50 protein-coding genes, 1 tRNA gene, 1 other RNA gene and 2 pseudogenes are annotated in these 56437 nt (G+C 63.1%); 38 read left to right on the top strand and 16 right to left on the bottom strand.

Going from position 1 to position 56437, the window contains the following annotated elements:
- Positions 1 to 541 precede the first annotated feature (541 nt).
- Positions 542 to 1480, bottom strand: a complete 939-nt coding sequence (locus X726_RS160655) for an AraC family transcriptional regulator (protein ID WP_023668685.1) — start codon at positions 1478 to 1480, stop codon at positions 542 to 544.
- A gap of 126 nt (positions 1481 to 1606) precedes the next feature.
- Between X726_RS160655 and X726_RS160650 the strand changes: the two genes are divergently transcribed.
- Positions 1607 to 2500, top strand: coding sequence for an SDR family oxidoreductase (locus X726_RS160650; protein ID WP_023668686.1), 894 nt, complete (start codon positions 1607 to 1609; stop codon positions 2498 to 2500).
- A gap of 276 nt (positions 2501 to 2776) precedes the next feature.
- Here X726_RS160650 and X726_RS160645 read toward each other — a convergent pair whose 3' ends face one another.
- Positions 2777 to 3823 (bottom strand): class I SAM-dependent methyltransferase, encoded by a 1047-nt coding sequence (locus tag X726_RS160645; RefSeq protein ID WP_023668687.1) that lies wholly within the window; start codon positions 3821 to 3823, stop codon positions 2777 to 2779.
- A 771-nt stretch (positions 3824 to 4594) separates the two neighbouring features.
- Here X726_RS160645 and X726_RS1000000171510 point away from each other — a divergent pair.
- Positions 4595 to 6070, top strand: a pseudogene (locus tag X726_RS1000000171510) (GGDEF and EAL domain-containing protein).
- 140 nt (positions 6071 to 6210) lie between these two features.
- Here the strand turns inward: X726_RS1000000171510 and X726_RS160640 are convergent.
- Positions 6211 to 6300 (bottom strand) — tRNA-Ser (locus tag X726_RS160640).
- A gap of 369 nt (positions 6301 to 6669) precedes the next feature.
- Between X726_RS160640 and X726_RS160635 the strand changes: the two genes are divergently transcribed.
- The 3 genes from X726_RS160635 to X726_RS160625 all read left to right on the top strand — a co-directional run bounded on the left by X726_RS160635 (position 6670) and on the right by X726_RS160625 (position 8457).
- A complete protein-coding gene (locus X726_RS160635) occupies positions 6670 to 7368 on the top strand; it encodes a 50S ribosomal protein L21 (protein WP_023668688.1) in 699 nt (232 codons plus the stop codon).
- A 99-nt stretch (positions 7369 to 7467) separates the two neighbouring features.
- Positions 7468 to 7737 carry a 50S ribosomal protein L27 gene (rpmA, locus tag X726_RS160630; RefSeq protein ID WP_015315190.1) on the top strand — a complete coding sequence of 90 codons (270 nt, stop codon included), beginning with the start codon at positions 7468 to 7470 and terminating at the stop codon, positions 7735 to 7737.
- A 132-nt stretch (positions 7738 to 7869) separates the two neighbouring features.
- Positions 7870 to 8457 (top strand): GNAT family protein, encoded by a 588-nt coding sequence (locus X726_RS160625; RefSeq protein WP_023668689.1) that lies wholly within the window; start codon positions 7870 to 7872, stop codon positions 8455 to 8457.
- A 191-nt stretch (positions 8458 to 8648) separates the two neighbouring features.
- Here X726_RS160625 and X726_RS160620 read toward each other — a convergent pair whose 3' ends face one another.
- Complete coding sequence (locus X726_RS160620; protein ID WP_023668690.1) at positions 8649 to 9512, bottom strand: endonuclease/exonuclease/phosphatase family protein; 864 nt, start codon at positions 9510 to 9512, stop codon at positions 8649 to 8651.
- A 167-nt stretch (positions 9513 to 9679) separates the two neighbouring features.
- Between X726_RS160620 and obgE the strand changes: the two genes are divergently transcribed.
- Together obgE and proB are read left to right on the top strand one after the other, a co-directional pair.
- Positions 9680 to 10711, top strand: a complete 1032-nt coding sequence (obgE, locus tag X726_RS160615; protein ID WP_023668691.1) for a GTPase ObgE — start codon at positions 9680 to 9682, stop codon at positions 10709 to 10711.
- 2 nt (positions 10712 to 10713) lie between these two features.
- Positions 10714 to 11841 (top strand): glutamate 5-kinase, encoded by a 1128-nt coding sequence (proB, locus tag X726_RS160610; RefSeq protein ID WP_023668692.1) that lies wholly within the window; start codon positions 10714 to 10716, stop codon positions 11839 to 11841.
- A 26-nt stretch (positions 11842 to 11867) separates the two neighbouring features.
- Here the strand turns inward: proB and X726_RS160605 are convergent, their stop codons facing one another.
- A complete protein-coding gene (locus tag X726_RS160605; protein WP_023668693.1) occupies positions 11868 to 12353 on the bottom strand; it encodes a hypothetical protein in 486 nt (161 codons plus the stop codon).
- A gap of 78 nt (positions 12354 to 12431) precedes the next feature.
- Here X726_RS160605 and X726_RS160600 point away from each other — a divergent pair, with 78 nt between their 5' ends.
- The 3 genes from X726_RS160600 to X726_RS160590 all read left to right on the top strand — a co-directional run bounded on the left by X726_RS160600 (position 12432) and on the right by X726_RS160590 (position 15882).
- Positions 12432 to 13712, top strand: a complete 1281-nt coding sequence (locus X726_RS160600; protein WP_023668694.1) for a glutamate-5-semialdehyde dehydrogenase — start codon at positions 12432 to 12434, stop codon at positions 13710 to 13712.
- Between the two features lie 227 nt (positions 13713 to 13939).
- Positions 13940 to 14527 carry a nicotinate-nucleotide adenylyltransferase gene (locus X726_RS160595; protein WP_023698215.1) on the top strand — a complete coding sequence of 196 codons (588 nt, stop codon included), beginning with the start codon at positions 13940 to 13942 and terminating at the stop codon, positions 14525 to 14527.
- A gap of 74 nt (positions 14528 to 14601) precedes the next feature.
- Positions 14602 to 15882 (top strand): MFS transporter, encoded by a 1281-nt coding sequence (locus X726_RS160590; protein ID WP_023668696.1) that lies wholly within the window; start codon positions 14602 to 14604, stop codon positions 15880 to 15882.
- Between the two features lie 15 nt (positions 15883 to 15897).
- Here X726_RS160590 and X726_RS160585 read toward each other — a convergent pair whose 3' ends face one another.
- A complete protein-coding gene (locus X726_RS160585) occupies positions 15898 to 16752 on the bottom strand; it encodes a mechanosensitive ion channel family protein (RefSeq protein WP_023668697.1) in 855 nt (284 codons plus the stop codon).
- A gap of 241 nt (positions 16753 to 16993) precedes the next feature.
- Between X726_RS160585 and rsfS the strand changes: the two genes are divergently transcribed.
- The 8 genes from rsfS (at position 16994) to X726_RS160545 (ending at position 25338) form a co-directional block, all read left to right on the top strand.
- Entirely contained in the window at positions 16994 to 17371 is a 378-nt protein-coding gene (gene rsfS, locus X726_RS160580; protein WP_023668698.1) for a ribosome silencing factor, read from the top strand.
- A 62-nt stretch (positions 17372 to 17433) separates the two neighbouring features.
- On the top strand, positions 17434 to 17916 hold the full coding sequence (gene rlmH / locus X726_RS160575; RefSeq protein ID WP_023668699.1) for a 23S rRNA (pseudouridine(1915)-N(3))-methyltransferase RlmH: 483 nt from the start codon (positions 17434 to 17436) through the stop codon (positions 17914 to 17916).
- A gap of 122 nt (positions 17917 to 18038) precedes the next feature.
- A complete protein-coding gene (locus tag X726_RS160570; protein WP_023668700.1) occupies positions 18039 to 19397 on the top strand; it encodes a murein hydrolase activator EnvC in 1359 nt (452 codons plus the stop codon).
- Position 19398: 1 nt separating this feature from the next.
- Positions 19399 to 20724 carry a S41 family peptidase gene (locus X726_RS160565; protein WP_023668701.1) on the top strand — a complete coding sequence of 442 codons (1326 nt, stop codon included), beginning with the start codon at positions 19399 to 19401 and terminating at the stop codon, positions 20722 to 20724.
- Positions 20725 to 20907: 183 nt separating this feature from the next.
- Positions 20908 to 22089: a divergent polysaccharide deacetylase family protein gene (locus X726_RS160560; protein WP_023668702.1), complete on the top strand. Its 1182-nt coding sequence runs from the start codon at positions 20908 to 20910 to the stop codon at positions 22087 to 22089.
- A 2-nt stretch (positions 22090 to 22091) separates the two neighbouring features.
- Positions 22092 to 22607: an RNA pyrophosphohydrolase gene (locus X726_RS160555; RefSeq protein ID WP_023668703.1), complete on the top strand. Its 516-nt coding sequence runs from the start codon at positions 22092 to 22094 to the stop codon at positions 22605 to 22607.
- A gap of 271 nt (positions 22608 to 22878) precedes the next feature.
- A complete protein-coding gene (gene alr / locus X726_RS160550) occupies positions 22879 to 23988 on the top strand; it encodes an alanine racemase (RefSeq protein ID WP_031214731.1) in 1110 nt (369 codons plus the stop codon).
- 93 nt (positions 23989 to 24081) lie between these two features.
- A complete protein-coding gene (locus X726_RS160545) occupies positions 24082 to 25338 on the top strand; it encodes a D-amino acid dehydrogenase (RefSeq protein WP_023668705.1) in 1257 nt (418 codons plus the stop codon).
- A gap of 104 nt (positions 25339 to 25442) precedes the next feature.
- Here the strand turns inward: X726_RS160545 and X726_RS160540 are convergent, their stop codons facing one another.
- The 3 genes from X726_RS160540 to X726_RS160530 all read right to left on the bottom strand — a co-directional run bounded on the left by X726_RS160540 (position 25443) and on the right by X726_RS160530 (position 29035).
- Positions 25443 to 27593: a phosphatidylserine/phosphatidylglycerophosphate/cardiolipin synthase family protein gene (locus X726_RS160540; protein ID WP_023668706.1), complete on the bottom strand. Its 2151-nt coding sequence runs from the start codon at positions 27591 to 27593 to the stop codon at positions 25443 to 25445.
- Positions 27590 to 28030, bottom strand: a complete 441-nt coding sequence (locus tag X726_RS160535) for a hypothetical protein (protein ID WP_023668707.1) — start codon at positions 28028 to 28030, stop codon at positions 27590 to 27592. The genes X726_RS160540 and X726_RS160535 overlap by 4 nt, the downstream gene beginning before the upstream one ends.
- Before the next feature lie 123 nt (positions 28031 to 28153).
- Positions 28154 to 29035 carry a LysR family transcriptional regulator gene (locus X726_RS160530; protein WP_023668708.1) on the bottom strand — a complete coding sequence of 294 codons (882 nt, stop codon included), beginning with the start codon at positions 29033 to 29035 and terminating at the stop codon, positions 28154 to 28156.
- Positions 29036 to 29400: 365 nt separating this feature from the next.
- On the opposite strand from X726_RS160530, the gene X726_RS160525 reads away from it, so the two are divergent.
- Together X726_RS160525 and X726_RS160520 are read left to right on the top strand one after the other, a co-directional pair.
- Entirely contained in the window at positions 29401 to 30897 is a 1497-nt protein-coding gene (locus X726_RS160525; RefSeq protein ID WP_023668709.1) for a CoA-acylating methylmalonate-semialdehyde dehydrogenase, read from the top strand.
- Between the two features lie 203 nt (positions 30898 to 31100).
- Positions 31101 to 31400 (top strand): hypothetical protein, encoded by a 300-nt coding sequence (locus X726_RS160520; protein ID WP_023668710.1) that lies wholly within the window; start codon positions 31101 to 31103, stop codon positions 31398 to 31400.
- 38 nt (positions 31401 to 31438) lie between these two features.
- On the opposite strand, the gene X726_RS160515 is transcribed toward X726_RS160520, so the two are convergent.
- The gene (locus tag X726_RS160515; protein ID WP_050588433.1) at positions 31439 to 32128 is read right to left on the bottom strand and encodes a GntR family transcriptional regulator; all 690 of its coding nucleotides are present in this window, start codon (positions 32126 to 32128) and stop codon (positions 31439 to 31441) included.
- A 69-nt stretch (positions 32129 to 32197) separates the two neighbouring features.
- Here X726_RS160515 and X726_RS160510 point away from each other — a divergent pair, with 69 nt between their 5' ends.
- The 13 genes and pseudogenes from X726_RS160510 (at position 32198) to X726_RS160450 (ending at position 47118) form a co-directional block, all read left to right on the top strand.
- Positions 32198 to 33091, top strand: coding sequence for a dihydrodipicolinate synthase family protein (locus X726_RS160510; protein WP_023668712.1), 894 nt, complete (start codon positions 32198 to 32200; stop codon positions 33089 to 33091).
- A 51-nt stretch (positions 33092 to 33142) separates the two neighbouring features.
- Positions 33143 to 34561: an FAD-dependent oxidoreductase gene (locus X726_RS160505; RefSeq protein WP_280940450.1), complete on the top strand. Its 1419-nt coding sequence runs from the start codon at positions 33143 to 33145 to the stop codon at positions 34559 to 34561.
- Positions 34562 to 34574: 13 nt separating this feature from the next.
- Positions 34575 to 35576 carry a 4-hydroxyproline epimerase gene (locus X726_RS160500; protein ID WP_023668714.1) on the top strand — a complete coding sequence of 334 codons (1002 nt, stop codon included), beginning with the start codon at positions 34575 to 34577 and terminating at the stop codon, positions 35574 to 35576.
- A 461-nt stretch (positions 35577 to 36037) separates the two neighbouring features.
- Positions 36038 to 36940, top strand: a complete 903-nt coding sequence (locus X726_RS160495) for a branched-chain amino acid ABC transporter permease (RefSeq protein ID WP_023668715.1) — start codon at positions 36038 to 36040, stop codon at positions 36938 to 36940.
- 4 nt (positions 36941 to 36944) lie between these two features.
- On the top strand, positions 36945 to 38540 hold the full coding sequence (livM, locus tag X726_RS160490) for a high-affinity branched-chain amino acid ABC transporter permease LivM (RefSeq protein ID WP_023668716.1): 1596 nt from the start codon (positions 36945 to 36947) through the stop codon (positions 38538 to 38540).
- Positions 38540 to 39547 (top strand): annotated as a pseudogene (locus tag X726_RS160485) (ABC transporter ATP-binding protein); the annotation flags it as partial. The gene livM and the pseudogene X726_RS160485, both read left to right, overlap by 1 nt.
- Positions 39548 to 39666: 119 nt before the next feature.
- A complete protein-coding gene (locus tag X726_RS160480) occupies positions 39667 to 40395 on the top strand; it encodes an ABC transporter ATP-binding protein (RefSeq protein WP_023668718.1) in 729 nt (242 codons plus the stop codon).
- 112 nt (positions 40396 to 40507) lie between these two features.
- Positions 40508 to 40855 carry a DUF6867 family protein gene (locus X726_RS160475; protein ID WP_023668719.1) on the top strand — a complete coding sequence of 116 codons (348 nt, stop codon included), beginning with the start codon at positions 40508 to 40510 and terminating at the stop codon, positions 40853 to 40855.
- Positions 40856 to 40992: 137 nt separating this feature from the next.
- Positions 40993 to 42114: a branched-chain amino acid ABC transporter substrate-binding protein gene (locus tag X726_RS160470; RefSeq protein ID WP_023668720.1), complete on the top strand. Its 1122-nt coding sequence runs from the start codon at positions 40993 to 40995 to the stop codon at positions 42112 to 42114.
- Between the two features lie 282 nt (positions 42115 to 42396).
- Positions 42397 to 45855, top strand: a complete 3459-nt coding sequence (pyc, locus tag X726_RS160465) for a pyruvate carboxylase (protein ID WP_023668721.1) — start codon at positions 42397 to 42399, stop codon at positions 45853 to 45855.
- A 150-nt stretch (positions 45856 to 46005) separates the two neighbouring features.
- Positions 46006 to 46266, top strand: a complete 261-nt coding sequence (locus X726_RS160460) for a DUF2312 domain-containing protein (RefSeq protein WP_023668722.1) — start codon at positions 46006 to 46008, stop codon at positions 46264 to 46266.
- Between the two features lie 92 nt (positions 46267 to 46358).
- Positions 46359 to 46799 (top strand): hypothetical protein, encoded by a 441-nt coding sequence (locus tag X726_RS160455; protein WP_023668723.1) that lies wholly within the window; start codon positions 46359 to 46361, stop codon positions 46797 to 46799.
- Between the two features lie 7 nt (positions 46800 to 46806).
- Positions 46807 to 47118, top strand: coding sequence for a hypothetical protein (locus X726_RS160450; protein ID WP_023829292.1), 312 nt, complete (start codon positions 46807 to 46809; stop codon positions 47116 to 47118).
- A 62-nt stretch (positions 47119 to 47180) separates the two neighbouring features.
- On the opposite strand, the gene msrB is transcribed toward X726_RS160450, so the two are convergent.
- The 5 genes from msrB to X726_RS160425 form a co-directional block, all read right to left on the bottom strand.
- Positions 47181 to 47585, bottom strand: a complete 405-nt coding sequence (gene msrB / locus X726_RS160445) for a peptide-methionine (R)-S-oxide reductase MsrB (protein WP_023668725.1) — start codon at positions 47583 to 47585, stop codon at positions 47181 to 47183.
- Between the two features lie 100 nt (positions 47586 to 47685).
- Positions 47686 to 48483 (bottom strand): hypothetical protein, encoded by a 798-nt coding sequence (locus tag X726_RS160440; RefSeq protein WP_023668726.1) that lies wholly within the window; start codon positions 48481 to 48483, stop codon positions 47686 to 47688.
- A gap of 16 nt (positions 48484 to 48499) precedes the next feature.
- Complete coding sequence (locus X726_RS160435; protein ID WP_023668727.1) at positions 48500 to 49690, bottom strand: VWA domain-containing protein; 1191 nt, start codon at positions 49688 to 49690, stop codon at positions 48500 to 48502.
- 306 nt (positions 49691 to 49996) lie between these two features.
- On the bottom strand, positions 49997 to 50443 hold the full coding sequence (locus X726_RS160430; protein ID WP_023668728.1) for a GNAT family N-acetyltransferase: 447 nt from the start codon (positions 50441 to 50443) through the stop codon (positions 49997 to 49999).
- 58 nt (positions 50444 to 50501) lie between these two features.
- Positions 50502 to 51365, bottom strand: a complete 864-nt coding sequence (locus X726_RS160425; protein ID WP_023668729.1) for a LysR family transcriptional regulator — start codon at positions 51363 to 51365, stop codon at positions 50502 to 50504.
- 142 nt (positions 51366 to 51507) lie between these two features.
- Here X726_RS160425 and X726_RS160420 point away from each other — a divergent pair, with 142 nt between their 5' ends.
- On the top strand, positions 51508 to 53046 hold the full coding sequence (locus X726_RS160420) for an MFS transporter (protein ID WP_023668730.1): 1539 nt from the start codon (positions 51508 to 51510) through the stop codon (positions 53044 to 53046).
- 43 nt (positions 53047 to 53089) lie between these two features.
- On the opposite strand, the gene X726_RS160415 is transcribed toward X726_RS160420, so the two are convergent.
- On the bottom strand, positions 53090 to 53929 hold the full coding sequence (locus tag X726_RS160415; RefSeq protein ID WP_023668731.1) for a MoxR family ATPase: 840 nt from the start codon (positions 53927 to 53929) through the stop codon (positions 53090 to 53092).
- A gap of 149 nt (positions 53930 to 54078) precedes the next feature.
- Between X726_RS160415 and ssrS the strand changes: the two genes are divergently transcribed.
- From ssrS to X726_RS160400, 4 genes are all read left to right on the top strand, one after another.
- Positions 54079 to 54234, top strand: a non-coding RNA gene (gene ssrS / locus X726_RS1000000168600) — 6S RNA.
- A 92-nt stretch (positions 54235 to 54326) separates the two neighbouring features.
- Positions 54327 to 54911 carry a 5-formyltetrahydrofolate cyclo-ligase gene (locus X726_RS160410; protein WP_023668732.1) on the top strand — a complete coding sequence of 195 codons (585 nt, stop codon included), beginning with the start codon at positions 54327 to 54329 and terminating at the stop codon, positions 54909 to 54911.
- A gap of 82 nt (positions 54912 to 54993) precedes the next feature.
- Positions 54994 to 55521, top strand: a complete 528-nt coding sequence (locus tag X726_RS160405; RefSeq protein WP_196813862.1) for a DUF3592 domain-containing protein — start codon at positions 54994 to 54996, stop codon at positions 55519 to 55521.
- 56 nt (positions 55522 to 55577) lie between these two features.
- Positions 55578 to 56402, top strand: a complete 825-nt coding sequence (locus X726_RS160400; protein ID WP_023668734.1) for a YmdB family metallophosphoesterase — start codon at positions 55578 to 55580, stop codon at positions 56400 to 56402.
- The last annotated feature ends 35 nt before the right edge of the window (positions 56403 to 56437 follow it).

The raw sequence follows: 56437 nt of genomic DNA on the forward strand, positions 1-56437 counted from the left end.
GCTTCACCGCACCGGCCACTGCGGGAAGATATGAGGCCCCCCGCGCCGCCTAAGATATAGGCATATTAGCAATCGCGCAATTAACCCTATTGCGCTACCCAGCCGTAGAGGCAAGGAAATCGGAGAAGTTGGTGCCGGTTAACCGCCAGCACGCGAGCAAGTCATTCTGAAAGCATGAAAAACGCGATTTTGCTCGTGCCAATTGAGCGTCTGAAATCTAGTTCCTCCTGCCGATTATCCCTAAGTTAACTGGAATACTTATATCCCCGAAGGGTTGCGAATCAGTCGATTGTCAAGCGCATGCCATGGAGCAAGCAAGGGATCGATTTGAGCAGAAGGGCCGCAGCGGTCGAAGCGCGCTGGGAAATCCGAGCGGCTTCGGCAATTGTCCGCTCTGGCTCGCCCGCTACAACTCGACTCGCGCAGTGTGGACGGAATCACCGGCCATGTGGACGAGAACAATCTGGCGATGTCGTTCACCGAGTTTCGTTCGCGCTACAGCCTCTAAGGGCAAGGTAATCAAGGCGCTCGGATCGCCGCCTCAGGCGGCTTCGCGTTCGGCCTGCGCAGTCAGGTCCGGCTCCCGGCGGCTGTACTGCCGCGGCGAACAGCCCATGACGCGCTTGAATGCCGTGCTGAAGGCGCTTTCGGATTCGTAGCCGAGCGCCAGCGCGATGACGGAAACCGGATCGCCGGAATGCATCAGCCTGTCGCCGGCCAGCATCATGCGCCAGCGCGTCAGATAATCCAGGGGTGAGGCCCCGACCGTCTGCTTGAAGCGCAGGGCAAAGGTCGACCGTGACATGCCGGCGCGCTCCGCCAGTTTTTGCAGCGTCCAGCCATGCGCCGGGTCCTCGTGCATGGCGCCGATCGCCGCGCCGATCTGCCTGTCGGTGAGTGCGAACAGCCAGCCGACATTGCCTTGCGCGGTCATATGCAGGCGCAAGGCCTCGATCAGGATCATGTGGGCGAGGTGCTCGACGATGAGAAAGCCGCCGGGACGCCGCTGGCGCAATTCCTGCATCATCCGCTCCACCGGCCAGCGAAGCGCCGAATGGTCGCTCTCGCCGCGGATGTGGACGATGGGCGGCAGCATCCGCAAGAGGATGCCGGCATGGTCGCCGGACAGCGTGAAGCGACTGCTGACCAGGAGGAAATCGCCGCCGCCATTATGGACGGTGATGCCGCCGGTCCGCGCCGGTGAAAAGATCGTTCGCGCATCGACCGTCGGCAGGCCGAGATCGCTGGCAAGGCGGAAAGGCCGGCCGCGCGGCAACAGGAAGCAGTCGCCCACGTCCAGCCGCACCGCGTCAGGGACGCCCTCGACCGACAGCCAGCATCGGCCGGACACCACGGCGCCGCATTTAATGGCGGCCTGCTGGTCAGGAAACTGGATCGCCCAGTCGCCACCGGTTTCCAGCCCAGCCGACAGGTAATTGCGCGGCTTCAGTAGCGACAGCACGTCTGACAGCGGATCCATGAGCGTTCTCGGACGATTGCGAAGATATCTCGGATTTTACAGTATAGATCGTATGATCTCAAACTTCTATCTCCTTCGCAACGGGCTGGCTGTACGGCGTTCGACAAAAACCAAGGAGAAATCATCATGCGTGTGTTCGTTACCGGGGCTACCGGTTTTGTCGGTTCGGCTGTTGTGAGGGAATTGGTCGGGGCGGGCCATCAGGTGCTTGGCCTCGCGCGGTCGGAAGCAGGTGCGGAGTCGATCGTGGCCGCGGGTGCCGAGGCGCATCGCGGCGATATCGAGGATTTCGACAGCCTGCGCAGCGGCGCTGCCCAATCGGATGGCGTCATCCACACGGCCTTCAACCACGACTTTTCGAGATTCGCCGCCAGTTGCGCAGTTGACCAGCGCGCCATCGAAACGCTCGGCGCGGCGCTCGAGGGTTCCGAGCGGCCGCTGCTTGTCACCTCCGGCCTCGCCGGTTTTGCGCAGGGAAGGCCGGCAACCGAAGACGACAAACCCGCGCCTCCATCGGCCGCCATGCCGCGCGCTTCGGAAGCAACGGCCGTGGCGCTCGCAGCGCGCGGGGTGCGCGCATCGACGGTGCGGCTGGCGCCGACCGTCCATGGCGAGGGCGATCACGGTTTCGTGCCGATGCTGATTGCCATTGCGCGTGAAAAGGGCGTCTCGGCCTATGTCGGCGACGGCGCAAATTGCTGGGCGGCGGTGCACCGGTTCGACGCCGCCACCCTGTACAGGCTGGCGCTGGAGAAGGGGGCGGGCGGCGTCAGCTATCATGCGGTTGCCGAACAGGGCGTGGCGAGCAAAGAGATCGCCGAGATCATCGGCCGCCGGCTCGGCCTGCCGGTCGTTTCCATAGGCCCCGAGGACGCGGCTGCGCATTTCGGCTTTCTCGGGCATTTCATCGGCAGGGACTTGTCGGCGTCAAGTGAGCAGACCCGCACTGCGCTGGGATGGCAGCCGACCGGGCCGGGGCTCATCGCCGATCTCGATCGTGCCCGCTATTTCGAGGCCTGATCAGGCCGGCCAGTCGCGTTGCATTGCACGACCGACAGCCTGGCGATCAGCGGCAGTGCCAGCAAAACGGCCAGACGCAGCCCGCCGAGCGGGCAGCACCGTCGTGCTGCTGGAACCGCCGCCACATCTGTATGGCGGCAAGCAGAACGAACACGGCGTAGGCCGCCCGCAGCCCGGACGACCTGCTCGCCCGTCGCCGGAAAGCCGGCGAAGGCATGGCCTCGTCATGGCAGACCTACCTTGTTACGGGGATGCGCGCGCGATTCCCGCGCCTAGTTAGAGATCGCCCTTCCTCACCTTGCCGTAAACGATATTCCGGTTCGAGCCATAGTAGACTTTCGCGTCGAAAGGACTCCCGCCGAGGGCGGCATTGATGATGTCCCACATATCGTCGGCCGAACGTAGGATGAGCGGCCAATCCATGAAAGTCTCCATGTAACCATCCGTCGTTATCTCGTCGCTGAAATTGGCAAACAGGAATTCGCCACCGGGCTTGACGAGTTCCATGGCTCTTTGAAGCAGGCGGACGCCGATGGCACGCGGCAGGTAATCGTAAAGCCCCGATGCGTAGACGAGATCGAATGTGCCAAGGGCGTAGGCGCGGCGCAGGATGCCGCGTACGGAACCCTGGACTGCCTCGACTGCCGTGCCGGCAAAGTCGTGGTTCACCGTGGCTACGCTGACGGGGTCCTGATCCAGGCCGATCCAACGTTGCAGTTTATGCCTGGCCAACGCATCGGAGCGTTCGGCTTCCCTGAGGTGGCCGCAGGCAATCGCCAGCACCTCAGCCTTTTCCACACTGCTGGCCGTCTCGTCCACGGTCCTGGCCAGAATATCCCGCCGCTCGCGCCCCGCCACCGAACTGGCAGCTTCACTGGTGTACGCATAAATTTGCCGACCAAGTAAGGTCGACGAGGCCACGATCTCGTCGGCGATCGGATGCTTGTAGTAAATATCCAGCAGGCCTGCATCGCCTGAATACCCGCGCGGTTTTTCGACCGACCACCGCGTGAACGGGTCTTGGAGCAAATATTCCGCGACCCGATGCTGCTGAGCCAAAGGAACGAGTTTCTGCCAGACCGCGGGAGCAACCTGCCGGCGGAGCTTGTGGAGTCGCCCCGCCAAACGATGGACGACGGGGGCGGCCGGTTTGTTTCGCGCAAAGGCTTGATGAGCAAGGTCCAGTATCAGGGCGAGCTGGGCCGTGCTGTCCCTCAACTCGTCGGAGTCAGCCGCCTCTTCGGAGGTCGCAACATGTTTCTTCATCAGCCTGGTGGTGACCAGGCTGTATTGGTCGAGCTGCAGTTTTGGCTTGATAGGCATGCCGTTTACTCTCCGGTTTACCGCCCCGGTCCCCGGCCAGCAGCATAGGTGCGCCGCCAACCAATGCTAACAATTTTAATAAAATTTTAGTAAAATTTTAATCAACGGAACGGCCATCAATCCTGCAAACTGGCTAAATCCGAACCGCCCGTTTACCCTCGGTTAGCGACATCTGACTTTTCTTGCGGACAGGGACGTCTTCATTCCCCAACCGCAGGCGACGTCGGCTGTTGCATTCGCTACTGCAGATCGCGGAGGAGCGTTGCGATGCAACTGAGCGAGGACGTTGCCCAGAAGGTGGCGGCAGCGATTGGACGTCCGCGGTGGCATTCCGCCGATCCGGAACTCCTGACACTGTTCCTGCAGAAGGATGCCGATGAGAATCGCAGCCTTGTGCGATGGGGTATTGCGGCTGCTGTATTCAGCTATGTGGCCTATGGCCTTTTCGATTGGTTTCTCTTTCCGGATGTCGCCGGCCGGCTTGTTTTGACGCGCGTTACGCTAGGGATCACTTCCCTGGCGCTTGTCGAATTTGTCGCCCGACGGGGCTTTGCCCTTGCCACCTTGCACCTTGTAGCAGCGCTGGCGATTGTCTCCGGTGCCCTTGGGTGGCTCGTCTCCGCTGTTGGAACAGAGCATCAGGATGCCCTCTCCCATTTCATGGTTTTTGGCACAGTGTTCATCCTGGGTGCGAATCTGTTCTTCAACTTCCGTTTTTGGCTTTCAGCCCTTGCCTCCGCGACGGTCGCCGCAAGCTTTGTGTACGCCGCGATGTTCTCCCTTCAGGCCGACATCGCCGGCCGCATCGTGCTGTCGGCCTATTTCGTGAACTGCCTCGTCTTGTCGCTTTATCTTTCGTGGCGGCTGAGCCTGGAGCGGTACCAGACTTTCCTGCACGCGCTTCGGGCGCAGTTCCAGGAGCAGGCTGCTATCAAGAAGGGGCAAAAGCTAACCGAAATCGCCGACACCGATCCGCTCACGGGAATGAAGAACCGCAGGGCGATCATTCGAGAATTCTCGGAGCTGCGCGAAGACTGGGCCGCGGACGACGACGAGATAGGGCTCATTCTGATCGACGTCGACTACTTCAAAAGGTTCAATGACGGACTTGGTCATCAGGCCGGCGACGATTGCCTGATCAAACTCGCCCATGTCCTCTCCGAGATGGCGGCTGCCAACAACGCCATCGCGGCCCGCTATGGCGGAGAAGAATTCGTCATTCTCTGCAAGGTCACCGGGCGGGCTCACCTTCATGAGATAACGAAGAAATTCTGTCGCGCTGTAGAGGATTTGGATATCTATCACCCTGACCGGGGCGACAAGCTCAACATCGTCACGATCAGTGCCGGAGCGTCGTTGACGCGCGCCGATCAGAGCATAGAGCTTAGAATCCTGCTGCAGGAAGCTGACCGCGCACTCTACGCGTCCAAGTTTGCCGGTCGGGCTACGTTCACGATTTACGACCCACACGCCACCAGCCAGGATCGCTCGGGCGAAAATCTTTCAGAACTGCTGAAGGTGGCAGTTTCCAACCAGCTCGTTTCTGTCGCCTACCAGCCAATTCGCGAGCTGGCGTCGGGACGCGTGCTGGGCCACGAGAGTCTGATGCGGGTATGCGACTTCGACGGCACCATGATCAGTCCGTCCGTATTCATACCCGTTGCCGAGCAGACCGGAGCGATCGTGGAACTGGGTACGTGGCTGATCGATCGAGCCTGCGGTGACATGACGGAATACGGATTGGGCTCGGTCGTGACGGTGAACGTCTCCGTTCTTTAGCTCAAGGCTCCCAACTTTTCGCTCCGGATCACCGAAATCCTTGGCAGGCACGGTCTTGCGCCCCAGAAACTGGCCATCGAAATCACCGAAGGCAGTGACATCTTTCTGGAGGCGCAAGCGGTAAGAAACGTGGAGCGGTTGCGAAAACTCGGCGTTCAGATCTGGCTGGACGACTTCGGAACGGGATTTGCCGGCTTGACATGGCTCCGCCGCTTCAAATTCGACGTGGTCAAGATTGATCGCAGCTTCCTCCACGATTGCCAGACGTCTCGTGGCTTGAGCCTGTTGCGGGACATGGTCGGGCTGCTTCGCAATCTCGGCCATGTCGTGCTCGCCGAGGGCGTCGAAACGGAGGAGCAGTACATATTGCTGCAGCGCCTGGGGGTAAATTTGATGCAGGGCTTCCTCACCGGGCATCCCGTGCCGATCGAAGAGGTAAACCAGATCAGGCAAGGCCTCGTTGCCTAGCGGGAGCCTCTACGCTGAAGCTTCGGAGGGCATCCTGCTTCATTCCGGTCCCCCTACGCTACTTCGTAGCTTCGGGCGACACTCCTACGCCCAGATGCGGTTCCGGGTGGCCTGCCACCCGAAGCCCGCAGGGCGTAGGGTGGCGGAGAGGGAGGGATTCGAACCCCCGATGGGCTTGCACCCATGCCGCATTTCGAGTGCGGTGCATTCGACCACTCTGCCACCTCTCCGCGGTCATGGTCGGCCGTTGCCGGCGCGGCGCACTAGATAACGGCTGGGCGGGCAGGTTACAAGGCCAAATCCGCGGGGGAATTCAGCTTCCTGTGCGGGCTCTGCCGGGAGGGCTGCGTTGCGGCCACGTCGGCAGATGGGGCCAACCGGTCCTCGACTGGAGAGATCGGGGGCGGCAAGGAGGCGGCGTGGCCAAGGATTCCGCCCGTTTGCCTTGACTCGTACCGAACCTTCGGTTAGGGGAAGCGCGCAATCGGCGTGGAGGGTTCTTCCACGCCGCTTGTTTTTCGAACCCGCAGACTGACAAAAAGACGGCCGAACCGCGTGACGCGGCTCATCGAGGCCGACCGAACAGCGAAAGGCAAAAAATGTTCGCAGTCATTAAAACGGGCGGTAAGCAGTATCGCGTTGCCGCCAACGATCTCCTGAAGATCGAGAAGCTCGAAGCCAATGTCGGCGATATCGTCGAAATCGGCAGCGTCCTCGCCCATGGCGAAGGCGAAAATGTCACCTTCGGCGCCCCGTTCGTCGATGGCGCTCTGGTCACGGCGGAAGTCGTCGAGCAGGGCAAGAACCGCACCGTCATCGCTTTCAAGAAGCGCCGCCGGCAGAATTCGCGCCGCAAGATCGGCCATCGCCAGCTTCTGACCACCGTGCGGATCGCCGAGATCCTGCTGGGTGGCGCCAAGCCTTCCAAGAAGGCCTCAGCCAAGGTGGAAGTCAAGGCTGACGTAGCGCCCGAGGCGAAGGCCGAGGCCGCGCCGAAGGAAGCCAAGGCGAAGAAGGAAGCCAAAGCCGAGGCTGCTCCGAAGGATGAAGCCAAGACGGAGACCGCCGTCGCCGCGCCGCTGTTCAAGGCGCCGAAGGGCGAGCCGGACGATTTGGCCGTGATCAAGGGCATCGGCCCGGTTGCCGCCGGCCAGCTGCACGAGCAGGGCATCACCACCTTCGCCCAGCTTGCCAAGCTGTCGGACAAGGACGTGGCCAAGATCGACGCGCACATGCCCTTCAGCACCGACCAGATCAACGACTGGCGCGAGCAGGCCAAGGAACTGGCGAAGAAGTAAAACGAACCGGCGACAAGGTCGCCGGATCGGACTTGAAACGGAACGCGAACGCGTTCATAAGACCATTCAAGCGCCCCAGGGCGCATCGGAGTTAGTTAGATGGCACACAAGAAAGCTGGCGGCTCGTCGCGCAACGGTCGCGACTCGCATTCCAAGCGTCTGGGCGTGAAGAAGTTCGGCGGCGAAGCCGTCATCCCGGGCAACATCATCATCCGTCAACGCGGCACCACCTGGCATCCCGGCGTCAATGTCGGCATGGGCACGGACCACACCCTTTTTGCGCTCGAGACCGGCGCAGTCACCTTCAACAAAAAAGCCAACGGCCGAACCTACGTATCGGTCAACCCGATTACCAAAGCCGCGGAGTAGCCGGTTCCGCACTATAAAACCGGCGCCCATCTCGGGAACCGGTGTCTGGCCAAACCAGTGAATGGAGCCAGGAAAAGGATCAGGGGAGATGGGTTTTCCATCTCCCCTTTTTTCTTGCCTGGAGGACGTCGAATGGTTGCCGAAGCGGAAGACACCGAAGACGAAAGTTACGCGATAGATTGCCCGGTGCTGGCCACGGAGCGGCTGGTGATGCGCGCCCCGTGTGAAGCCGACATCGCGCAACTGGTCGAGCTTGCCGACAACCGTCACGTCGCCGAGATGCTGGCCCGCATGCCGCACCCCTATGGCGAGGCCGAGGCACGCGCCTTCCTGGCTATGACCCGGTCGCGCCGGGCCGGCATCGCCTACGCCCTGACGCTCGCCGGCACCGACATTTTCGTCGGCTGCGCCGGCCTCAACATGACCGATCGCGGGCTGGAACTCGGCTACTGGATCGGCGAGCCCTATTGGAAGCGCGGCTATGCGACGGAGGCCGCGCACGCGTTGGTCGACCTTCCCTTCCAACGGACGTCGATCCACGTGCTGCAGGCTTCGACGCGGGTGATCAATCCGGCCTCGCGCCGGGTCATCCACAAATGCGGCTTCCAGTATGCCGGCCAGGGCATGCTGAACTCGATCGTCGCCGGCCAGGTGCCGGTCGAGCGGTACCGGCTGGACAGAAAGACCTGGATCAGTCTTCGAAACTGGGTGCATTTCTAGGTGTTTTGATATTCAGGTGAGGCCGGCCTGCAAACGCGGGTTTTATGCGCTTCCGGTGCACGTACTTAAGTACACTCCGCTCCGGTTCTCGAAAGACAGTGTTTTCGGCTCGGCCTGACCTGAATCTCAACACCTAGGCGCGTGCCTCCAAACGACAGGTTTGGAAACGTTGGTTGTGGATCGGGCTCAACTCAGCCCATCTCGACCCAAATCGGGAGATGGTCCGAACCGACCGCTTGCGGGTCGACCCACAGGCGCTTCAGCGATCCGGCGAGCGAGGCCGAGGTAAAGATGTAGTCGATGCGCTTGTGGCGGCTTGTGTCTTCGGGTCGCGTGGGATCGACCCAGGTGACGACGTCTGGTGTGTTCAGGCGCTGGGCGACGTCGACGGCGAGATCGGCGGTCAAGGGCATGCCGAATTCATGGTCCGGGCGGCCGACGAGTTCGACATATTCGGGCGAGCCGGGCAGCATGTTGAAGTCGCCCATGACGATGAAGGCTTCGGGATAGGGCAGGTCCGGCAGGCCGATCTCGGGAATGCCGGAGAGACCGCCGCCCTCGAAGGCATAGTTCAACAGGCGCTGGCGCAGGAAACGGATCTGGCTGGCGCGCTCAACCGGACTGCGATGGTCGAGATGCGTGGAATAGAAGCGGATGAAGCCGAGCGGGGTCTCGACCAGCGCCTCGAGTGCGCCGCGCTGGAAGTTCATCGCCTCAAGGCTGCGGCTGCGCGGCAAAAGCAGATTGCGCGACAGATGGATCGGTGTCTTCGACAGCACCATGTTGCCGAGCTGGAAAGTGGTGGTGATGGCGCGGCCGGCCTCCAGGCGCGAGCCGACATTGACCTCGAAATTGCTGCCGTAGGCGGCAAAATATTCGGGCAGCGCCTCACCGATCTCGGCGACCATGTCGCGGTTGCCGTTCCTCGGATTGTTGCGGGTCACTTCCTGCAGCGCGATCACGTCGGCGCCGCGAACCGCCTCGGTGATGCGGCCGAGATCGTAGCGGCCATCCAGACCGATACCGTACTGGATGTTGTAGCTCACAACCTTCATTCCCGCGCCCCTCAAGCTCCGTCCGCGAACACTGCTACCGCGTCCCCGACAAAAGGGCATCCGGCGCTTTAGTCGCAAAACGGCCTCGCCCTTGGCCGCGCCTTGGTTTAGAGCAAGGCGCAAGATCTAGAGCAAAGCCGCAAGGCCAACAGAAACTGCGTAGTCCAATGAAATTTCTCGATCAAGCCAAGGTTTATATCCGCTCCGGCGACGGTGGCGCCGGCTCTGTGTCGTTCCGGCGCGAAAAATTCATCGAGTTCGGCGGCCCGGATGGCGGCGACGGCGGCCGCGGCGGCGATGTCTGGCTGGAAGCGGTCAACGGTCTCAACACGCTGATCGACTATCGCTATCAGCAGCATTTCAAGGCCAAGACTGGTGTCCACGGCATGGGCCGCAACATGACCGGCGCCAAGGGCGCCGATGTGACGCTCAAGGTGCCGGCCGGAACCCAGGTGTTTGCCGAGGACAATGAGACGCTGATCTGCGACCTGACCGTGGTCGGCCAGCGCTTCCTGCTGGCCAAGGGCGGCAATGGCGGTTTCGGCAACCAGCATTTCAAGACCTCGACCAACCAGGCGCCTCGCCGCGCCAATCCCGGCCAGCCCGGCGAAGAGATGAATGTCTGGCTGCGGCTGAAGCTGATTGCCGACGCCGGCCTGGTCGGGCTGCCCAATGCAGGCAAGTCGACTTTTTTGGCAACCGTCACCGCGGCCAAGCCGAAGATCGCAGACTACCCCTTCACCACGCTGCATCCCGGCCTCGGCGTTGCCCGCATCGATGCGCGCGAATTCGTCATCGCCGACATTCCGGGCCTCATCGAGGGCGCGCATGAGGGTGTCGGCATCGGCGACCGCTTCCTCGGCCATGTCGAGCGCACGCGTGTACTTCTGCACCTGGTCTCGGCGCAGGAGGAAAATCCTGGAAAGGCCTACAAGACCGTGCGCGCCGAGCTCGACGCCTATGGCAATGGGCTGATCGAGAAGGTCGAGATCGTCGCGCTCAGCCAGGTGGATATCCTTGACGCCGATGAGCGCAAGAAGAAGGTTGCGTCCCTCAAACGCGCTGCCGGCCGCGCGCCGATGCTGCTGTCGGCGGCCACCGGCGAGGGCGTCGAAGCGGTGCTGCGCGCGCTGATGGCAGTTGTCGGCGAAGCGCGCGACAGGGCTGCCGCTCCCGTCGAGACCCGCTGGGACCGATAACGATGACGGCGCGGTCGCTGACAAAATACCGGCGCATCACGGTCAAGATCGGTTCGGCCTTGCTGGTCGACCGCACCAGCGGCCTGAAGCGCGACTGGCTGGCTTCGCTTGCCGAGGATATTGCGGTGCTGGCCAATGGCGGCGCCGAGATCCTGGTCGTGTCGTCCGGCGCCATTGCGCTCGGCCGCACCATTCTCGGTCTCGGAAAACGGGCGCTGAAGCTCGAGGAGAGCCAGGCGGCGGCCGCCGTCGGGCAAATTGCGCTCGCCGGCGCATGGTCGGATGCGCTGGGCAAGGGTGCGCTGAAATCGGGCCAGATCCTGCTGACGCTCGGCGACACCGAGGAGCGCCGACGCTATCTGAATGCCCGCGCGACGATCTCGACGCTGCTCAAGATGAAGGCGGTGCCGGTCATCAATGAGAACGACACGGTAGCGACCTCCGAAATCCGCTATGGCGACAATGACCGGCTGGCGGCCCGGGTGGCGACGATGATGGGCGCCGACCTGCTTGTGCTGCTCTCCGACATTGACGGGCTCTATACGGCGCCGCCGGCGCGCGATCCCGATGCAAAATTCATTCCGGTGGTCGACCGCATCACGCCCGATATCGAGGCTATGGCCGGGGCGGCCGCATCCGAACTGTCGCGCGGCGGCATGCGCACCAAGCTCGATGCCGGCAAGATCGCCACCGCCGCCGGCACCGCCATGATCATCACCTCGGGCACCAGGCTGTCGCCACTGATGGCGATCGAGCGTGGCGAGCGCGCCACCTTCTTCAGGCCGAGCGCCAATCCGGTGAAAGGCTACAAGACCTGGATCGCCGGCCAGCTCGAACCGGCCGGGCGGCTCACCGTCGACGCCGGCGCCATCGGTGCGCTGCTGTCCGGCAAATCGCTGCTGCCGGCGGGCGTCAGGCTGGTCAGCGGCAATTTCTCGCGCGGCGACACGGTGGCGATCCTGTCGCCCGAAGGGCGCGAGATCGCGCGCGGGCTGGTTGCCTATGATGCCGCCGATGCCGTAAGGATCGCAGGCCTGAAGACCGCCGAGATCGAAACCGTGCTCGGCTACGAGGCGCGATCGGCGATGATTCACCGCGACGATCTGGTAGTGAGCGGCGCGGCCGAGTGAGGCGCGGCCCTGCGATTGACGGCGCGCTACTTGTCAGGTTCACGCGGCCATTTGGGCGGGTTGCGGTACCTCTCCTGAACGTCCCGTTGAATTTTCAGAAGCTTGCTGCAACCTCCCAACTGTCCTTCAATGATAGCCTTGGCACGTTTATCCATTTCGGCTTGGGGGAGGTCCGTCCCGTCTGCGATGAGGTCGTGCATGACTGAGTCGGCCATCATTGCGTCTGTCGCTTTTTCCTCCTCCATCTTTTTCTTGAATTCTGCTTCAAGCCTCACACGCGGCCCACATCCATGTCCCTCCTCAACTACGACGTAGATTTGGGAAAACGGCGTCGGTAGCGCGCCGCAATAGCGCTCAGCGAGTACGAGGGACATCATCGAACCTACCATGGTCATGGCCAGGCCATCGGGGCTCTCGCCGAGTTCGATCTTGTCATCGCAGTAATCGGCTGCGCGAAGGCCGGTGGGCGCCAGCATCGTGGCCAAAGCAAACAAGACTGCGGCGCTCTTCATTCTGCTCTCCCGAATTTGCGGCCATTGCCGCGAAGGCCGGCCGCGTGTAAATCCACCAGGCTTCACCGGAGCGGTCAGATGTTGAACAAACACCAAGGCGAAGATGTAGCCAGTTTGATGGCACGGATAGGCCGCAATGCGCGCGCCGCCGCCCGACCGCTGGCTATCGCCACGACCAACGCCAAGAATGCCGCACTCGTCGCCATGGCCGACGCGATCATTTCGCGTGAGCAGGACATTCTCGACGCCAACGCCATCGATGTCTCGAATGGCCACGAATCGGGATTGTCCGGCTCGTTCATGGACCGGCTGAAGCTCGATCCGGCGCGCACCCGTGCCATGGCGGATGGCATCCGTGAAATCGCCGAGCTCAGGGACCCGGTCGGCGATGTGATTGCCGCCTGGGATCGCCCCAACGGCCTGCAGATCGAGCGCGTGCGCACGCCGCTCGGCGTTGTCGGCGTCATTTATGAAAGCCGGCCGAATGTGACGGCGGATGCCGGCGCGCTCTGCCTCAAGGCCGGCAATCCGGTGATCCTGCGCGGCGGCTCGGACTCGCTCAATTCGTCCGCCGCCATTCATGCCTGCCTGGTCGAGGGGCTGAAGGCCGCCGGCCTGCCGGAAGACGCCATTCAGCTGGTGCCGACCACCGACCGCGCCGCCGTCGGCGAGATGCTGAAAGGGCTTGGCGGCAATCTCGACGTCATCATTCCGCGGGGCGGCAAGAGCCTGGTCGGGCGCGTCCAGAGCGAGGCGCGGGTGCCGGTCTTTGCCCATCTTGAAGGCATCTGCCATCTCTACATCGACCGCTCGGCCGATCTCGACATGGCGGTCAGGATCGCCGTCAACGCCAAGATGCGGCGCACCGGTGTCTGTGGCGCTGCAGAGACTTTGCTGGTCGACCGCGCGGTGGCCTCCACACATCTGGTGCCGATCCTCGACGCGCTACGCGCCGCCGGCTGCGAGATCCATGCCGATCAGGAAGTGATGAAGCTGTTCTTCGACGCCAAGCCGGCGACCGATGCCGACTGGATGACCGAATATCTCGAGGCCATCATCGCGGTAAAGCTGGTAGACGGAATTGCCGGTGCCATCGACCATATCGAGACGTTCTCCTCACACCACACCGAGGCGATCATCGCCGAGGATACCAAAGCGGTCGAGCGGTTCTTCAACGAGATCGACTCGGCGATCCTTTTGCACAATGCCTCGACGCAGTTCGCCGATGGCGGCGAATTCGGCATGGGAGCCGAGATCGGCATCGCCACCGGCAAGATGCATGCGCGCGGTCCGGTCGGCGTCGAACAGCTGACCTCGTTCAAATACCGCGTGCGCGGGTCGGGACAGGTGAGGCCTTGAGCGCTGGCCTTACCCTCCCCCTTGTGGGGAGGGTGGCGAGCGCAGCGAGCCGGGTGGGGGTACGACGCTGAATTCTGCAATCCCCCCACCCCGCTCCGCTTCGCGGATCGACCCTCCCCACAAGGGGGAGGGTGNATTCTGCAATCCCCCCACCCCGCTCCGCTTCGCGGATCGACCCTCCCCACAAGGGGGAGGGTGGGGCGCCTCTTTCCTCGCACTACCTCCGCATGCCGCATGCCGAAAAGGGCCTTGCCGTCGGCCTGTTCGGCGGCTCGTTCAACCCGCCGCATGCCGGTCATGCGCTGGTGGCGGAAATCGCGCTCAGGCGGCTGGCGCTCGACCAGCTATGGTGGATGGTGACGCCAGGCAATCCGCTGAAGAGCACGAGGGAATTGGCGCCGCTGAGCGACCGGCTGCTGCAGTCGGAGCAGATCGCCAAGAACCCGAAGATCAAGGTCACCGCCTTCGAGGCGGCGCATCATATTCGCTTCACCGCCGACACGCTGGCGCTGGTCAAGGCACGCAATCCCGGCGTCGACTTCGTCTGGATCATGGGCGCCGACTCACTCCGCGATTTCCACCGTTGGCAGCGCTGGCGCCAGATCGTCATGGCCTTCCCGATCGCCGTCATCGACCGCCCGGGCGCGACGCTGTCCTTCCTGTCCTCGGTCGTGGCCAAGACCTTCGACTATGCCCGCGTCGACGAGGGTGACGCGCCCCGGCTCGCCCGCATGAAGGCGCCGGCCTGGACTTTTATTCACGGCCCACGCTCATCGCTGTCATCGAGTGCTATTCGCCAGCAAGCCAAGGGGTAACTCCGTAAGACCAGATCGCCGATGTCGCTTTTACGGCGGCCTTTCGCGATTGGCTGGGCGATGCTGCGCTGGATATGGCCACTTCAGTGAACCAGACCAACATCGACCCCAATCATGGCACCCCGCCGGCGCCCGTGATCGCCATTGCCAGCGTAATCGTGTCGATGGCGCTGATTGCGGTCGGCAACGGGTTGATGTTCGCCTATATCCCGGTCCGGCTTGGCGTCGAGCGCTTCGATCCGACCTGGGCCGGGCTGATCATCACCGGCCTGTCTGCCGGCGGACTTGCCGGCTGTATCCTGACCGGGCCGCTGGTGCGCCGCGTCGGGCACGCCCGCGCCTTCATGGTGCTGTCGGCGCTGATAGCGCTGTCGAATGCTGCCATTGGCGCCGGCACCTACCCGCTGCTGTGGATCGCGGCGCGCGCGCTTTACGGTTTTGCAATATGCGGCCTGTTCATCGTCGCCCAGAGCTGGCTCAACGATGCCGTCGCAAACGCCATTCGCGGCCGGGTGATGGCGGTGTTTTACGTCGCCTATGTCGCCGGACTTGGCGTCGGCTATGCCCTGCTGGCGGCGGTCGACATCGCGACGGCGCAGGCGCCGCTGATCGGCATTGCCTTCACCGCGGTGTCGATCCTGCCGGTCGGCATGACGCGGTTGGCTCAACCGCCGCCACCTCGCGCAGCCTCCGTGGCGCTTGGCCGCGCCTGGCGGATCTCGCCGGTCGGCGTGGCCGGCATGCTGGCCGTCGGCGGCCTGTCGATGGCGATCGCCGGGTTCGCTCCGATCCATGCCACGGCCAAGGGCTACAGCCAGGCCGATGTGGCGCTGCTTTTGTCGGCCATGCCCGTCGGCACGCTGATCCTGCAGATCCCGCTCGGCTGGATTTCGGATCGTACCGATCGCCGTTACGTGCTGGCCGGCGCTGCGGCACTGGCCATCGTTGCCGGTATTCTGGCTATCGGCTTTGACGGTGGCGCTCTGGCGGTGCTGGTGGTGATCTATGTGATCTGGGACGGCGCTTCGGAATCGATCTATTCGCTGGCCAGCGCACACGCCGCCGATCGCGCCGGCAAGGACGACATGGTGGCGCTGTCGAGTTCGTTGCTGTTTGCCTGGTCGCTGTCGGGGTTCATCGTGCCGGGTATCGTGACGGCCCTGTCGGCTGTCTATGGCACGCAGGCCTTCATTTATGTGGCCATCGTCATCGCCACTGTCTTCTGCCTGTTCGTGCTGTGGCGAGTGGCCACCACGCGCGCCGTCCCCGCTACGGAGACCAGCAGTTTCGCGCCGATGTCGGCGCAGGCGCCGCTGCCGGTGGAGCTCGCCTACGCCCCGGAAGATCAGCGCTGAACGGTTTCACAGCTCCTACTGCCTGGTGGCGGCAGTTTCCTGTCGAGCCTCCGGCGGAGGTGCGGGAACCGAAATGGCTTCGGCGTCGAACGCCTGCTTGACGCGTTTGGTGAGATCGATCTGGGTGGCGAAGAAATCCGCCGCCGTGGTCCAGGAGCGCAAGGTGATGGCGACGCTGGCATCGCCCACCGTGGCGACGAAGGCGATCGGCGCCGGCTCTCGCTTGACGCGGCGCTCGCCGCCGGCAACGCCGAGCATGGTTTTCTGCGCCAGGTCGATGTCGTTCCAGGAGCCGATGGTCAGCGTGATGTCGCCGCGGCGCACGCCTTTGCGGGTAAAATTCCGCACCGGCTGGTTCCACAGCGTCGAATTGGGCGCCAGCACATAGACGCCGTCTGTCGTGCGGAGCTTGGTGGCGAACAGGCCGATTTCCTCGATGGTGCCGGAAATGGCGCCGACCTCGACATATTCGTCGATGCGGAATGGCCTGAGCGCCAGAAGCATGATGCCTGCGGCGATGTTCTGCAGCGTGCCTTGCAGCGCCAGGCCGATGGCCAGCCCGATGGCGCCGATGGCGGCGATGATCGAAGCCGTCTGTACGCCGAACTGACCGAGCACCATGATGACGACCAGGATCAGGATGGCGTAGCGCACGATCTTCGAGAAGGAATGGCGCAGCGTCGCGTCGAAACCATGGATATGGCCGAGGCCGGCTGAGATCGATCGTTCTGCTAGCCCGGCGACGAGATAGCCGACGACCAGCAGGATGATGGCGCCGATGGCGGAGAAGGAATAGGAAACGATCAGCGTGCTGAGTTGCGCAAGGCCAGCCTGCACGGTGAGAAACGTGTTCTGGGGGTCGATTGGCATCAGGAGAATCCGTTTGGGGGGTGTGTCGATAACCCCTGCCGCGGCCATGGGTTCCGATTTTTCTCAAGGCTCCGGAACCGGAAGTCTTGCACTGCGTTCGCGCTGGCAGGGCCTCCCGTCTTGAAACTGCAAGGGAACTCTGCCTATCTATAGGGTGTCACCTGATTTCGTGGGTGATTTGGTTGTTCTTGCTGCGAAAGGAAATACACTGAGAACAGCATTGCGGAAGAAGGCTGACATCATGCCTTCGCCGGCCAGGATCAGCGTAGATGACGCCGTGTCCCGTGCCATCAAGACAGTCCTTGCCAGTCTGGAAGACTCCAAGGCCGAAAATATTGTCTCAATCGACATTCAGCGGAAATCGAGCCTCGGCGACTATATGGTCATCGCGTCGGGCCGGTCGCACCGTCATGTCTCGGCTGTCGCCGACCACCTCCTCAAGGCGCTCAAGGATGCCGGTCTCGGCACGGCGCGCGTCGAGGGGCTGTCCGGCGCCGACTGGGTCCTGATCGATTCAGGCGACATCATCGTCCATGTCTTCCGCCCAGAAGTCCGCGAATTCTACAATCTTGAAAAGATGTGGCAGGCGCCGGACCTCGAGGAAGAGACCTTGCACTGAGCTCCGTCTCATGTCGTAACCATCCTGGGTGCGACATGGATTGAAAGCTCGCCGAGGCAGGGATGAAGATAGCAGTTCATGCCGTGGGCCGGATGAAGGCCGGCCCCGAGAGAGAGCTCGCCGACCGCTATTTCGAGCGTTTCGCCAAGAGCGGCCCGGCGATCGGGTTCGAATTCTCTGGTGTCGCCGAGATCGCCGAGGGACGAGCCCAGAACGCCAATGAGCGCCGCCGCGAGGAAGGCCAGAAGCTGCAGGCACAGCTGCAGCCGGGCACGGCACTGTTCCTGCTCGACGAACGCGGCAAAAACCTGTCCTCAGACGATTTCGCCAGCCGTATCGGCCAGCTGCGCGATGGCGGACGCAAGGCGTTGGTCATCGCCATTGGCGGCGCCGACGGGCACGACCAGTCGATTCGCGATCAGGCTGAGCTGATGGTCTCGTTCGGCGCGGCGACCTGGCCGCACCAACTGGTGCGTGTCATGCTGGGCGAGCAGCTCTATCGGGCGGCAACGATTCTTTCGGGACATCCCTACCACCGTTCGTAAATCAGTGGGTCGAGGGTCAATCGTCCGGATTTCCGCCCCAATGCGCGGCTGTTTTGTGCTAGGCTTCGGTTCGATCATGGTTGATGGTTCGTTAACGAAGCCACGCATAGAGTCGGGCTTCAATGGCTGACAACGGGAAATCACGAACGGGCTTCCGGCACGCGCGCTGCGGCATCGCTGCAGCGGTGGTTTTGCTGTCGCTCGGGCTTGCGCGGGCCGAAAATACGCTGGACGTGGCGCCCGACCCCGATCTGAGCCGTGCCGAATATGAGAAGGTGTCGGCCGAGATCACGCTGTCGTCCGAACGGCTGGCCAAGCTCGCCGCCGACATTGCTTCGGTCAAGAAGGACCATGCCTCGATCACCGCGGCGCTTATCCAGTCGGCGATGACCGAGCAGAAGCTCGGCCAGGACATCGAGGATATCGGCGCCAGGCTCGAAGGACTGAAGGGCGAGGAACAGAAGATCCGTGTCTCGCTGGCGGCGCGGCGCGACGTGCTGGCCGAGGTGCTGGGCGCGCTGCAGCGCATGGGGCTCAATCCGCCGCCGGCGATCCTGGTCAAGCCGGAAGACGCGCTGTCGTCGGTGCGCAGCGCCATCCTGCTCGGCGCAGTGGTGCCGGAACTGCGCCAGCAGACCGACAAATTGCTGGCCGACCTCAGGGAACAGACCCGGGTGACGGCCTCGATCGAGGCCGAGCGGACGCGGCTGACGGCGGCGGTCGGCGAGCAGACGGCGGAAAAGAAACGCCTCTCCATGCTGCTCGAAGCCAAGCAGAAGCTCGAGGCGGACACCTGGACGGCGATGGCCGCTGAAAAGCAGCGGTCCCAGGCGCTTGCGGCCAAGGCCGGCAGCCTGAAAGAGCTGATCGCTTCGCTTGAAGCCGACAAGAGCCGCAAGGCGGCGGATGCCGTCAAGGCAGGCGAACAGAAAGCGGCCGACAGCGATAAGCCGGACGCCGATAACGCCGATGCAGGCACAACCGCGTCGACGGAGCTGGCTTCGCTGCCCGTGCCGGAAGGCAACCGCCTCACCGCCGCTGCGCCGTTTTCGGCACTTCAGGGACAAGTCTCGCTGCCGGTCACCGGCAAGATCAAGCTGCGTTTCGGGGCCGATGACGGTAACGGCGCGGTGATGCTTGGCGACATGGTTGCGACACAATCGGGAGCCATCGTCACGGCACCGGCGGACGGAAATGTGCTTTATGCGGGGCCTTTTCGCTCCTATGGTCAACTCTTGATCCTCAATGCGGGAGACGGCTATCATGTCGTCCTGGCGGGGATGAGCAGAATCAGCGTCGCGTCTGGCCAGTCGGTGCTCGCAGGAGAGCCGGTCGGCGCGATGGGAGAGGCCCGGGTGGCAAGCACCTCGGCCTCGAAGAATGGAAATGCCACGCCGGAACTCTACGTCGAGTTCCGCAAGGATGGAAAACCCGTCGATCCGACCCCATGGTGGGCGGACCGCTTCTCTGGAAGGACGTGAAATGATGCGGAAACTGTCGCTTCTTATTGCCGGTGCGCTGATGGGCGCGTCAGCGATGAGCCTGGTCTATGGCGCGCCCGGCTCGACGGCGAACGCTGCAGGCTCCGAGACCTACAAGCAACTGGCGATCTTCGGCGACATCTTCGAGCGCGTGCGGGCGCAGTATGTGACGCCGCCGGACGACAAGTCGCTGGTCGAAAACGCCATCAACGGCATGCTCACCTCGCTCGACCCGCACTCCTCCTACATGAACGCCGAGCAGGCGCAGGACATGCGCGTGCAGACCAAGGGTGAGTTCGGCGGCCTCGGCATCGAGGTCACCATGGAGAACGACCTGGTCAAGGTGATCACGCCGATCGACGACACCCCGGCTGCCAAGGCAGGCGTGCTGGCCGGCGACTATATCGCCAAGATCGACGGCCAAGAGGTTCGCGGCCTGACGCTCAACGATGCAGTCGAAAAGATGCGCGGCCTGGTCAACACGCCGATCAAGCTGACCATCCTGCGCCAGGGCGCCGACAAGCCGATCGAGCTGACGGTGGTGCGCGATATCATCAAGGTCAAGGCGGTCAAGTTCCGGGTCGAGAACGACATCGGCTACATGAAGATCACCTCCTTCACCGAAAAGACCTATGACGACCTCGAGAATGCCATCGACACCATCAAGAAGCAGGTGCCGAACGACAAGCTCAAGGGCTATGTGCTCGATCTGCGCCTCAACCCGGGCGGCCTGCTCGACCAGGCGGTGAGCGTGTCCGACGCCTTCCTCGACCGTGGCGAGATCGTCTCGACCCGCGGCCGCGACCCGAAGGACGTCACACGCTTCGACGCCAAGGCAGGCGACGACATCGGCGCCAAGCCGCTGATCGTGCTCGTCAATGGCGGTTCGGCCAGCGCCTCCGAGATCGTCGCCGGCGCGCTGCAGGACCTGCGCCGCGCCACAGTGGTCGGCACGCAGTCGTTCGGCAAGGGCTCGGTGCAGACCATCATCCCGCTTGGCGAGAACGGCGCGCTGCGCCTGACGACGGCGCTCTATTACACGCCGTCCGGCAAGTCGATCCAGGGCAAGGGTATCACACCCGATATCAAGGTCGACCAGCCGCTGCCGCCCGAACTGCAGGGCAGGGACCTGACGCGCGGCGAATCGGACCTCAAGGGCCATATCAAGGGCGCCGACGAGAGCGATACCGGCTCGGGCTCGGCTGCCTATGTGCCGCCGGATCCGAAGGACGATCTGCAGCTGATCTATGCCGAACAGCTGCTGCGCGGCCAGAAGACCGATCCGGCATTCCCGCCGAATCCGGAAAAGGCAGTGCTCAACCAGTAAAATCGACTGGTAGCTCTGGCTGCCCAATCGAAGCGATGCAATGCTGCCGGGACCGTGAGGTTCCGGCAGTTTGATTCGGGGGCAGCTGGGCGCTGCGCCTCAAAAGGCGCAGGGGACGCGCCTTCAGTTTTGGATCTGCGCATGGCGAAAAGATTTCGCTGATCACGCGCCCGGGGATGCGGCTTGGCTGACGTCGGCAAGGACATCGAACGCCCGCTCGGACAGACCGTCCGACCGCGTGCTGCGTCGCGCGGGATCAGCGCTGGCGCCGTCGCGGCGACGCTGGTCGTGCTGGCCGCGGTCGGCATCTCCGGCGCGATCGCGCTGCGCGAGAAGCCGTTCCGCAAACCGGAAGCAATCGCGGTCTCGACGCCAAAGGTGACGGCGGCGGCCGAGCCCGCGGCCGCAGCGCCCACTGCTCAAGCGACGGCGGCAGCGCCGAAGGCGGAAACGCCCAAGGCCAGCGGTCCGCAGATCATCCATGTGCAAACCCAGGAGGGTGACGGCCCGCCCAATGCAGCCATTGTCATCCACGACCCGTCGACGATCGGCCAGAACCTGAAGATCGCGCATGTCCCCGACAGGGCGCTGATCGAGGCCAGCGACACCGGCCCACTCCCGGTTCGCGCCGCTGACGGCCGGCGGCCGTTCGATGTCTATGCGCGGCCGTGGTCGGGTTCGCGCGGCGCTCGCGTGGCAATCGTCATCGGCGGGCTTGCCGTGTCGCAGACCGGCACGCAGGCGGCGATCGCCAAGCTGCCGGCCGAAGTGACGCTGGCTTTTGCGCCGCAAGGCAACAGCATTGGCCGGTGGATGCAGGCGGCACGGCAGAGCGGGCATGAGGTGGTCATGCAGGTGCCGCTCGAACCGTTCGACTATCCCAATGTCAATCCCGGCCGCAACACGCTGACAGTGGCGGCAAGCCAGGACGACAATCTGAAGAATCTGCGCTGGGCGCTGTCGCGGACCACCAACTATACCGGCGTCATGAACTATATGGGGGCGCGCTTTTCGGCCGACGCGACAGCGATGGGGCCGTTCATGGCCGAGCTTGGCAAGCGCGGCCTTGCCTATATCGATGACGGCTCGTCCGCACGGAGCTTGGCGTCCGATCTCGCCTTGAAGGACGGTGTGCCGTTCGTCGCCGGCGATACGGCAATCGACGCCGTGCAGGACCGCGGCGCCATCCTGAAAAAGCTCGACGCGCTGGAAGCGACCGCGCGCGCCAAAGGCTCCGCCGTCGGCATCGGCTCGGCCTTCGACCTCACCGTCGATACGGTGGCGTCCTGGGTGGACGAAGCGAAAAAGCGCGGCATCGAGATCGTGCCGATCTCGGCGGTGGCCATCGACCCGGAAAAAGGCTGATCATGACGAAGAAACCTGTCGACCCCGAGACGCTGCCATACCGCCCCTGTGTCGGGCTGATGATCCTCAATGGCGACGGGCTGGTCTGGGTCGGGCACCGCATCGCCGAACCGGACAGCGAATTCGCCGGCACCACGCAGCTCTGGCAGATGCCGCAAGGCGGCATCGACCAGGGCGAGGAGCCGCTGCAGGCGGCCGGGCGCGAGCTCTATGAAGAGACCGGCATGCGCTCGGTCACGCTGCTGGCCGAGGCGTCGCATTGGATCAACTACGACCTGCCGCCCGATCTGGTCGGCATCGCCCTCAAGGGCCGCTATCGCGGCCAGACGCAGAAATGGTTCGCCTACCGCTTTCACGGCGAGACCAGAGAGATCCAGATCAATCCGCCGCCGGGCGGCCACACCGCCGAATTCGATGAATGGGCATGGCGGCCGATGCAGGACCTGCCCGATCTGATAGTGCCGTTCAAACGCAAGGTCTATGAGGATGTGGTGGCGGCGTTCCGTCATCTTGCCTAGCTGGATGTGACGGTTCGCACGGCACCTGATTCGTGCTTTATTGATCGGGACACCCGCAGCCACGAGACCCATATGAACGACGCCGGGCAATGGCCTCTTAGCGCAGCGTCTGGGCTGCCCCTCACCTGCCTGCCGGCTTTCGTCACTCGAAAAGCCAAGCAGTTGGTTTTTCGTCCGCTTTACGCCGACCGCTCCTCAACTCCCCGTATAGGGCCGGGGAGAAATATCCGGCAGGACAGTGAGGGGCAGCGCCGACTTCAGCGGGTCTGCAATGCATAAAGCCAAAGATTCGATCAGCGAAGCGGCGGCCGGCGCCATTCTCACCATCGATCTCGGCGCGGTCAGGGAGAATTACCGGCGGCTCAAGGCAAAGCTCGGCGGCGTGCGCTGCGCCGGCGTCGTCAAGGCCGACGGTTACGGGCTCGGCGCGCGGCAAGTGGCGGCGGCACTGGTTGCCGAAGGCTGCGACAGCTTCTTTGTCGCGCATCTCACCGAGGGTGTCGCGCTGCGCGACGCACTCGGACCGAAGCTGGAAATCCATGTGCTGAACGGCCTGCCGCCGGGCTCGGAACCCGAAGCGGTGGCCGCCGACCTTGTTCCAGTCATCAACAGCACCGGGCAACTGAAGGCGTGGAGCGAGGCAGGCCAAAAGGCCGGCCGCAAGCTCAAGGCCGCCATCCAGGTCGACAGCGGCATGTCGCGGCTGGGCATGGCGCCGGCAGAGGTCGAGGCGCTTACGGCCGATGCTTTCGCCGGCGTCGATGTCGTCCTCGTCATGAGCCATCTGGCCCGTGCGGACGAACCGACCAATGCGGCCAATGACGCGCAACTCAGGGAGTTCGAACGGCTGCGCAAAATGCTGCCCAAGGCGCCGGCGTCGCTCGACAATTCCTCCGGCATCTTTCTTGGGCCGCGCTATCAGTACGACCTCGCGCGTCCGGGCGCTGCGCTCTACGGCATCAATCCGACGCCTGATGAGGCGAACCCGATGCTGCCGGTGGTGCGGCTCGAGGCAAAGATCATCCAGACACGCGGCATCGATAAGGGCGCGGGCGTCGGCTACGGACATGCGTTTTTGGCCAGCGGTCCCTTGCGCGCGGCCACGATCTCGCTCGGCTATGCCGATGGCTGGCACCGGCGCGCGGCTTCGGCTGCCTGGCTCGACGGCGTGCGACTGCCCTTTGTCGGGCGGGTGTCGATGGATTCGATCATACTCGACATCTCGGCCCTGCCGGCCGGCCGGCTGCGCGAGGGCGACCTTGTCGAACTCCTAGGCCCCTCGCAGAGCGTCGATGACGCCGCCGGTCATGCCGGCACGATCGGTTATGAAATCCTGACCAGTCTCGGCCCCCGCTTCCACCGCCGCTATATCAACGAATAGAGCCGCGACACGCCGCCCCTTGGCGGACGCCGCAGAATCCGGCAGACAGGAGGCGGCGGCCCTCTGACGGAAGTCGTCGTGGAGAGTGATGCGATGAAGATCTTCGTGTTGGGCGGCGGCGTTATCGGGGTCACCACTGCCTATTATCTCGCTGAGGCCGGCCACGAGGTGACGGTGTTCGACCGCCAGAAAGGGCCGGCGCTGGAAACCAGCTTCGCCAATGCCGGCGAGATCTCGCCGGGCTATGCCTCGCCCTGGGCCGGTCCCGGCATCCCGCTGAAGGCAATCAAGTGGCTGTTGATGAAGCACGGCCCGCTGGTGGTGCGGCCGGCCTTCGATCCGTATATGTGGACATGGCTCATCAAGATGCTGCGCAATTGCACCGCGGATCGCTACGCCATCAACAAGGCGCGCATGGTGCCGCTCGCCGAATACAGCCGCGACACGCTGAAGGCGCTGCGCGAGGCGACCGGCATCGCTTATGATGAGCGGACCAAGGGCACGCTGCAGCTGTTTCGCACGCAAAAGCAGCTCGACGGCACCGGCGGCGATGTCGAGGTGCTGAAGAAATATGGCGTTCCCTACGAGTTGCTCGATCCCGAAGGCTGCATTGGGGCCGAGCCGGCGCTGGCCGGCGTGCGGGAAAAGTTTGTCGGCGGGCTGCGATTGCCCGGCGACGAAACTGGCGACTGCAAGATGTTCACCGATCGGCTGGCCGAGCTCTGCGTGGCGCGCGGCGTCACGTTCGAGTACGGTACGCAGATCCGGCGCTTCTCCAAGAACCGCAATCGCATCGTCAGCGTCGGCACCGACCAGCGCTCGCGCGCGGCCGACGCTTATGTGCTGGCGCTGGGCAGCTATTCGGCGCGCTTCATGCGCCTGCTCAGGCGCCCGATCCCGGTCTATCCGGTCAAGGGCTATTCGATCACCGTTCCGATCAAGGACGCGGTCGCCGCCCCGGTGTCGACGGTAATGGACGAAACCTACAAGGTGGCGATCACCAGGCTCGGCGACCGCATCCGCGTCGGCGGCACGGCGGAGATTTCCGGCTTCGATCTCAGGCTGCATGAATCGCGCCGGCGCACCCTCGAACATTCGGTCGGCGATCTGTTCCCGGATGGCGGCGACCTCAAGGCGGCGTCCTTCTGGTGCGGGCTGCGGCCGATGACGCCGGACGGGCCGCCGCTGGTCGGCCGCACCGAGTTCTCCAACCTCTATCTCAACACCGGGCACGGCACGCTTGGCTGGACCATGGCCTGCGGCTCGGCCAAGGTGCTGTCCGACATCATCTCCAGCAAGGTGCCTGATATCGATGTGCGGGAGCTGGGGCCGGAGCGGTATTTGAGGTAGGGGTGCTTTTTAAAGCTCGCGGGCCAGCACCCCCTCTGTCCTACCGGACAGAGGGGGTGTAAAGGATCGCTACAGAACGGCATTCCTTCAGCCTCGCCAGCCTCTCAAAACGCCTCCTTCACCCAGCCCTTCGAGAACAGCCACCGGTAGGCCCAGGGGATCATTACCTTGGTCGATACTGGATTCGAATGGGCGACATAGTCGTCGTAGACCGGCTGCATCCTGGCGTAGAAGGCAGGGTCGAGCACCGTCATGCCGTTCTCCAGATCGTGGAAGAAACTGCGGTTGTTGAGATTGACCGACGAGATCGTCACCAGCCTTTCGTCGATCATCATGATCTTGGAGTGCAGCACGACATCGGGCGCCTTGAATTCGCGGATGTTGATGCGGTCGCCATATTTCTCGACGAACAGCTTGTTGAGCGCGGTCAGCAGCTTGCCGCCAATATCGCCCTTGAGGTCGATGCGGCCGACAATGTCGATCCTGACGCCGCGCGCCAGCGCCCGCTCGATGGCCAGGCTGAGCTTCGGCGTCAGATTAAGGTAGGGATTGACGATCTCGATATGGTGCCGGGCAGTGTCGATCAGCTCGACGAAATAGGTCTCGAGCGCATGGTTGTCCTCGTAGGGCACGGAAATGAAATGGCGCACCGTGCCCGGCGGGCGCCGGCTGTCGGAGCGCACCGGAATGGAGAAGGGCCTTGCGATGTTGGTGTCGGCGTCGCGCAGCCACAATGTCGAGAGATGCGCGGCCAGCGTCTCGACCGTGGCCGGGTCGGCAAACTCGATGTCGAAATCGCTCCAGTTCGAATAGTAGTTGAGCGAGAGGCCGTCGGTCTTGCCGTATTGCTCGAGGTTCGGATAGCGCGACAGGTCGATCGGCTTGTGGAACAGGAAGCCGTCATGAATGTTGCGGCCGCCGATGATGACGCGCGAGCGGGCGGGATCCTCGGCAAGTGTCGCCAGCATCTTGACGTGATGGGTCTTGTGCAGCTGTGACAGTTGCTCGTCGACCGGCGCGCCGTGGTCGGCCCGCCAACGATATTCCTGCAACTCGACATTGGGATAATCGGCCGCCAGCCGGTGCAGCAGGGCATCGTCCTTGTCGCGCTCCAGCACGTCTGTGACCATGATGCGCACTTTGGTGCCGAGGGCTGCGTGATGGCGGATCAGCCGCTCGATGACGCGGCCGGAAAAATCGGCCTTGAACTCCAGCGACGACAGATAGACCAGCTTGAGTTTCGGCGCGCGCGAGAAATCGAGCGGCAGTTCGGGGTCGGCCTTGTCGAAGGCGCTGTCGGGTAAAGGCGCGCCGAGCAGCGCTTCGACCTTGGCGTTGAAGCCGTCGCGCGACTTGCGTAACAGGCGCGGTGACCCGAGCGGCAGCGAACAGCTCTGCGACAGCCAGCGGCCGGCGTAGAAGACGCGGGCGAGTTCATCCAGGCCGGATGGACCGGGCACTGGGCAACGCTCGTAGCGGCTGTCGAGCGCGGCTATCGCCGGATAGGCAACCTCTTCGCGCAGGATGGTGAGCGGGGCGCCTGCCGGCGCCAGACTGGAGCTGAGCTTGAGGCTGCAGCGGTTCAAACCATCGCTGGGGAACAGGCTGGCGGTTTGCCCGGCCGACAGGCGGAGGTGGAAGGCGGCACCGCTCGCCACGCTGCGCGAGCCACCGCCGGCGCGAATCGCCAGCGCCCCGTCGCAGGCGCCCGATATCTCAACCGGCTGCTTTCCCGCCTGGCGCATCACGATCTCGATCGAGCGCGCCTGCAGGCCGGAAAAGCTGAACGTGTTTGGCGCGGAGGGCCGCGCGGCGGCGTTGACATAGAGCGTCTGCCGCGACACGCGCCAACGGCCGTTGAAATGGCCTTCGCCGGTCCCCCTACCTGCCGGCATCTGTTCGGCGCTAACCGGCTTCGCCAGCTGTTCCAGCGTCCGGTAGGTGGCCTGGAAATCGCGGTTGGCGATGGCGTGGCGGTCATGGCCGAACGGACCGGTGCCGTTCGCCCTGTCGATGGCGCCGATCTGGTTGTGGGCGAGCAGCACCAGAAACTGCCTTTCATAGTCGCTGGCACCGGCATCGCCGAAAAACGCTGCTGCTGCAGTCTGCGGTCCGGGCGTGCCGGCCGATACCGACGGCCGGCCGCAATCCTTCGCATCGGGAAAGAAATCGCAGCTGTGCCGGATCGGGGCGGCGCAACCGGCAAGGGCCGCCAGCCCCAGCCCGGCCAAGGCCAGGCAGATGGCGCGGTTCATCCGGTCGCACCGTTCATCGTCTTCAGTTCAGCCGGATCGCGCGGCGGCAGGAAGCCTTGCGGAAACACCTTGCAGACGGGAAGCGCGAAAGTGGCGATCAAAAGCTCGGCCTCGCCGCGCATCTTTTTCGGCGCTGTCTTGTCATGACGGATCGCCTTTGCCGAGGCGACGAGCGCGCCGTCGCAGTCGCAATGATTATGGCGCGCGATGTAGCAGGCGTCATGGATTTGGCAGGCGCTGTCGAGGCGATTGACAGGGCGAGCCGAGAGGTCGCCGGTGCGGGTGCCGGGACCGCAATAATTGCCGAAGACGAAAGGCGACGGGCGGGCCATTGCGATACGGACCGGCTTGGGCAGTTCGGCTTCCGGAACTTCGGTCCATGGATTGGCGCAGGCGGAAAGCGCGACAAGCGGCAAGATGGCGAGCACCGCTCGCATTTTGATCCGCACCAGCTTTGCAAAAAAGTGTCCCACCCGGCGCAGCCAATCCTTAATAATAGGCGACATCGCGCTTGTTGCCACACTGGCCGATTTTGTGGCGAGGGCAAGGCGGCGCGGCCATCAGACAAACAGCCCGCGCTCTCTCTCGACTGCCTTGGTGATGAAGTTGGCGACGATCTGCACGCGGCGCAGTGGCCGGACCGATTCATGATAGACCAGCCAGTAGGCGCGGCGGATCGGCGTCACGATGTTAACGGGGATCAGCTCCGGCATCGAGCGGGCGACAAAGGTGTGCAAGATGCCGATGCCGGCGCCCGACCGCACCGCTTCGGCCTGGCCCAGCGCTGAGGAGATGGCGAAGCTGGTGCGCCAGTCCGGGCTGAACTCCGCCGCATAGTCGAGCGACGGGCTGACGATCAGGTCTGGGACATAGCCGATCAGCGTATGCTGGCCGAGTTCGGCAGCGGTCTCGGGTAAGCCGTGCGCCTGCGCATAGTCCCGCGAGGCAAACAGGCCGAGGGTGTAGTCGACCAGCTTTCCCGCCACCAGCCTGCCTTCGCTCGGCCGCTCGACGGTGATGGCGATGTCGGCCTCGCGCCGCGACAGCGAGAAGGAACGCGGCACCGGCACCAGCTGGATGGTGAGTTCGCGGTGCAGCGCGGTCAGCGCGCCAAGACGCGTGGCGAGGAATGCAACGCCAAACCCGTCGGGCGCGCCGATGCGCACCGTGCCTGAGATATCGTCGCCTTCGCCCGACACGGCGGAGCGCGCGGCGATCATGTCGGCTTCCATGCGCTCGGCAATGTCGAGAAAGCGCTGGCCGGCCGGCGTCAGCTCGCTGCCGGTGGTAAGCCGGCGAAACAGTTTTGTCCGTAACGCATCCTCAAGCGCTGCGATGCGGCGCGAGACGGTGGCGTGATTGAGTTCCAGCCGCTTGGCGGCGCCAAGGATCTGCCCGGCGCGGGCCACGGCGAGGAAGATGCGGACGTCATCCCAGTTCATTGGGGTGGTCCGGGCTAGCGGCGAACGCGGCGTTCCCGCCCACCCCCCTCTGGCCTGCCGGCCATCTCCCCCGCAAGGAGGGAGATTGGCAGCTCCGCCACCTGCGTCTCTTTTGGTGCGTTGAAGATTTGCGAAGGCGGCAGCCACATCTGATCTCCCCCCTTGCGGGGGAGATGTCCGGCAGGACAGAGGGGGGTGTGACGGAGCGCAACCTTCGGGCCTTTCAGCAATCTGTAATTTGCGGCAAATAATGCACACTCGTCCTTCGTTGTCTATTTCTTGCACAACGGTTGCGTTTCCCCTCGCGTTGCCTTCGCGCCTGCAAAGGGGTTGAATGCGCCATCACAAACTCAGGGAGAGAAACCATGATCGAATACGGTCATTTCATCGGCGGCAAGCATGTCGCCGGGACCAGCGGGCGCAAGCAGGACGTCATGCAGCCCATGGACGGCTCGGTGCGCGGCACGGTGGCGCTGGCTTCGCCGGCGGAACTGCGTGCGGCTGTCCTGAATGCCAAGGAGGCACAGATCAAATGGGCTGCGACCAACCCGCAGCGGCGTGTGCGCGTGCTGATGAAGTTTCTTGAACTGGTTGCCCGCGACTATGACGAACTGGCCGATCTCCTGGCGCGCGAGCACGGCAAGACCATCGCCGACGCCAAGGGCGACATCCAGCGCGGCCTCGAAGTGGTCGAAGTCTGCATCGGTGCGCCGCACATGATGAAGGGCGAGTTCACCGACGGCGCCGGCCCCGGCATCGATGTCTATTCGATGCGCCAGCCGCTTGGCGTCGTTGCCGGCATCACCCCGTTCAATTTCCCGGCGATGATCCCGCTGTGGAAGATTGCCCCGGCGCTGGCCTGCGGCAACGCCTTTATCCTGAAGCCTTCCGAGCGTGACCCTGGCGTGCCGATGCGCATCGCCGAACTGTTCCTCGAGGCTGGCCTGCCGGCTGGCGTTCTCAACGTCGTCAATGGCGACAAGGATGTCGTCGACGCCATCCTCGACGATCCTGATATCAAGGCTATCGGCTTTGTCGGCTCGACGCCGATCGCGCATTACATCTATTCGCGCGGCACGGCGGCGGGAAAACGCGTGCAGTGCTTTGGCGGCGCCAAGAACCACATGGTCATCATGCCCGACGCCGACATGGACCAGACGGTCGATGCGCTGATCGGCGCCGGCTACGGCTCGGCCGGCGAGCGCTGCATGGCGATCTCGGTTGCCGTTCCCGTCGGCAACGACACCGCTAACCGGCTGATGGAAAAGCTGATCCCGCGTGTCGAAAGCCTCAAGGTCGGCCCGTCGACGGATTCGTCCGCCGATTTCGGCCCGCTGGTGACGGCGCAGGCATTGGAACGCGTCAAGGGTTATGTCGACACCGGTGTCAAGGAAGGCGCCAAGCTGGTCGTCGATGGCCGCGGCTTCTCCATGCAGGGCTACGAGGATGGCTACTATATGGGCGGCTGCCTGTTCGACAATGTGACCGCTGACATGCGCATCTACAAGGAAGAGATTTTTGGCCCGGTGCTGTCGGTGGTGCGTGCGCCGACCTATGAGAGCGCCATCAAGCTCGCCAACGATCATGAGATGGGCAATGGCGTCGCCATCTTCACCCGTGATGGGGATGCTGCTCGTGATTTTGCTTCGCGCGTCCAGGTCGGCATGGTCGGCATCAACGTGCCGATCCCGGTTCCGATCGCTTACTACACGTTCGGCGGCTGGAAGGCGTCGTCCTTCGGCGACCTCAACCAGCACGGCCCGGACGCGTTCCGCTTCTACACCAAGACCAAGACGGTGACCTCGCGCTGGCCCTCCGGCGTCAAGGACGGTGCCGAGTTCGTCATCCCGACGATGAACTGACAGGACGATTTCGAAGATCGGCAAGAAGGCCTGGGTTCAACGTCCTGGGCCTTTCTTTGTACGAAACCGACATTGGCCATCACGTTAAAGCGATGGAACCAAGAGCCTGTCATCTGCCTTAAATTGCATTCCTGCCGTGGTGCAGGCCATCAAAATAGCGCCGGTAGCAGCCGGGGTTCTCGTCTGGCGCAAGGAGGTGTCAGATGACACGACGTCTTGTGGCGGCTATGTTCTTTGCGGTGTTCGCGATGTCCGGCATCGCCCAGGCCAAAGCCGATCAATGCGCGGCGCGGACCGACCTGGTCAAGGCGCTCGGCGAGAAGTTCCATGAAAACCAAGCCGCACGTGGCCTGGTGAACCCGAATGTGGTGCTTGAGATCTTCGTTTCCGACCAGGGCACCTGGACCATCCTGGCCACCGACACACGCGGCCAAAGCTGCATCATCACGGCTGGCGAAGGCTGGGACGGGGCGGCTATGGCAGCAGTCTTGCCGGGCACCTGATAAAAGAACCGGCCGGAAGTCTGGAGCAGAGACGGAGTTCAGCGTGTGGCGGCCACTTCGGCATGGCCGCGCAGCAGTGCCATAAGGCGTTTGGCGTCCTTGGCGGCAGCCTCTTCGTCACCAGCCAGGATCGAGCGGATTAGCGCGACGTGGTGCTCAGCCGATTCGGCCAGTCCTGTGTCGGCCTTGTAGCGAAACCAGAAGCGGCGGCTGTGGGTCTGCAGGGGCGCGGCCAGACGGGCCGCAAACGGGTTGTCGGCGGCCATCGCCAAGGCCTCGTCGAGCGCCTTGTCGGCCTGGATGAAGGCCAGCACATTGCCCGATATGACGGCCTTCTGCATGGCAAGGGCTGCCTCATGAAACAGGTCGGCGGCCTCACGGGTGACGAAGCGGGCGGCCGAGCGCGCCAGCACCACCTCGACGCCGCGCCTGGCATCCAGCACGCGCAGCCAGTCGCCGGGATGAAGCGGGGCAATGGCGATGCCGGCGCGTGGCCTGACATCCAGCAGTCCTTCCCAGGCGAGGCGCTGGATCGCTTCGCGCACCGGCGTGCGTCCTAGCGCCAGCTTCTCGATGAGGGCGCCTTCGGTGACAAAGCTCGCCGGCGCCAGTTCCAACGTCACGATCATATGCTCGAGTACATGGTAGGCCTTGGCGGCGGCCGGCTCGGGGTATGCTGTCTCACTGGATATCAAAGGCGGGCTCCTGATATATCTTACATATATCATAACGAATTCCGCGTTGACAGCCGGTTTTCAAATAGATATACGGCTGATATATCAGATGGAGAGGCGATCATGTGGACCGGAGTTTTCCCCGCCGTCACGACCAAGTTTACTGATGACGACCGCCTCGATCATGCCGAGATGGAGCGCTGCTTTGCTTTGCAGATGGAGGCAGGCTGCGACGGTATCATCGTCTGCGGTTCGCTCGGCGAAGGGCCGATGCTGTCGCATGACGAGAAGATCAAGGTGCTGAAGACTGCCCAGAAAGTTGCAGGCAACAAGCCGGTGCTGCTGACGGTCAACGAGGCGGGCACCCGCGAGGCGGCGAGCATCGCAAAGCGCGCGAGCCGGGAAGGCGCCAACGGGCTGATGGTGGTACCGAGCCCGATCTATCACACCAACCCGGAAGAGACGGTCGCCGCCTTGCGCGCCGTCGCTCAGGCCGGCGACCTGCCGGTGATGATCTACTCCAACCGCCTCGCCTACCGCGTCGACGTCACCGTCGACCAGATGGAGGAACTGGCCGCCGACAAGCGCTTCGTCGCCATCAAGGAGTCCTCCGACGACATCCGCCGCTCGACAGAGATCATCAACCGCTTCGGCGACCGCTACGATTTGTTCACCGGCGTCGACAATCTCGCCTTCGAGGCGCTGTCGGTGGGCGCCATCGGCTGGGTGGCGGGTCTGGTCGTCGCCTTCCCGCGCGAGACCGTCGCCATCTACCAGCTGATGAAGCAGGGCCGCCGCGAGGAGGCGCTTTCGATCTACCGCTGGTTCCGGCCGCTGCTCGATCTCGATGTCTCGACCTATCTGGTCCAAAACATCAAGCTTGCCGAAGTGCTCGCGATCGACACAAATGACCGCGTGCGCATGCCGCGCCAGCCGCTGTCGGGCGAGCGCCGCAAAGCGGTCGAGAAGATCGTCAAGGACGCGCTGGCGGTACGGCCGAAGCTGCCGCAGTTCTGAAGGCTTTCTTCTCCCCGTGCACGTGCACGGGGAGAAGATGGCGGCAGCCAGATGAGGGGCAGCGCCGACGTGCAAGGAAATTCCAGGGACACAGAGGAGGGCCGCCGCCCCTCATCCGCCCTTCGGGCCCCGCAGCCCTTCGCTGGCGCTCCGGGCGTTCGTCGTTCGGAAAGCCAAGCAGTCGGCTTTTCCACCGCTTCGCGGACCACTCCTCACCCCCGTGAACGGGGAGAAGGGGTAGATATCGCCATTGTCGGTGGCGGCATTGTCGGCATCTGCGCGGCGGCCATGCTGGCCGAGGCCGGGCGCAGCGTCACGGTCTTCGACCGCACCGGCATCTGCGAGGAGACGAGCTCCGGCAATGCCGCCGCCTTCGCCTTCTCCGACGTGCTGCCGCTGGCGCATAAGGGCATGATGCGGCACTTGCCGAAATGGCTTGCCGATCCGCTCGGGCCACTCAGCATCCCGCCGGCCTACTTGCCGAAGCTGTTGCCTTGGCTGTTGCGCTTCTGGCGCGCTGGCGCACCAGAAAAATATGAGGCGAGCCTTGCTGCTCAGGCAGGCATGATGAAGCTCGCCGAGGCTGAATGGATGGGCCTGCTCGACCGTTCCGGCACGCGGCTGATGCTGCGCGAGGACGGCTCGCTGGAGCTTTATGAAAGCGAGGCCGAATTTCAGGCCGGGCTGCCGGGCTGGGCGGCGCGCGAGCGCTTCGGCATCGGCTTTCGCCATGTCGAAGGCGACGAACTGGCGCGGCTGCAGCCGGGACTGTCGCCGCGCTTCATCAAGGGCACCTTCGTGCCGGGCTGGAAGACCGTCGCCGATCCGAAACTGCTCGGCAAGGGGGTGTGGGCCTATGCCGAAAGGCTGGGCGCGCGTTTCGAAAAGGCGCGCATAGAGCGCGTCGCCGCCAATCCTGATGGCGCGACGCTGACGCTGACGGACGGCACGACCAGGCAGGCAAGACATCTTGTCGTGGCCGCCGGGGCATGGTCGCATCTGCTGACGAAGGCGCTTGGCGACACCATCCCGCTCGAAACCGAGCGCGGCTACAACACGACACTGCCGAAGACCGCTTTCGACGTGCAGCGGATGCTGATCTTTTCCGGCCATGGCTTCGTCATCACGCCACTCGAGACGGGCTTGCGCGTCGGCGGCGCCGTCGAGTTGGGCGGTCTCGACCGGCCGCCGAATTTTGCGCGTTCGAAGGCCATGCTGGAAAAGGCCAGACAATTCCTTCCGGGGCTGGACGCGTCAGGTGGCCGCGAGTGGATGGGGTGTCGCCCGTCGCTGCCGGATTCGTTGCCCGTCATCGGCGCGGCGCGCACCGCGTCCAACGTCGTCTACGCCTTTGGCCATGGCCATCTCGGCCTGACCCAGGCGGCGGCCAGCGGCCGCTTGATCCGCGATCTTGTTCTCGGGCAAACTTCGCGGATCGATCTTGCTCCCTTCAGCCCGCAACGGTTTTGAGTTCGAGGAAATCATGGCCAAAAAATCCTTCTTTTGCATCGACGGCCATACCTGCGGCAATCCGGTGCGGCTGGTCGCCGGCGGCGGTCCCTTGCTCGAGGGGTCGACGATGATGGAGCGGCGGGCGCATTTCCTGGCGGAGTATGACTGGATCCGCACCGGGCTGATGTTCGAGCCGCGCGGCCACGACGTCATGTCGGGCTCGATCCTCTATCCGCCGACGAGCGAGGATTGCGACATAGCCATCCTGTTCATCGAGACGTCGGGCTGCCTGCCGATGTGCGGCCACGGCACGATCGGCACGGTGACGATGGCCATCGAACATGGGCTGATCAAGCCGAAGACACCCGGCGTGCTCCGGCTCGACACACCGGCCGGGCTGGTCATCGCCGAATACAAGCAAGTCGGCGACTATGTCGAGGAGGTGCGCATCACGAATGTACCGTCCTTCCTTTATGCCGAGGGACTGACGGTCGACTGCCCGCAGCTTGGCGAGATCACCGTCGATGTCGCCTATGGCGGCAATTTCTACGCAATAGTCGAGCCGCAGGCGAATTTTCGCGACATGGCTGATTATTCCGCCGGCGATTTCGTCGCCTGGAGCCCTGTGGTGCGGCAGCGGCTCAACGAGAAGTACTCGTTCGTGCATCCGGAAAACCCCGGCATCAACCGGCTGTCCCACATGCTGTGGACCGGCGAGCCGACGGTGGAGGGGGCCGACGCACGCAACGCCGTCTTCTATGGCGACAAGGCGATCGACCGCTCACCTTGCGGCACCGGCACCTCGGCGCGCATGGCGCAGCTCCATGCCAAGGGCAAGCTCAAGGCCGGCGACAGTTTTGTCCACGAATCGATCATCGGCTCGCTGTTCAAGGGCAAGGTCGAGAAGGACGTCACTGTTGCCGGCAAGCCGGCCATCATTCCCTCGATCGGCGGCTGGGCGCGGATGACCGGCCTGAACACCATCTTCATCGACGACCGCGATCCGTTCGCGCACGGTTTTGTGGTTAAGTGATACGGTAGGCTGCCGATCATCCACCGAGACCAAGACTTGGACCCAGAGCGGGACCTCTTGGCGAAACCAGTCAGCGAAAGGTTAGCGCGTTGGGCGAGGCATCCACCGCCATAAGTCGGGAAGGAACCCATGTTGCAGCTGGTCAGTACGGAATGTGGCTAAAAAACGAAGCCCGCCAACAACGCAAGGATTCGTCTCATCGCCGAATTTTGACCGGGATTTCTTCGAAATGAGGTCGCTGGCCCGGCTGAATCGTCAAAGACATTGCGTTATGCCAATGATAGGGTCCGCGATAGTCCAGGGGTCGGGAGCAAAAAAACGGGCAATCGGAAGGCGTGCCGGCAAAACACGCTCGACGTTTGAAAAATCACGTTGCAATCCGGGCTCGAAACTTTACGACTAGGGGAAATACGAAAAGGAATGCGTCTGCATGGGCGACATTCCAGGGGAGCCATGTACACATGCAGTACTTTGTCCAGCAGCTTATCAATGGGCTGACGCTGGGATCGATCTATGGGCTGATCGCAATCGGCTACACGATGGTCTACGGCATCATCGGCATGATCAACTTCGCCCACGGCGACATTTTCATGGTCGGGGCATTCGCCGCCCTCGTTGTCTTCCTCATCCTCGGCTCCTTGTTCTATTCGGTCCCGGTCGTCCTGGCGCTGCTGATCATGATGATCGTGGCGATGCTGCTCACCAGCCTCTACAACTGGACGATCGAGAAGGTGGCCTACCGGCCGCTGCGCGGTTCGTTCCGGCTGGCGCCGCTGATCACCGCCATCGGCATGTCGATCGCGCTGTCGAACTTCATCCAGGTGACGCAAGGTCCGCGCAACAAGCCGATCCCGCCGATGGTCAGCCAAGTCTACAACATCAACGGCATCAGCGTGTCGCTGAAGCAGATCATCATCGTCGTCGTCACCGCCCTGCTGCTGGCGCTGTTCTGGTACCTGGTCAACAGGACTTCCCTCGGCCGGGCGCAAAGGGCGTGCGAGCAGGACCGCAAGATGGCGGCGCTGCTCGGTGTCGATGTCGACCGTACGATCTCGATCACCTTTATCATGGGTGCAGCGCTTGCGGCCGTCGCGGGCACGTTGTTCCTGATGTATTACGGCGTCATCGCCTTTTCCGACGGCTTTGTGCCGGGGGTCAAGGCCTTCACCGCGGCCGTTCTCGGCGGCATCGGGTCTCTGCCGGGCGCGGTGCTTGGCGGGCTTTTGATCGGCTTCATCGAGAGCATGTGGTCGGCGTATTTCTCGATCGACTACAAGGACGTCGCGGCGTTCTCGATCCTGGCGATCGTGCTGATCTTCCTGCCTTCCGGCATTTTGGGCCGGCCAGAAGTCGAAAAGGTCTGAGACAATGGCGGTTTCCGTATCCTCGGAGCGCGACACCGTCGCCTCCCCCGTGCAGCGTGCATTGCGCGAAGCGTTCTATGCCGGCGCCATCTCGCTGGGGTTGTTCATTCTCTTCATCGGCCTGAAGACCGACCAGAACATAAGCAACCAGCTGATCCTGGTGCAGCGCTGGTTGCTGCTCATCACCGTGGTCGTGCTGACCATGCTTGGCCGCTTCTTCTACATTGCATATGGCCAGCCGTTCATGGCCAATCAGAAGATCACCAATGTCGCCACCGGCCTGTTGCCGGCGAGCGTCGCGTCGCGCTTCTTCCTGCTTCCGGCCTTCATCGTCGCCGTTGTGCTGGCGGTTGTCCTGGTTGCGTTCGGCAGCGCCCTGCCGGTGTTGGTGGGACCCGATCTGGCCGGCTACCTTCAGTTCCTGCGCGCATTGGCCGTCATTTACGCGCTCGCTTGCGTGATCTTCTATTTCCGCTCCTTCATCCACGCCAATTTCACCAAGCTCGGGATTGCGGCGCTGGTGCTATACCCGATCCTCGTCGTCGTGGTGCTGTCGATCTACGCGTGGTCGATAACCGGCGGCCTGCAGGGCTCGTTGAAGTGGGTCGACAATTTCGGCATCCAGATCCTGATCTATGTGATGCTGGCCTGGGGGCTGAACATCGTCGTCGGCCTCGCCGGCCTGCTCGATCTCGGCTACGTCGCCTTTTACGCGGTCGGTGCCTATGCCTATGCGTTGCTCGGTTCGCAATACGGCCTGTCGTTCTGGATCCTGCTGCCCGCCGCCGGCGCCATGGCCGCCTTCTGGGGCGTTATGCTCGGCTTTCCGGTGCTCAGGCTTCGTGGCGATTACCTGGCGATCGTGACGCTGGCCTTCGGCGAGATCATCCGCCTGGTGCTGATCAACTGGCGTGAAGTCACCAACGGCTCGGCCGGCATCTCCGGCATCCCGAAGGTCACCTTCTTCGGCCTGATGACGTTCAATTCGACCGACCCGAACTACATCGGCAAGGTGCTGCACATCGCCCAGTCGAGCGCCTACTACAAGATCTTCCTCTACTATCTCATTCTCGGGCTGGCGCTGCTGACCGCCTTCGTCACCATCAGGCTCAGGCGCATGCCTGTCGGCCGCGCCTGGGAAGCGCTGCGCGAGGACGAGATTGCCTGCCGCTCGCTTGGCATCAACACCACCACCACCAAGCTCACCGCCTTTGCCACCGGCGCCATGTTCGGCGGTTTTGCCGGCGCCTTCTTCGCCGCACGGCAAGGCTTCGTCAGCCCTGAATCCTTCGTCTTCCTGGAATCGGCGATCATCCTGGCCATCGTGGTGCTCGGCGGCATGGGCTCGCTGGTCGGCATCGCGGTCGCCGCGCTGGTGATGATCGGCGGCACCGAGGCACTGCGCGAACTCGATTTCCTGAAAAGTGTCTTCGGAAAAGATTTCACGCCGGAGCTTTACCGCATGCTTTTGTTCGGCATGGCGATGGTCATCGTAATGCTGTGGAAGCCGCGCGGCTTTGTCGGCAGCCGTGAACCGACGGCCTTCCTCAGTGAACGAAAAGCGGTCTCCTCCTCCTTCACCAAGGAAGGGCACGGCTGATGAGCGCGACCTCCATTCAGAAGACCAATCCGGGTATGAAAGACGCCATCCTCCAGGTCGAGCATCTTTCGATGAAGTTCGGCGGCCTGATCGCCATCGGCGATCTGTCGTTCCAGGCCAAGCGCGGCGAGATCACCGCTCTGATCGGACCCAATGGCGCCGGCAAGACCACCGTCTTCAATTGCATCACCGGCTTCTACAAGCCGTCGGAAGGCATGATTACGCTCAACCGGGCCGACGGCTCGAGCTTCCTGCTCGAACGGCTGCCCAATCATGAGATCCCGGCGCGCGCCAAGGTGGCGCGCACCTTCCAGAACATCCGCCTGTTCTCGGGCATGACGCTGCTGGAGAATCTGCTGGTTGCCCAGCACAACAAGCTGATGAAGGCATCCGGCTATACGATCCTGGGCCTGTTCGGGATCGGCGGCTACCGCAGAGCCTCGGCTGAATCGGTGGAGCTTGCCAAGCACTGGCTGGAGAAGGCCGATCTTGTCGATCGCGCCGACGATCCGGCCGGCGACCTGCCCTATGGCGCGCAGCGGCGCCTCGAGATTGCGCGCGCCATGTGCACAGGGCCCGAACTTCTGTGCCTCGACGAGCCTGCGGCCGGTCTCAATCCGAAGGAGTCGGCTGCGCTGAATTCGCTGCTGATGGACATCAAGAGCAGTACCTCGATCCTGCTGATCGAACATGACATGTCGGTGGTCATGCAGATTTCCGACCATGTCGTGGTGCTTGAATATGGCCGCAAGATTTCCGACGGCAGCCCGCAATCGGTGCGTACCGACCCGCGCGTCATCGCCGCCTATCTCGGCGTCGACGACGAGGAGGTCGAGACGGTGCTGACCGAGGTCGGCGATGAAGACGTCATCGAGCAGCTGGACATCGGGCCGGATTCGGCTCACGGACCAGGCACATCGTCTTCCTATCTCGCCGGCCCGGTAAGCGACACGATCGGCCACAGCCAGGGCGAGCGGGTCACAGTGTCGAAGGGAGCTTCAAAAGCCACCCAATACGATACAAGAGCCAACTCCGCGCCAAGAGCACCGTCCGAGCGTCTGACAGCCAAGTCCAAGCCGGCGGCCACCAAATCCCCGACAGGCAAGCCGCGCGGAGGGCGTAAGTGATGGCCGAGACAACGCTGCTCGACATCAAGGGCGTCGAGACCTACTACGGCAACATCAAGGCGCTGAACGGCGTCGATGTCCACGTCAACCAGGGCGAGATCGTCGCGCTGATCGGTGCGAACGGTGCCGGCAAGTCGACGCTGATGATGACCATCTTCGGTGCGCCGCGCGCTCGTGCCGGCTCAATCACTTTCGCCGGCACCGACATCACCCAGATGCCGACGCACGAGATCGCCCGCATGCGCATTGCGCAGTCGCCGGAAGGCAGGCGCATTTTCCCGCGCATGACGGTGATGGAAAACCTGCAGATGGGCGCCGGTCTCGACAATCTCAAGCACTATGACGAAGATGCCGAGAAGGTGTTCGCGCTGTTCCCGCGCCTCAAGGAGCGCATTGCCCAGCGCGGCGGCACGCTGTCGGGCGGCGAGCAGCAGATGCTGTCGATCGGACGTGCGCTGATGGCGCGGCCTAAGCTGCTGTTGCTCGACGAGCCGTCGCTGGGTCTGGCGCCGCTGATCGTCAAGCAGATCTTCGATGCCATCCGCGAGCTGAACCGCACGCAAGGGCTGACCGTGTTCCTGGTCGAGCAGAACGCCTTCGGCGCGCTCAAACTCGCCACGCGCGGCTATGTCATGGTCAACGGCAACGTGACCATGAGCGGCACAGGCAAGGAATTGCTCGCCAATCCGGAAGTGCGGGCGGCCTATCTCGAAGGCGGCCATCACTGATTTTGGAGCGGAATGTATGCATACGGTATTCCGCTCCAACTTGTTTGTTTGTCGCATGACCTTTGTCCGAAAAGTCTGCAACTTTTCGGGATCATGCTAGGGAGTCTTCATCATGCAAGGCATTCTTCACGAGGAACCTTCCATCTGGCAGTTCTTCTTCGTCACCTGTCTGCTCGGCGGCTGGGCGGCATGGATGACCGGCAAGGCCAGCGCCCAGACATGGCGCAGCCTGCCGGCGCTGTTCGCCTATCTGCTGGGTCTCGGCATAGGCATCAGGTTCATCCATCATGCCTTGTTCGGCGGCACGATGTTTTCGCTGCAATACTATGTCGTGGACACAATCGTGCTCATGATATTGGGATTTGTCGGCTATCAATACACGCGTACGAACCAGATGGTGACGCAGTATAATTGGCTTTACGAACGGGCTTCGATCTTAAGCTGGAAACCGAAAGGTTGACGTTCATCATTAACGCCGTTCCGGGGATGAATCGGCGTGACAAGGGCCTGAAAATCGGCAAAGTACGCTTTCTGCGATAAGGGTGGGCATCGCATGAAAGTTTCATCCACGCCCACCTCGTAAATGGGAGCGTTTAAATGAAGAAATCACTTTTGTCCGCCGTTGCCCTGACCGCGCTTGTCGCGTTCGGTGGCAATGCATGGGCTGACGTTATCGTCGGCGTCGCAGGTCCGATCACCGGTCCGAATGCGGCCTTCGGTGCGCAGCTGCAGAAGGGTGCGGAAGCGGCCGTTGCCGACATCAACGCAGCAGGCGGCATGAACGGCGAGCAGATCAAGCTCGAAGTCGGCGACGACGTCTCGGATCCGAAGCAGGGCATTTCGGTCGGCAACAAGTTCGTCGGCGACGGCGTGAAATTCGTGATCGGCCACTTCAACTCGGGCGTCTCGATCCCGGTTTCGCAGGAAGTCTACGTCGACAACAACATCGTCGAAGTGACGCCTGCGGCGACCAACCCGAAATTCACCGAGCGCGGCCTGTGGAACGTGTTCCGCACCTGCGGACGCGATGACCAGCAGGGCGGCATCGCCGGCGGCTATATCGCGACCAACTTCAAGGACGCCAAGGTTGCCGTCATCCACGACAAGACCCCCTATGGTCAGGGCCTTGCCGACGAGACCAAGAAGGCGATGAACGCAGCCGGCCTGACCGAAGTCATGTACGAAGGCGTCAATGTCGGCGACAAGGACTTCTCGGCGCTGATTGCCAAGATGAAGGATGCCGGTGTTACCCTGATCTATTGGGGCGGCCTGCATACCGAAGCCGGCCTGATCATCCGCCAGTCGGCGGACCAGGGCCTCAAGGCTACCCTGATGTCGGGCGACGGCATCGTCACCGACGAGCTGGCTGCGATCGCCGGCGATGCGGTTATCGGCACGCTCAACACCTTCGGTCCCGATCCGCGCCTGATCCCCGAGAACAAGGCACTGGTCGAGAAGTTCCGCGCTCAGGGCTTCGAGCCGGAAGCCTACACTCTTTACTCCTACGCCGCCATGCAGGTGATCGCCGAGGCTGCTGCCGTGGCCAAGTCGAACGACCCCGTGGAAGTGGCCAAGGCGCTGCACGAGAAGGGCCCGTTCAAGACCGTTCTGGGCGATCTCGCCTATGACGCGAAGGGCGATCCGAAGCTCCCGGGCTACATCATGTACGAATGGAAGAAGGGTCCGGACGGCAAGATCTCCTGGTTCCCGAAGTCGTAATTCGAAACGCAGCTCTATGGAATGCCCGGCGCTCGCGCCGGGCATTTTTGTTGGTGACAGGGCGGCAGCGAGGGTGGCTGGACAAGCCGTTAGCCGGGGTCGAATTTGTGCGGGCACGACAATTAGCGTCACCTCGCGGCGCCAATCGCACGCAGCTTTTCGAGCCGTGGTGCTAGAATCGCATTTAAATCGGTTTAATCTCTCCTCGATTTTGGTTGCACTGCAGCATTTTCGCGTTAATCATGCCTCCGCCCCATCCCTCCCTGTCCGGAGCCTCCTTCCTTGGCCATCATGAAGATCCTCGTCGCCAACAGGTCCGAAATTGCCATCCGCGTCTTTCGCGCGGCAAACGAGCTCGGCCTCAAAACCGTGGCGATCTGGGCCGAGGAGGACAAATATTCACTTCATCGGTTCAAGGCCGATGAAAGCTACCAAGTCGGGCGCGGGCCGCATCTGGCCAGGGACATGGGGCCGATCGAAAGCTATCTGTCGATCGAGGAAGTGATCCGGGTCGCCAGGCTGTCCGGCGCCGACGCCATCCACCCGGGCTATGGCCTCCTGTCGGAAAGCCCTGAATTCGCAGATGCCTGCGCCGAGGCCGGCATCACCTTCATCGGACCGAAGCCCGACACGATGCGCCGGCTCGGCAACAAGGTCGCCGCGCGCAATCTGGCCATCGAGGTTGGCGTGCCGGTGGTGCCGGCAACCGAACCGCTGCCGGACGACATGGAAGCAGTCAAGCAGCTCGCCAAGACAGTCGGCTATCCGGTGATGCTCAAGGCATCATGGGGCGGCGGCGGGCGCGGCATGCGCGCCATCCGCGCGGAAGCCGACCTCGCCCGCGAGGTGATGGAAGGCAAGCGCGAGGCCAAGGCCGCCTTCGGCAAGGACGAGGTCTATCTCGAAAAGCTGATCGAGCGCGCTCGCCATGTCGAGGTCCAGGTGCTCGGCGACACGCATGGCAACGCTGTACATCTGTTCGAGCGCGACTGCTCGATCCAGCGCCGCAACCAGAAGGTCGTCGAACGGGCGCCGGCGCCCTATCTCAGCGAGGCATTGCGCCAGGAGCTTTGCGGCTATGCGCTCAAGATCGCGCGCGAGACCAGCTATATCGGCGCCGGTACGGTGGAATTCCTGCAGGACGCCGACACCGGCAAATTCTACTTCATCGAGGTCAATCCGCGCATCCAGGTCGAGCACACCGTCACCGAGCAGGTGACCGGCATCGACATCGTCAAGGCGCAGATCCACATACTGGACGGCTTTGCCATCGGCACGAAAGAGTCGGGCGTGCCGGCGCAGGCCGATATCAGGTTGAACGGTCACGCGCTGCAGTGCCGCATAACGACCGAGGATCCGGAGCATAGTTTCATTCCGGACTACGGCCGCATCACCGCTTATCGCGAAGCCGCCGGTTTCGGCATCCGCCTCGACGGCGGCACCGCCTATTCGGGCGCGGTCATCACCCGCTTTTACGATCCGCTGCTGGAGAAGGTGACTGCCTGGGCCCCGACACCGGCCGAGGCGATCGCCCGCATGAACCGGGCCTTGCGCGAGTTCCGCATCCGCGGCGTGGCGACCAACCTCACCTTCCTCGAGGCAATCATCAACCACCCGCGCTTCGCCGACAATTCCTACACGACCAGGTTCATCGACACGACGCCGGAGCTGTTCGCGCAGGTGAAGCGGCAGGATCGAGCCACCAAGCTGCTCAACTATCTGGCCGACGTCAGCGTCAACGGCCATCCCGAAACCCGCGGCCGTCCGATGCCCAAGGCCGATGCGGCAGCGCCCGTCGTGCCCTATCTCAACGGCAATGTGCCTGATGGCAGCAAGCAGAAGCTCGACACGCTGGGGCCGGAGAAATTCGCTGCCTGGATGCGTGAGCAAAAAGAGGTGCTGGTCACCGACACGACGATGCGCGACGGCCACCAGTCGCTGCTCGCCACCCGCATGCGTACGCATGACATTGCCGGCGTTGCCGGCACCTATGCGCGGGCGCTGCCGCGGCTGCTGTCGCTGGAATGCTGGGGCGGCGCCACTTTCGACGTCGCCATGCGCTTCCTGACCGAGGATCCGTGGGAGCGGCTGAGCAAAGTGCGCGAAGCGGCCCCCAACCTTTTGCTGCAGATGCTTCTGCGCGGCGCCAACGGCGTCGGCTACACCAACTATCCCGACAATGTGGTGCAACATTTCGTCAGCCAGGCGGCGGCCGGCGGCGTCGACCTGTTCCGCGTCTTCGACTGCCTGAACTGGGTCGAGAACATGCGTGTCGCCATGGACGCGGTGGGCGCCGAGGGCAAGCTGGTCGAAGCGGCGATCTGCTACACCGGCGACATCCTCGATCCGGCGCGCGCCAAATACGACCTTAAGTACTATGTCGGGCTGGCGAAGGAATTGCAGGCCGCCGGCGCCCATATCATCGCCGTCAAGGACATGGCCGGGCTTTTGAAGCCGGCTGCCGCCGGCGTGCTGTTCAAGGCGCTGCGCGAGGCGACCGACCTGCCGATCCATTTCCACACCCACGACACGTCAGGCCTGTCGGCGGCGACGGTGCTGGCCGGCGTGGAAAGTGGCGTCGACGCCATCGACGCGGCGATGGATTCCTTCTCCGGCAACACCTCGCAGCCTTGCCTGGGCTCGATCGTCGAGGCGCTGAAGGGAACCGAGCGCGATCCCGGCCTCGATCCGCAATGGATCCGCAACATCTCCTTCTACTGGGAAGCGGTGCGCAACCAGTATGCGGCCTTCGAAAGCGATCTCAAGGGGCCAGCCTCGGAAGTCTATCTGCACGAAATGCCGGGCGGCCAGTTCACCAACCTCAAGGAGCAGGCGCGTTCGCTCGGGCTGGAAACGCGTTGGCACGAGGTGGCACAAGCCTATCACGACGTCAATTTGATGTTCGGTGACATCGTCAAGGTGACGCCGTCGTCCAAGGTGGTCGGCGACATGGCGCTGATGATGGTGAGCCAGGATCTGACCGTTGCCGACGTCGAAAACCCGGCCAAGGACATCGCCTTCCCGGACTCGGTCGTCTCGATGCTGCGCGGCGATCTCGGCCAGTCGCCGGGCGGCTGGCCTGCGAAGCTGCAGAAGAAGGCACTGAAGGAAAGCAAGCCGATCACCGTGCGGCCGGGCTCGCTGCTCAAGCCAGCCGACCTGAAGGCCAGCCGCAAGGAGATCGAGCAGAAGCTGGAGCGCAAGCTCTCGGAGTACGAATTCGCCTCCTGGCTGATGTATCCGAAAGTGTTTACCGACTTCGCCGCCGCGCAGGAAACCTACGGGCCGGTCAGTGTGCTGCCGACGCCGACCTATTTCTACGGCATGAAGTCCGAAGACGAGATCTTCCTGGACATCGAAAAAGGCAAGACGCTTGTGGTGCGCTGCCTTGCGATCGGCGACGTCGATGAGAAGGGCATGGTCACCGTGTTCTTCGAGCTCAACGGCCAGCCGCGCCGTGTCCGGGTGCCGGACAGGGCGCATGGCGCCTCGGCGGCCAAGGCTCGGCGCAAGGCCGAGCCTGGCAACGAGGCGCATGTCGGCGCGCCGATGCCGGGCGTGGTCTCCGCCCTTTCGGTTGCCGCCGGCCAAGCGGTCAAGGCCGGCGACGTGCTGTTGTCGATCGAAGCCATGAAGATGGAGACGGCCCTGCATGCCGAGCGCGACGGCACAGTGGCCGAAGTGCTGGTCAAGGCCGGCGATCAGATCGATGCGAAGGATCTGTTGATCGCGTTTGGCTGACGCGCGGATCCATCACACTGGGGACGGCTGGCAGCAGCCGTTCACGAAGCGCCGATAATGGCTTGACCCGCCGCGCCTGCTCGGGCATCGAACCCGCTCCCAATTTACCGCGCCAGAATCGCGGTGCTTAAAAAGTAGCGGAGAAAAAACATGGCCGACGACATCACAGATACCAGCCAGACTGTTGCCGCCGGCCAGTTGCGCGCCTTCATCGAGCGCATCGAGCGGCTCGAGGAAGAAAAGAAGACCATCGCCGACGACATCAAGGAAGTGTTCGCCGAGGCCAAGGGCACCGGCTTCGACACCAAGGCGATGCGGTCGATCATCCGGCTGCGCAAGAAGGACCAGGCCGAGCGCCAGGAAGAGGAAACCATCCTCGATCTCTACAAGGCCGCGCTCGGCATGGTGTAAGGCTGTCTGGAAATTCTACTCCGGCTGATATCGCCGGAGCGAATTTCGAAACAGTCTCGGGCCAAGGAATGATGCTGGACGGGCATCGAACCATGAGCGAATTCGACTTCGGCGCCCGCCGCGCCTCTGAATTCCGCCAACGCAGCTTCTGGGCGCTGTTCGCCGAACGGCATCCGGAGGAACGCGCTTCCATGGCGCGGCGCGGACCCTGGTTCTGGCAGCGCGGGCTGCCTGACTTCGCTCTGGTCCTGTCCATGTATGTCGCGCCGGCGCAAAGCCAAGTTGGCGTCTTTTTCGGCCGTAACGAGAAGTTCGGCGCGACCGGGGTCTGGTCGCGGCTGAAGCCGTTCCAACCGGCAATCGAAGACTGGCTGAAGCTCAGGCCGGAGCAGAGCTGCGAGGGCCTCGGCATCAATTCGATGTGGCGGGTGAACTGCTATGCCGAGGACAACTGGCCGGCCATGGCCGACTGGCTGGTGACGGAATGCTCGCGCTTCGAGCGCGCCGTCACCGACGTGCTGGGAGAGGGATAGCTATCAGGTGTTGGTGCAAAGCATCGGATCCTTCTTCGACTCGCGCTGGCAAGGCGCGGTGCCGGTCGAGCGGTTGTTCTGGCGCGATCTAGTGCTTGTCGGCACGGCGATCAACATCGCCTCGTCGGTGGCCGCGCTCATTCTGCTCGGCTTGAAGCTGCCGCTCGCCGTCGTCCTGGCGGTGCATTTCGCGCCCGTGCCCTACAACATCTTTCTGACCTTTGCCGTCTGGCGAACCACGGAAAAATCCAGTGGCGCCAAGGCTTCGTTGATGACGCTCGGGGCTACGCTTTGGCTGATCCTGGTGGTGGTTGTCTGAGAAGATTGACACGAAAAAGGGCGGCCGAAGCCGCCCTTTGAAGATGGTGGTCAAGCTGCGGCTTAAGGCGCCGGCTCGAATTTCAGCGCCACGCCGTTGATGCAATAGCGCAGGCCGGTCGGCGGCGGGCCGTCCTCGAAGACATGGCCGAGATGGCTGCCGCAGCGGGCGCAGTGGCATTCGGTGCGGACCATGCCGTAGCTGCGGTCGACGGTGTTTTCGACCGAACCGGGCACCGGATCATTGAAGCTCGGCCAGCCGGTGCCGCTCTCGAACTTGAGCTTGGATTCGAACAGCGGCTGGTCGCAGCCGACACAGGAAAAGGTGCCGGCGCGCTTTTCGTAGAGCAGGGCGCAGCTTCCGGGCCGTTCGGTGCCATGGCCGCGCATGACCGCATATTGCTCGGGCGTCAGGCGGGCGCGCCATTCGGCGTCGGTGCGGGTGACAGGGTAGGTGTGGGTGTCCATTTGATCTCCTCAGCCTTGGCGGCTTGTTGTTGGTTGCAAGCTATCTTCGCTTAGAGATAGGCGTTTGTTACGTGTTTTGCTCGCATTTTCAGCCGAGCTCCTACCCAATCGCCTGGAGATAGCGGGCGATCGACGCATGAAATGCCGTTCTTGCGCCGCCGATGATGTTCTGCTGCCACCACGCGCCGTAGATGTCGTCGAATTCGAAAGGCTCAAGTGCCGCCGCGATGCGTCGCACGGCCGGCGCATTGAGCGGAATGTAGTTCGGATAGCTGTACATGAAGCTGACATGGCGACGCGTCGGCGTCACCTGCAATATGTCGCCGGACAGCAGGGCGTTACCGCCATCGCGTTTCCAATGCAGCACCTGGCCGCCGGCAAAATGGCCACCGCAACGCACGAGTGTCAGCGACGGGTTTATGGCCAGCGTCTCGCCCGCCCAGCTGACGATGGCGTTGTGCGGCCGCATGATCCACTGGCGGTCGTCGGCATGGAGATAGATCGGCACGCCGCCAAACGCCTCGCTCCACTCGACCATCACCGAATAATAGTGGCAGTGCGAAATAGCGATCGCGGCCAGGCCGCCGCGACGGTTGATTTCGGCTACCGCCTCGTCGCTCACCATCGAGATGCAATCCCACAGCACATTGCCGTGCGGCGTCTGCGCCAGCAGCGCCCGCTGGCCGATAGCAAAGCGCGGCTCGATGCCGAAAGCGAGAACGCCGGCATCGTCCTTCATCACAAGCCTATGCCCGGCAGAGAGTTCTTCCCCAGTGATCCAGGCCTGGCCTTCCCAGCGCACATATTGTCGCTCGTCCTCGCAGATCGGGCAATTTTCTGGAGGGGTCTGCGTTGCCGCGAACTGGACGCCGCATTGCGGGCAAAGAAAGCAGGTCATCGGTTTTCCTCTCATATCAATGCTTGCGTGAGAGCTGCTTCGTCGCGGCTTCCAACCCGGCCAGCGTCAGTGGGAACATGCGGCCGCCGAAGAGATCGCGGATCATCGCGATCGAATGGGTGAAGCCCCAGTTTTTCTGGTTTTCGGGGTTCAGCCAGACCGCATTCGGCCATTGCTGGATGAGGCGGCCAAGCCAGACACTGCCGGCTTCCGGATTCCAATGCTCGACCGAACCGCCGGGATGCGCGATCTCGTAAGGGCTCATCGAGGCATCGCCGACGACGATCACCTTGTAGTCGGGGCCGTATTTGTGAAGCAGATCGAAGGTCGGGATGGTCTCGGCATGCCTGCGCCGATTGTCCTTCCAGACGCCCTCGTAAAGGCAGTTGTGGAAGTAAAAATATTCGAGCTGGCGGAATTCGGCGCGGGCGGCCGAAAACAGCTCCTCGACGCTTTTGATGTGGTCGTCCATCGAGCCGCCGACATCGAAGAACATCAAGAGCTTCACGGCGTTGCGCCGTTCGGGGCGCGTCTGCACATCGAGATAGCCGTGCTCGGCGGTGGCATGGATGGTGCCGCGCAGGTCGAACTCTTCCTCCGCACCCTCGCGCACCCAGCGGCGCAGGCGCTTCAGCGCCACCTTGATGTTGCGGGTGCCGAGCTCGACGGCGTCGTCGAAATTTTTGAACTCGCGCTTGTCCCAGACTTTCACCGCACGGCGATTTCGGCTTTCATGCTGGCCGATGCGCACGCCTTCGGGATTGTAGCCATAGGCGCCGAAAGGCGAAGTGCCGCCGGTGCCGATCCATTTCGAGCCGCCCTGGTGGCGGCCTTTCTGCTCCTCCAGCCGCTGCTTCAGTGTCTCCATCAGCTTGTCGAAACCGCCGAGCGCCTCGATCAGCTTCTTCTCTTCCTCGGTCAGGTGCTTTTCGGCGAGCCGGCGCAGCCATTCCTCAGGGATGTTGGCGACACCGACGGCATCGGGGCCGGTGAGCGCCTCGATCCCCTTGAAGACATGCGCAAACACCTGGTCGAAGCGGTCGATATGGCGTTCGTCCTTCACAAGCGCGGCGCGGGCGAGGTAGTAAAAACCCTGGACGTCATAGTCGACCAGCCCGGCCTCCAGCCCTTCCAGCAGCGACAGATATTCCCTGAGCGAAACGGGAACCCGCGCGGCCTTCAGTTCGAGAAAGAAGGGGAGGAACATGGTTGGCCGTTATCTATGCCGAACGGTCACGGCGGAGTCGCCACGGGCACTGTCGATTTCGCCGGATTGCAGAAGATTTGCCACAGTACGTGGGTTGGGCATGGGCAAGTGCTTTGCGATGCGGGCTTCCGCCCCATTCGCGCATAGCCGACGCGGCATCGGCTATCGCTTCAGCCGGGTTTGCGCCGGCCCCGTGGCAGCCGGCGAGATAGGGCATCCGCACTCCCCAAACGCCGTCACTGCCATCCAGGATTCCGACATAGCGGATCATTCGGCTCCTTCCGCGTTAATTCGACCGCGCTCGCATCATAGCAGATCATACTCGATAAAACCTGTCCGCCGCGCGACATGGTCGTAGAGCTTGCGCGCTGTGGCGTTGGTTTCGTGGGTCATCCAATAGACGTTCTTGACGCCGATCTTGCCGGCTTCCTGCTTGACCGCTTCAATGAGGGCCGCACCGATGCCCTTGCCGCGCACATCAGGGTCGGCGAACAGGTCCTGCAGGTAGCAGTTGTTTTTCTCCGACCAGCCGGAGCGGTGATAGAGATAATGGGTCAGGCCGACCGCCTTGCCGTCGAGCGTGGCGATAAACCCCTTCGGTTCGAATTCACCTTCCGTGAACAGTCGTTTCCAGGTGATGTCGTAGACCTCGTCCGGCAGCTTGGTCTCGTAGAAGGTGAGGTAGGCAGTCCACAGCCGCCGCCAGTCGGCATGGTCGGCCAGCGCCAGCGGGCGGACGGTGATCTCGGTCATTTCGGTTCCTCCAAGGCCTTATCGGATTCCGGCGGAATCAGATCGGAAACACCATCGCCTAATCCACCGGCGAATTGTACTCGCGAAATGCGGTCGCCAGCATTTGCAGCGCGTCACGCGCCCGCGGCGCCAGATTGTGCGAATGCAGGACCACTTCGGAGGGGTCAAGCGACGGCAGGCCGAGCTTGCGGCCAACCTCGATCAGGCCGGGCGGAGCGACGCAGTGAGCCAGCGCCGAAACGGCAAAGCCCGCCGATATCGCAATGTTGACGGCCGCGCCGCCGCCGCCGACGAAGGCCTCCTCCCAGGCGATGCCTGCTTTGTCCAGCGCCTCGACCGCCCGCACACGATCCGGACAGTTGCACACGGTGCTTAAGAGCCCGAGGCGCAACGGCGTTCCGCGCTGCCACTCGAAGGAAGGTGCGGCGAACCAGCCATAGTGGTTGCGCGACAAGGTCCGGCCAGGACGGCTGTCGCCTTCGCGGTGCACGATAACCGCGTCGAGCTCGCCGTGATCGAAAGCTTCCTTGAGCACCGTGCTGGTATCGATCCTCAAACTGAGCGTCAGCGATGGATCGTGCGCATGGAGCTGGGCAATCAGAATGGACAGCGCCGGACCGGCGGCATGATCGACAAAGCCGAGCGCAAGCCGGCACGGTGCTGACGCAAACTCCGCCATGGCGCGCTCGTGCGCGGCAAGGAAGTCGCGCGCGGCGGGGAGGAAGACGGCGCCTCGTGCCGACAGGCTGACGCGGCGCGGCGTTCTTTCGATCAATCGCGCGCCGAGCTTCTCCTCAAGGCGGCGCAGCTTGACGCTGATCGTCGCCTGCGTGCTGCCCAGCGCCGATGCCGCCTGGGTGAAGCTCTGCAGATCGGCCACCATCACAAAGGTTCGTACGGCGTCCACATCAAGACTGGTCATCGCAGCACTCCATTGGGCCAATCATTCCGTTTTGTCATTTCTGATATAGCCGAGCATAGCCTTTTTTCATGGTCGAGTCTCCTCTATCTCAAACCGGTCGCGGTTTGAAGAGCGCCTCATGCTCGGATGGAAAGAGATCGATATGCCAATTCAACGAAACACCATAGCGCTCACCGGCGTGTGCCTGGCGTCGCTGCTGTTCGGGCTCGAAATCTCCAGCGTGCCGGTGATCCTGCCGAAACTGGAAAGCGTGCTCGCCGCCGATTTCAAAGACCTGCAATGGATCATGAACGCCTACACCATTGCCTGCACCACGGTGCTGATGGCGACAGGGACATTGGCCGACCGTTTCGGCCGCAAGAGCGTGATGGTGATCACCACCGTCGCCTTCGGCCTCGCCTCGCTGCTGTGCGGCCTGGCGCCGAGTGCGGCGCTGCTGATCGCCGCCCGCTTCCTGCAAGGTCTCGCCGGCGGCGCGATGCTGACCTGCAGCGTCGCCGTGCTGTCGCATCAGTTCCAGGACGGCCGCGAACGCGGCAAGGCTTTCGTCGCCTGGAGCGTCGTCTCAGGCATCGGGCTCGGTTTCGGGCCCGCCATCGGTGGCTTGATCGTGGCGCTGTCGAACTGGCAATGGGTGTTCCTCATCCACGTGCCGCTGGCGATCCTGGCGCTCGCCTTTATCGGCGCCGGTGTCACGCAATCGCGCGATCACAACGCCCAGAAGCTTGACTGGGCCGGCATGCTGACGCTGTCGGCTTCTGTGTTCGGCTTCTCCTATCTGATTACGCAGGGTGCGGATCTCGGGAACAGCGCCCGCATCGGCGTGATATCAGCCTCCGTGGCTGCGTTCATCGCTTTCCTTGTCGCCGAGAGGGTCAATCCCTATCCGATGTTCGATTTCTCCGTGTTCCGCATCCGCCAGTTTTCCGGCGCGATCATGGGCGCCATCGGCATGAATTTCAGCTACTGGCCGTTCATCATCTATCTGCCGATCTATTATTCCGGCGTTCTCGGCTACGACAGCACGACGACCGGCCTGCTATTGCTCGTCTACACGCTGCCCTTCATGGTGATGCCGCCGATCGCCGAGCGCATTCGCGCGCGCTATCAGGCACGAATTGCCATCCCGCTCGGTCTGCTGACGCTAGGGATCGGTTTCATCGCCATGTGGATCGGCTCCAGGCTCGAGGGCGCCACCTGGCTGACCATGCTGCCCGGCACGCTGATTGCCGGCATCGGCATCGGTCTCACCAATTCGCCGACCACCAATACCACGACCGGCGCGGTATCGCCGGATCGTGCCGGCATGGCGTCCGGCATCGACATCAGCGCACGCCTGATCACGCTCGCTATCAACATCGCGGTGCTCGGCCTGCTGCTGACGCAAGGTATCGTTTCCCACCTGCGGGCCACACTCGGCGCGGCTTTGGAGCCGGATGAGTTGCGGGCACTGGCGGAAAGGGTCGCCACCGGCAATCTGGAGGGCCTTGCGCAGGGGACGCCGAAGCTCGCAGCCCTCGACCCGTCCGGCGCCATCGTGCATGCCGCGCTGGTCAACGGTTTCGGCTGGGTCATGCTCTATTGCGGGATCGGCGTTCTCGCCCTGTCGGTCATCGGCTTCGTCATCTTCGGGCCGAAGCGCGTCGCGCCGCAGGAGACAGGGCTTGCGGCGGCCGAGTGATCGGCCGAAGCCCGCTCATAGCGCTCAGCCCGCCCGCCGATCCTTATCCCTGCCGCCTGGCCATGAAAGCAAGGCGCTCAAACAGATGCACGTCCTGCTCGTTCTTCAGCAGCGCGCCGTGCAGTTTCGGCAGCGCGTTCCTGGGGTCGGCGCGCAGATCCTCGTGTGCGATGTCGTCGGCGACCAGCAGGCGGATCCAGTCGAGCACCTCGGAGGTCGACGGCTTCTTCTTCAACCCCTGCATATCGCGGATCTCGTAGAACTGGGTCAGGGCAGCACGCACCAAATTCTGCTTTATGCCGGGATAGTGCACGTCGACGATTTTGTGCAGCGTGTCGACATCGGGAAAGCGGATGTAGTGGAAGAAGCACCGGCGCAGGAAGGCGTCGGGCAGTTCCTTCTCATTGTTGGAAGTGATGATGACGATGGGGCGCACAGCGGCGCGGATCGTTTCGCCGGTTTCGTAGACGAAGAACTCCATCCGATCGAGTTCCTGCAAAAGGTCGTTGGGGAATTCGATATCGGCCTTGTCGATCTCGTCGATCAACAGCACGACCTTCTTACCGGCCGCGAAGGCGTGCCAGAGCTTGCCGCGCTTGATGTAGTTTTTGATGTCGTTGAACCTGGCATCGCCGAGCTGGCTGTCGCGCAGCCGCGAGACAGCATCATATTCATACAGTCCCTGCTGCGCACGGGTGGTCGACTTGACGTGCCATTCGATCAGGTCGAGGCCGAGCGCCGATGCCACCTGGCGGGCAAGCTCGGTCTTGCCGGTGCCCGGCTCGCCCTTGACCAGCAATGGCCGCTCCAGCGCGATCGCGGCGTTCACCGCCACCATCAGATCCTTGTCGGCGACATAGGCCGCCGTGCCTTCGAAACGCATACTTGCTCCTCGGTTGGTGAGCGCGATCGTAAGGACGCTGCTTGACCTGTGCAAGGGCGAGCCGGCTGCGACGCAAGCGTGTGAGATCGAAATGGAAACATCGGCTCATGTCACTAGCGCTTGACCGACCAGCCGCCTATATTGGGCTTGGCGGTCTGCGCTTCCCGGCAGGAGAACATTTTCCCCGGGGCCTTAACGATCCTTAGGGAGCTGTCCCTGGGAAGACCCGTGGGTTTTCTCATACGGCGCCCACCTACTTTGTAGGTTCCCGGGATCGCTCTCTCCACCGGTTGTGTGGATCGTCACTTACCTGTATCCGCCCAGTTTGGCGGATGATGTGGTAGAAAACGTCGCTCATGAAACGTCACCCAGATCCGACCTTTTCTATCGTCCGCGCATGACATCTCCCAAAGACCTGAAAAAGCAGTTGCGCCTCGAGGCACTCGGCCGTCGCGATGCGCTCGATCCGCTGTGGCGGGTGGAGATCGCGCTTGAGATGGCCGAGACGGCGCGCGACCACCTCGCCATCGAGCCGGGTCAGATCGTTTCAGCTTTCTGGCCGATGCGATCGGAAGTCGACGTCAGGCCGCTGATGTTTGCCTTGCGCGAGAAGGGGGCCAGGCTTTGCCTGCCGGCCATCCTCGACAAGACCACCATCGTCTTTCGCGAACTGGTGCGCGGCGCGCCGATGGTCGAGATGGGTTTTGGCACGGTCGGTCCGCATGCGGAGGCCGAGGTTCTCGATCCCGCGGTGATGCTGGTGCCGCTCGCGGCCTTCGACAGCCGCGGTCATCGCATCGGGTATGGCGCCGGCTATTACGACCGCGCCATCGCCAGGCTGATCGACAAGGGCCAGCCGCCACGACTGATCGGCATCGCCTTCGATTGCCAGGAGGTGGGTCTGGTGCCGGATGAGGCGCACGACGTCATCATCCCGGAAATACTCACCGAGAGCGGTTTGCGCCGCTTCGACATCGCTTAAAAGACCGCGATCCCGCTTAACGCGTTTCCAAGACGTGCCGGATAGAATTCCGGCAACACAGTCCGAGCCGATGGCGGCCATCATGTTTGTCTTCGCACGCTTCCTGCTGATGCCGTTCGTCCTCATCGCGGTAACGCTGTTCGCGATGGCATTGCACATTTCCGGAACGGCCCTGCACCACCAGTTCGCCTGGCATCAGACGGTTGCCACAGTGACGGATGTCAGTTCCTACAGCGAAGCCCAGGGTAATGGCCTCACCGCGAAAGGCATCAACGTCGCTGTCACCTATGTCGCGAACGATGCACCGATGACGTGGTCCGGCAAGGGAAAGGACATCGGCCTCTACACGGCGTCCAAAGGCGACGCGGTGAAGTTGTATTACAACCCTGCCAATCCATCGATCCTCGATACCGCGGCGATGAAGGGCTGGCGCGGCGGGCTGTTGCTCCTGGCCGCTACTGGTGGGTTCACTGTTTTTTACGTGTGGTTCTTCTGGCTGCGCGGACGCACCGCACCGCCGGCGTCACCGATGATGCCTTCGGCAGTTCGCGTTGCGGGCGCGAGCGCCAAGCCGCCTCAACAGCAGCGTGGTACTTTCGGCCGGCGTTAGCGCCAATCGCCCGGGTAGCGCTTGCCTAGCGTCCGTGCCTCTGGATAGAAGTGGGCATGAGACTTCTCTTCCTCGGCGACATGGTGGGCAAATCGGGACGTACGGCGGTGTGGGAACAACTGCCCGGCCTGATCTCGGATTTCAAACTCGACTTCGTCATCGTCAATGGCGAGAACGCCGCCGGCGGCTTCGGCATCACCGAAGACATTTTTCGCGACACCATCGCCGCCGGTGCGGATGTCGTCACCACCGGCAACCATGTCTGGGACCAGCGCGACGCACTGGTCTTCGCGCCGCGCGAGGAGCGCTTCTTGCGCCCGTCCAACTTCCCCAAGGGCACGCCGGGGCGCGGTTCCGGCGTCTATATCGCCAAAAACGGCGCGCGCGTGCTGGTCGCCAACATCATGGGCCGGGTGTTCATGCATCCCGAGCTCGACGATCCGTTCCAGGCCGGCGAGCGCGAGCTGGCCGCCTGTCCGCTGGGCGAGCAGGCCGATGCCGTGGTCATCGACTTCCATGCCGAAGCGACCTCGGAGAAAATGTGCTTCGCGCATTTCGTCGACGGCCGCGCCAGCCTCGTCATCGGCACCCATACGCACCAGCCGACGGCCGACCACCAGATCCTCAACGGCGGCACCGGCTACATGTCCGATGCCGGCATGTGCGGCGACTATGATTCCTCGCTCGGCATGGACAAGGAAGAGCCGCTCAACCGCTTCCTGTCGAAAGTGCCGAAAGGCCGCTTCGAGGCGGCGACCGGACCGGCGACATTGTGCGGCGTCGGCGTCACTATTTCCGACCGCACCGGCCTGACCGAGAAGATCGCGCCTTTTCGTCGCGGGCCGCGGCTCGAAGAAACCGCGCCATCCTTCTGGTCTTGACATTGATATAGTCGAGTAAAGTACCTAACTGGCGA

This window comes from Mesorhizobium sp. LSJC285A00 (assembly GCF_000503155.1).
GTDB lineage: Bacteria > Pseudomonadota > Alphaproteobacteria > Rhizobiales > Rhizobiaceae > Mesorhizobium.

Excerpts from the sequence above, each read along its gene's own strand:
- X726_RS160620 (WP_023668690.1), bottom strand. The coding sequence starts at position 9,512 with ATGAAGGTTGTGAGCTACAACATCCAGTACGGTATCGGTCTGGATGGC.
- X726_RS160585 (WP_023668697.1), bottom strand. The coding sequence starts at position 16,752 with ATGCCAATCGACCCCCAGAACACGTTTCTCACCGTGCAGGCTGGCCTT.
- X726_RS160525 (WP_023668709.1), top strand. The coding sequence starts at position 29,401 with ATGATCGAATACGGTCATTTCATCGGCGGCAAGCATGTCGCCGGGACC.
- X726_RS160430 (WP_023668728.1), bottom strand. The coding sequence starts at position 50,443 with ATGACCGAGATCACCGTCCGCCCGCTGGCGCTGGCCGACCATGCCGAC.
- X726_RS160400 (WP_023668734.1), top strand. The coding sequence starts at position 55,578 with ATGAGACTTCTCTTCCTCGGCGACATGGTGGGCAAATCGGGACGTACG.
- X726_RS160625 (WP_023668689.1), top strand. The coding sequence starts at position 7,870 with ATGGTTGCCGAAGCGGAAGACACCGAAGACGAAAGTTACGCGATAGAT.
- proB (WP_023668692.1), top strand. The coding sequence starts at position 10,714 with ATGACGGCGCGGTCGCTGACAAAATACCGGCGCATCACGGTCAAGATC.
- X726_RS160510 (WP_023668712.1), top strand. The coding sequence starts at position 32,198 with ATGTGGACCGGAGTTTTCCCCGCCGTCACGACCAAGTTTACTGATGAC.
- X726_RS160570 (WP_023668700.1), top strand. The coding sequence starts at position 18,039 with ATGGCTGACAACGGGAAATCACGAACGGGCTTCCGGCACGCGCGCTGC.
- X726_RS160460 (WP_023668722.1), top strand. The coding sequence starts at position 46,006 with ATGGCCGACGACATCACAGATACCAGCCAGACTGTTGCCGCCGGCCAG.
- X726_RS160535 (WP_023668707.1), bottom strand. The coding sequence starts at position 28,030 with ATGCGAGCGGTGCTCGCCATCTTGCCGCTTGTCGCGCTTTCCGCCTGC.
- X726_RS160455 (WP_023668723.1), top strand. The coding sequence starts at position 46,359 with ATGAGCGAATTCGACTTCGGCGCCCGCCGCGCCTCTGAATTCCGCCAA.
- rpmA (WP_015315190.1), top strand. The coding sequence starts at position 7,468 with ATGGCACACAAGAAAGCTGGCGGCTCGTCGCGCAACGGTCGCGACTCG.
- X726_RS160480 (WP_023668718.1), top strand. The coding sequence starts at position 39,667 with ATGGCCGAGACAACGCTGCTCGACATCAAGGGCGTCGAGACCTACTAC.
- X726_RS160405 (WP_196813862.1), top strand. The coding sequence starts at position 54,994 with ATGTTTGTCTTCGCACGCTTCCTGCTGATGCCGTTCGTCCTCATCGCG.
- X726_RS160500 (WP_023668714.1), top strand. The coding sequence starts at position 34,575 with ATGGCCAAAAAATCCTTCTTTTGCATCGACGGCCATACCTGCGGCAAT.
- livM (WP_023668716.1), top strand. The coding sequence starts at position 36,945 with ATGGCGGTTTCCGTATCCTCGGAGCGCGACACCGTCGCCTCCCCCGTG.
- msrB (WP_023668725.1), bottom strand. The coding sequence starts at position 47,585 with ATGGACACCCACACCTACCCTGTCACCCGCACCGACGCCGAATGGCGC.
- X726_RS160435 (WP_023668727.1), bottom strand. The coding sequence starts at position 49,690 with ATGTTCCTCCCCTTCTTTCTCGAACTGAAGGCCGCGCGGGTTCCCGTT.
- X726_RS160655 (WP_023668685.1), bottom strand. The coding sequence starts at position 1,480 with ATGGATCCGCTGTCAGACGTGCTGTCGCTACTGAAGCCGCGCAATTAC.
- rlmH (WP_023668699.1), top strand. The coding sequence starts at position 17,434 with ATGAAGATAGCAGTTCATGCCGTGGGCCGGATGAAGGCCGGCCCCGAG.
- X726_RS160595 (WP_023698215.1), top strand. The coding sequence starts at position 13,940 with ATGCCGCATGCCGAAAAGGGCCTTGCCGTCGGCCTGTTCGGCGGCTCG.
- X726_RS160495 (WP_023668715.1), top strand. The coding sequence starts at position 36,038 with ATGCAGTACTTTGTCCAGCAGCTTATCAATGGGCTGACGCTGGGATCG.
- X726_RS160520 (WP_023668710.1), top strand. The coding sequence starts at position 31,101 with ATGACACGACGTCTTGTGGCGGCTATGTTCTTTGCGGTGTTCGCGATG.
- X726_RS160420 (WP_023668730.1), top strand. The coding sequence starts at position 51,508 with ATGCCAATTCAACGAAACACCATAGCGCTCACCGGCGTGTGCCTGGCG.
- X726_RS160565 (WP_023668701.1), top strand. The coding sequence starts at position 19,399 with ATGATGCGGAAACTGTCGCTTCTTATTGCCGGTGCGCTGATGGGCGCG.
- alr (WP_031214731.1), top strand. The coding sequence starts at position 22,879 with ATGCATAAAGCCAAAGATTCGATCAGCGAAGCGGCGGCCGGCGCCATT.
- X726_RS160440 (WP_023668726.1), bottom strand. The coding sequence starts at position 48,483 with ATGACCTGCTTTCTTTGCCCGCAATGCGGCGTCCAGTTCGCGGCAACG.
- X726_RS160415 (WP_023668731.1), bottom strand. The coding sequence starts at position 53,929 with ATGCGTTTCGAAGGCACGGCGGCCTATGTCGCCGACAAGGATCTGATG.
- X726_RS160540 (WP_023668706.1), bottom strand. The coding sequence starts at position 27,593 with ATGAACCGCGCCATCTGCCTGGCCTTGGCCGGGCTGGGGCTGGCGGCC.
- rsfS (WP_023668698.1), top strand. The coding sequence starts at position 16,994 with ATGCCTTCGCCGGCCAGGATCAGCGTAGATGACGCCGTGTCCCGTGCC.
- X726_RS160515 (WP_050588433.1), bottom strand. The coding sequence starts at position 32,128 with ATGATATATGTAAGATATATCAGGAGCCCGCCTTTGATATCCAGTGAG.
- X726_RS160600 (WP_023668694.1), top strand. The coding sequence starts at position 12,432 with ATGTTGAACAAACACCAAGGCGAAGATGTAGCCAGTTTGATGGCACGG.
- X726_RS160410 (WP_023668732.1), top strand. The coding sequence starts at position 54,327 with ATGACATCTCCCAAAGACCTGAAAAAGCAGTTGCGCCTCGAGGCACTC.
- X726_RS160425 (WP_023668729.1), bottom strand. The coding sequence starts at position 51,365 with ATGACCAGTCTTGATGTGGACGCCGTACGAACCTTTGTGATGGTGGCC.
- X726_RS160545 (WP_023668705.1), top strand. The coding sequence starts at position 24,082 with ATGAAGATCTTCGTGTTGGGCGGCGGCGTTATCGGGGTCACCACTGCC.
- X726_RS160605 (WP_023668693.1), bottom strand. The coding sequence starts at position 12,353 with ATGAAGAGCGCCGCAGTCTTGTTTGCTTTGGCCACGATGCTGGCGCCC.
- X726_RS160470 (WP_023668720.1), top strand. The coding sequence starts at position 40,993 with ATGAAGAAATCACTTTTGTCCGCCGTTGCCCTGACCGCGCTTGTCGCG.
- X726_RS160475 (WP_023668719.1), top strand. The coding sequence starts at position 40,508 with ATGCAAGGCATTCTTCACGAGGAACCTTCCATCTGGCAGTTCTTCTTC.
- X726_RS160645 (WP_023668687.1), bottom strand. The coding sequence starts at position 3,823 with ATGCCTATCAAGCCAAAACTGCAGCTCGACCAATACAGCCTGGTCACC.
- X726_RS160635 (WP_023668688.1), top strand. The coding sequence starts at position 6,670 with ATGTTCGCAGTCATTAAAACGGGCGGTAAGCAGTATCGCGTTGCCGCC.
- X726_RS160505 (WP_280940450.1), top strand. The coding sequence starts at position 33,143 with ATGAGGGGCAGCGCCGACGTGCAAGGAAATTCCAGGGACACAGAGGAG.
- obgE (WP_023668691.1), top strand. The coding sequence starts at position 9,680 with ATGAAATTTCTCGATCAAGCCAAGGTTTATATCCGCTCCGGCGACGGT.
- X726_RS160530 (WP_023668708.1), bottom strand. The coding sequence starts at position 29,035 with ATGAACTGGGATGACGTCCGCATCTTCCTCGCCGTGGCCCGCGCCGGG.
- X726_RS160650 (WP_023668686.1), top strand. The coding sequence starts at position 1,607 with ATGCGTGTGTTCGTTACCGGGGCTACCGGTTTTGTCGGTTCGGCTGTT.
- X726_RS160555 (WP_023668703.1), top strand. The coding sequence starts at position 22,092 with ATGACGAAGAAACCTGTCGACCCCGAGACGCTGCCATACCGCCCCTGT.
- X726_RS160590 (WP_023668696.1), top strand. The coding sequence starts at position 14,602 with ATGGCCACTTCAGTGAACCAGACCAACATCGACCCCAATCATGGCACC.